We start from the raw sequence: 57,671 nt of genomic DNA, 5'->3' as shown, positions 1-57,671 counted from the left end.
CGGCGGAATTGCTCAATGTCTCGGCACCGGGCATCAGCAGGGTGATGAAATATACGGAGGCCGAGCTTGGCATCCGGCTTTTCTCGCGCACGCATGGCCGCTATACGCCGACAGAGGAAGCCCGCGACATTTTCGAGCAGATTTCAGCGGTGTTCCGTTCGGTTGAAAATCTGCACTCGGCTATCGGCTCGCTCAAGGAAGGGGCCAATCGTCGCGTGGCCTTCGGTGCTGTCCCCTCTATCGCTCATTATGTTTTTCCAAGCGCGATCAAGGATCTGCGTCAGCAGTTCCCGAAACTCGAGCTGCATCTCAACGTGATCAAGATCGAGGAAGCAATCGACTATCTGTTGCTGCGCAAGGGGGAGATGGTGGCCATGAGCTACAAGATCGACCATCCCGGCCTGGCGGTGCAGCCCCTTTACAGCGGGCAGCTTCTTGCCATTTTGCCACAGGATCACCCCCTTGCTGCCCTACCTGAGATCTCGGTTGCGGATCTTGCCTCTCAAACAATGATCGGTATCGAACCAAACGATCCCTATGGCCAGTTGCTGATGGCCCCGTTCCGGGACAACGATATCGATGTGACCTATTCCATCGTTGCTCGAACGGGACAGACGATCGCAACGCTCGTGGCTGAAGGGCTGGGCGTCGGGATCATCGACGAATTGTCCCTTGCCGGTCCACAACAGCATCCCGATATCGTCGTTCGGCGGATCAGGGAGCCGACCAGTTTCAAGACCTATGCGCTGTTCAATGCCGACCAGTCGCGATCCATCTTTGCCGATGCCATGGTCACCTGCCTGATTGCGCAAATGAAAAAAGCCGCCCGCGAACGCAGGCGACTTTCACCGATCTAGAAGGATTTGCCCTGCCAGATTTGCCGACAGAAGCGCGTGTCATCAATAACCGAAAAGTCCGGGCAGAGCCGTCACCGTTTCTGGTATGAAGGTGATGACCAGCAGCGCCATGACCTCAACGAAGAACAGCGGCAGGATGGCTCGCGTTATTCTCACCATTCCAACCTTGGCGATGGATTCGGCAACGAACAGACAAAGCCCCAGAGGCGGTGTGATCAGACCAATCATCAGGTTGAAGATCACGACAATGCCGAAATGGGTTGGATCAACCCCCAGCGATACGGCGATGGGATGCACGATCGGCACCAGCACCAGCATCGCCGCGATGCCTTCCAGGAACAACCCGACAAACAGGAACAACAGGTTGATCGCGATGAGAAAAGCGATCTTGCCATCGACGTTTGACAGAACCCAGTCGGTGAGCATGTTGGGGATGCGATTGTAGGTCAACAGCCAGTTTGCGGCACTCACCGCAGCGATGATGATCATGATGACCGCACTGTCTTTCATCGCGCGCGAGAATATGCGGGGCAAGGATGCGAAGGTGATATTGTGATAGACGAATACACCAAGGAGCAAGGCATAGGCCACAGCGAAGGAAGCTGCTTCGGTGGGCGTAACAATCCCGGCAAGGATCGAGCCGACAACGAAAACCGGCATAAAGAGAGGCAGAATGCCACCGAGGAGCGCCTTTGATGCCGATTCACGGGCAAAAAGCTTCTCTTTCATGGCGGTTTCATTCTTGACCGTCGCCATGACGTAAATGGACAGGAAGGTCGCCAGGATCAGCCCCGGGACGATCCCCCCCAGAAACAGCGACGGAACCGACACCCCGGTCACGATCAAGGCATAGATGATCACCGGAATAGAAGGCGGGATGATCGGGCCGATAACCGATGATGCCGCGGTGATGGCAGCTGCATATTCCCGAGAATAGCCGTGCTTTTCCATTTCGGGGATGAAAACCCGACCGATTGCCGAGGTATCCGCGACCGCCGAGCCGGAAAGCCCGGCGAAAATGACAGAGGCCCAGATATTGACGAGCGCCAAACCCGCGCGCAACCGGCCAACCAGAACATCGGCAAAGGCAATGATCCGCCCGGTGATGCCGCTCTCATTCATCAATTCACCAGCCAGCACGAAAAGCGGGATGGCCAACAGGGGAAAGGAATTCATGCCCCGGAACATTTCCGTGGCAACGATGCGGATTGTGAAGGGCGCGTCATTCATGGCCATGAAAACCAGAAGCGTGCCAAGAATGGTCACTGCAATGGGGATCCCTATCAACAGACCAATAACAAACAAGGCATAAATCATAATGAAGGCTCTCCATGCTCATCAGCCTGTGAAGTAGACTGGATCCGCACGATCAGGCGCAACAGGGCGGCAATGGCCAGCATTACACCGCCCAAGACGACGGCATATTGCCAGGTTCCGACCTTTCCAAACCATTCAAGCCAGTGCAGGCCAGTGCTGTCCGCCAGCCAATCGCCGGTCGACTTGAGGCCTGAACTTGCGACATGACCGCGGCGCAGGGCAAAGGCGTGACCAGCAAAAACAAGGGCGACGCCGGTTGCGAATGTCGTGATATCGCTCAAGACCAACACCCAATGTTTGGCGCGTTTGCCCAACATGTCGAGGATCACCGCAAAGCGGATATGACTATCGGACATGTAGGCATAGGCTATTCCGAACATGATTCCGTAAATTGTGAGGTAGATGGGCAGTTCTTCGCCCCAGGCAACGGATTTGCCAACCGTGTATCGCCGCACCGAATTGACAAATATTATGAGAAAGACAAGCGCCATGGAGCTTCCCGCTCCAAAGGCAAAAAAACGGCGAGCAAAACGGTAGACCCTCTCCATGGCAGGAAATTCCTCTTATTTTTTTAAGCAGCTAGCCGGAGGTATGGCTTGGAAAGCCGGAGGCGTGGCTTGCGTAGCCGGAGGTGTGGCTAATGACACCTCCGGCGACCTTGAGAGATTGCCTATTTGGCAGCAGCTGCCACGGCTTCCTGAAGACGGTCAATCCATACAGCATCTTCGCCCAGTTCGGTGCGAAGATAGTCGATCACTGCTGGCTGTGCCTTTTCTGCGAATGCAGCAATTTCCTCAGCCGTTGGTGAGTAGACCTGCATGCCTTCTGCTTTCACTTTGTTGACGCCTTCTGCGGTGCCCCACTGCTGGATCGCACGCCCCATAGTGCCCGCAACTTTCGCTGCCTTGTCAACAACCTGCTGCTGTGCAGGGGTCAGAGACTGATAGAATTCGTCGGAAATCAGAATGAAGTCGGCTCCATAGACGTGACCATCAAGGGTCATGTATTTTTGCAGTTTATGGAGATTGTTGTTGTAGATCACGCCAACAGGGTTTTCCTGGCCATCGACAACACCGGTTGTCAGAGCGTTTGGCAGTTCGGTCCAGGCGATCGGAGTTGGTTCGCCACCAAGACCCTTGACCATTTCGACATAAAGCGGAATTGGCTGAACGCGGAATTTCAGGCCTTTCATGTCTTCCGGCTTACGGATTTCGCGCGTGCTATTGGTGAAGTTACGGAAGCCGGTTTCACCATAAGCAAGGGTGCGAAGGCCGGTTAGCTCAAGGCAATGTTCTCCCAGAGCCTTGCCGAATTCACCATCGAGCACTTCCCATGCAAGGGTTGCAGATGAGAAGGTATAAGGAATATCCAGAACACCGGCAGCCGGGCAGATCTTGGACATTGCACCAGATACGAGAACAACCTGTGTGAGGCCTTCAGCAGCCTGACCAACCAGTTCGGTTTCGTTACCCAATGCACCGGCAGGATACAGGTCCACCTTCAGATTGGTTTCACCTTCAACAATATTCTTGAAGATATGAGCCGCTGCCCCTTTTTTGGAAGCGGTCCATTCATCCGGGTCAACGTGAGCAACGCGGATAGTTTGAGCGCTGGCAACAGAGACCAGGCCTATTGTCATTGCTGCCGCAACAGCAAATTTTCCAAATTTGAACGACATACTATTCTCCTCCCTAATAGGCGTTCAGTCTTCACAAAGTCGGTTTCTTGTCGAAACCATCAAAAGTCTGCGTCATGCGGGTGGGATCTGCGGGGCGTCCTGTGAAGAGTTCAAAGGCACGCACCGCTTGATAAACCGCCATTCCTGAGCCGGGTAATGTACGGCACCCTTTCGCACGGGCATCTTTCAAAAGCTGGGTTTCCAGCGGAAAATAAACAATATCGGCAACCCAGATATCAGGGCGCAGATACTGTTCCGGTACAGCAGATCCCGGAAGCTTTGCCATTCCCATAGGGGTGGCATTGACAAGGCCATCGGGCCTTTTGTCTACAAGAACATCTTCAAGATCGCTTACGGCATGCGCCGAGACATGAGGGAAAGATTCCATCACATGGTCAGCAAGACCGCTCGCCCTGTCCAGATCCACATCGTGGACGGACAAATGCTTGACCCCGCATTTTGCCAGAGCGTGTGCAACAGCGACCCCTGCGCCACCTGCACCGATCAGAAGCGCATCATCGGATTTGGCGCCAGCAAGCCCCAGCTTGAAACTTTCAGAAAACCCCCAAAGGTCCGTGTTGTGGCCAAAGCGCTTTCCATCCCGGAAAACAACCGTATTGACCGCACCGACCATATTAGCATTTTCAGAAAGTCCGTCCAGAAGCGAAATCACGTCAATCTTGTAGGGGTAGGTCACATTGACCCCGGCATATCCCTCTTGTTCAACCTCATCCAGAATTTGAGACAGAGGCTTTGAGGATCGACAATCGTCATCCATGTCCAGAAAGGCATAGTCCAAGTCAAAGCCCAGGGCTCTGGCTTCATCCATATGCATTTTGGGCGTGCGGGACTTTCCGATTCCACAGCCGATCAAACCAACCTGCACCTTCCCCGGCGCAGGTGTTTTGCAATCCCCTTGCATCTTGCAGCTCCTCCCAGATGCCCGACAGTGCAGGCATCACTGCATTGTACCGTTTAGTTAATTTATTTGCAGACTTTGTTCCATGCGGTTAATTTCGTCAACTCCCCTTTAGTTTATACCGCCGCGTCTGGACATTTCGGCATCGATAGACAATAGTTACCTACCTGTATTTCAATGCTAAAATTGACGATGTCCCTATGGTAAACAGCGCAGCAGTAGGTCAAAAAAGGACGCGATCCTGGAAACAGGACCCCGATGCCGTGCGCGCCGATATCCTGCGTGCAGCCAAATCCGAATTTGCAAAAAAGGGCCTGGCGGGCACTAGTGTGAAAGACATTGCGGACAGGATCCAGACCTCCCGACGCATGATTTTCTATTATTTTGGTGACAAGGAAGGGCTTTACCGCAAGGTTCTCGAGGATGCCTACAGCAGCATCCGACAGGCGGAAATGGAGCTGCATCTGGACGGTCTGGACCCACTCGAAGCGTTGAAACGTCTGGTCGAATTCACATTTGACCATCACTGGAGAAATTCCGACTTCATACGGCTGGTCATGGGAGAAAATATCCATGACGGACACTATATGAAGCAGATCAAATCGATGCACGAGACAAACACGAAAGTCATCGATCAATTGACCCGGATCTGCAACGCCGGAAAGAAAGAAGGACGCTTCAGGGAAGATATCGAGCCGCTTCAACTTCACTGGGAAATCAGTGCCTTATCCTTTTTCAACGTGTCGAACAAGGCAACTTTTTCGATCAACTTTGGCGATGAACTCTATACCGATGAAGGGCAGGCAGCCTTGCGCGCGCGGATCGTCGACTGCGTGCTTTGTTCCGTCACACCCAAGACGTGACCGGCCGGCACAGATCCGCTTCTGACATCGGGATACCCGCAAAGTGACCCCGTCTTCCAACGGTGGTCAAGCTTGTCCATTTTCCATTGCTGCAAGCGATGCGTTCGCAAGTATCATCCTGCGTTTTTTAGCAAGAATCCCTGATATAGGTAGAAATTACAGGTAGCGACACTCTGTCGCAACGGAAAAACCTGCTCAACCATGTTGAAGGGCGAGCATGATTCCGCGCAATTCCGCAAGTCCCTTCAGGCGACCGATGGCAGGGTAACCCGGTTGGGCCTTGCGTTTCTGGTCATCGAGAATGTCGAGACCGTGATCGGGGCGCATTGGCAGAGACCAGTCTGCCCGACCTGCCTTTTTGCGTCGGTTTTCTTCGTCAAGTGCGGCACGCATCAGAGCGACCATGTCGACCTGTCCACCCAGATGATCCGCTTCATAGAAGGACCCTTTGATATTGGTGCTTTCTCTTGTCACATTGCGGAAATGCAGGAAATGCACCCGGTCTCCCAAGCGCTCCATCATGCCCGGCAGATCATTGTCGGGGCGGGCACCCAGAGAACCGGAGCAAAGGGTAATGCCGTTTGCGGGAATATCGACCGCTTCCATCATCGAGAGGTAATCGGCTTCGGTTGACATGATTCTGGGCAGCCCGAGAAGACCGAAGGGTGGATCATCCGGATGGCAGCAAAGCCGCAGGCCCAGGGTCTGGGCAACCGGAGCAACTTCCTCAAGGAAGGCGATGAAATGGCTGCGCAGCTGGTCTTGAGAGATCTGGTCATATTGCGCCAGATTGGCACGCACATTCGCCATGGACGGGGCTTCGGCATCACCCGGCAGGCCATAGATGATCGATTCGGCCAGCAAGCTCTTTGCCGCATCATCCATGCGGGCAAACCGCTCCTTTGCCTCTTCGTAAACCTCTTGGGGGAAGTCGTCCTTCGCACCGGGACGGTCAAGGACAAACAGATCAAAGGCGGCGAAGTCGACGAAATCGAATCGCATGCAGGTTGCTCCCGACGGCAACCGATAGGTGAGATCGGTGCGTGTCCAGTCCAGAACCGGCATGAAATTGTAACAGATGACCTCAATGCCTGCCTCGGCCAGATTGCGCAGGCTTTGTTTGTATGTCTCGATATGGGTGCGCCATTCACCCTTCTGCTGCTTGATTTCTTCCGAGACAGGCAAGCTTTCCACAACTTCCCAGGCCAGACCGGACGGACTTCCGTCTGCTTTTTGAGCAATGCGATTCTGGCGCGTGGCGATTTCTTCAGGGCTCCAGACAGCGCCCGTCGGGATGTGATGCAGCGCACTGACAACCCCTTCAACGCCAGCCTGAAGCATATCTTCGATCGAAACCCGGTCCTGTGGCCCAAACCATCGCCATGTCTGCCGCATCGCAGTGTCCTCACCTTTGTTTTCGAGGGTTGCTCTTGCGCTCTTGCCCTGTTGCGTCCGGGCTCGTGTCCGGACCGTCATCAGCTCGAGCAGTCTTTGCTTCTCTCTATCATAGGAATCAGGCGTTGACAAGTATGGTGGCATACCGGTATGGTGGTTGGCGTTGAAACGAGATGACAGGTGATCCTATCTTGCCGGCTGAACCGACCCTTACTCAGACAGAAATCGACTTGCGACTGCCGGTGGCACCGCAAATCCATCAGATTTTGCGTCAGCAAATCATCCATAACCAGTTGCCTCCCGGAAGCAGGGTCTCCGAAGCAGAGCTTGCCGAGAGCTTCAAGGTTTCACGTCAGCCTGTGCGTGAGGCTTTCATAAAACTCAACAATGATGGTTTGCTTGACATCCTGCCCAACCGAGGGAGTTTCGTGAAGAAAATCTCGAAGGCGCAGGTCATGGATGCACGATTCGTGCGCGAGGCAATCGAGGCGGATATCGTGCGGCTGGTAGCCGAAGAGCATGACCCGGCCCTTGAACGAGAGCTTGCAAATCAGATTGCCCATCAGGCCAAGGCTGTGGAGGCTGGCGACCCTGATCTGTTTATCAATCTGGACGAGATCTTTCATCAGACTCTTGCTGAAGCGGCTTGCAAGATGGGTGCATGGGCGGTCATCCAGGATCAGAAGGCCCAGATGGACCGCGTCCGCTATCTCAGCCTCATGGAACAGAATACATCGAAATTGCTGGTGCAGCATCAAGCCATTGTCACGGCGATTGCTGACCACGATACCGCAGGAGCAGAAAGCGCCATGCGGTCACACCTGAAGAAGATCCTGAAAGATCTTCCGACAATAGCTAAGCACAAACCCGAACTTTTCGAACCTGGGGACGACTAGTCCCTGATTTTGCATGTGGGAGGAACAACATGTCATTCAAGTCTTTGGGCAAAATCGCTTTGGTTGGCGCAGTCGCCAGCTTCATCGGCTCGGCAGCAATGGCCGCCGATTACACCTTGAGCATCAACACCGCTCTTGCCACCTCTGATCCGCTTTACAAGGGCCTTGAAGCCTTTCAGACCAACGTGAAAGACGCCTCGGGCGGTCGCCTCGAAGTCAAGCTTTTCCCGAACTCCCAGCTCGGCCCGGATGAGGACGTTCTTGAGCAGGCCCGCGCCGGCGCTCCTGTTGCCGTCATTGTTGATGGTGGTCGTCTTGCCGTTTTCCAAAAGGAATTTGGCGTTCTTGGCGCTCCTTTCCTTGCATCCGGATATGAAGGCATTCGCAAGGTCGTGACGTCCGATCTCTTTGAAGAGTGGGTGAAAAAACTGCATGATGCGTCAGGCCATCAGGTCTTGAGCTTCAACTGGTGGCAGGGCGAACGTCACCTTTTGACCAACAAGGAAATCAATGTACCTGCCGATCTCAAGGGCATCCGCATGCGCACCCCAGGCGCTCCTGTCTGGACCGGTACCATTGCAGCAATGGGCGCAACCCCAACCCCGATGCCATGGGGCGAAGTCTACTCCGCGCTGTCTTCCCACGTGATTGATGCTGCCGAAGCACAGTTGCCCGCAATCGTCGGTGCCAAGCTTGACGAAGTGATCAACAATGTGACCAAAACCGGCCATATCAACCTGATCACGGGCATGGTCACCTCTGCAATCTGGTTCGACAGCCTGCCTGCCGACCTGCAAAAGGTCCTTCGCGAGGAAGCCCTCAAGGCTGGCGACATCGCCTCTTACGGAACCCTTGCATCCTTTGAAAGCATCGAGAAAGAGCTGAAGGAAAAAGGCGTTGCCGTTCGTGAAATCGACGTCACTCCGTTCAAGGAAGCAACGGCAAAAGTCTATGACGATCTCGGATATGGCGATCTGCGCGACACATTGCGCGCCATGGCTGCCGAGTAAGTCAGACGCCCACTCAGTCGCCACCCGTCCAATCGGGTGGCGGCAGACATTCGCGCTTGCGGAGCCTTCTTGCGGACGACGGCAAGACTGACGACCATTCACATAAAATTCACGACACATTCCTCTCCCGAAGACTGGCAAAGAGAGGAATCACGAACAAGAAAGGCGAGGCACCATGCCGGGTTTCTTGGGAAAAATCGAATTTGTCATAGGAGCCATTCTGCTTGCCGTGATCACGGTGCTGGTTTTTATGGCTGCCGTTATGCGCTTCGTTGGGCATCCACTTATCTGGTCTGTGGATCTGGCGCAATTGCTCTTCATCTGGCTTTGCTTTGTCGGAGCGACCCGGGCCATGCGCGAACGTGTGCATCTGGGTGTCGATCTGCTGGTACGCCTGCTGCCATTTGCGACGCGCCGCGTGATTGAAACCGCAATGGCCGCCCTTTTCATCGGCTTTCTTCTGCTTCTTGCCTATGAAGGCTACAAACTGACCATCATGAACTGGCAGCGTGTGTTCGGAGATTCCGGACTTTCCTATGCATGGGTTACCATCGCGGTGCCTGTCGGCTCTCTCCTGTTGACCATTTCCATCCTGTCCAATCTTGTCACTTCCTGGCGCGGCAAGGATTCGCAGCCGCTGCTCGTCTTCACGCGCAGCAATGGTACAGGTGCTGACAATCCAGAAAATTCGGAGGTGTGACCGATGGGTCTGATTGCTCTTATATTTGCTGTCCTCATGATTCTGGGCGCACCTGTTGCCTTCGCCATTGGCGTATCCGGTTTCGTGTTCTTTGTTACCTCGGATGTGATGCCGATATCCATCGGCGTGCAGAAAATCGCCACCGTTTCACAAAGCTTTCCCTTGCTGGCCGTTCCCTTCTTCGTGTTGGCCGGCCACCTGATGAATGAAAGCGACATCACGGACCGGCTGTTCCGTTTCTCCAAAGCCACTCTTGGCTGGATGTCGGGCGGACTGGCGCTGGTTTCCATTTTTCTCTCGACCCTGATGGGCGGCGTGTCCGGCTCGGCTGTGGCCGATGCGGCGATGGAGGCCCGTGTCCTTGGGCCACAAATGCTCGCCAACCGCTACAGCAAGGGCTATACGGCTGCGGTCATCGCCCTTTCCTCACTCATCACCGCAACCATTCCCCCATCCATCGGCCTCATTCTTTACGGATATGTCGGCCAGGTCTCCATTGGTCGTCTGTTTCTGGCCGGGGTGATCCCGGGGCTTCTGATGATGCTGTTTCTCATGGTGGCCGCTTTCCTGATTGCCAAGAAGCGCAATTATGTGATCGAATCCGCGCAAAAGCCAACCTTTGCAGAAGTGGGTCGTTCGGCATGGGATGCAAAATGGGCGCTGTTGTTTCCTGTCCTTCTGATCATTTCGATCCGTGGTGGCATTTTCACCCCCTCCGAGGTGGGTGCCTTTGCCGTTGTCTATGCCGTTCTTATCGGTCGCTTTGCGCACAAGGTCATGACCTTTGAAGCCATGAAGCGTGCCTTCGGCTATGCTCTTTCCGATATCGGCATGATCATGCTCATCATTCTGATGAGCGGCATGATCGGCTTTGCCATCATATTCATGCAGGTCCCGCAACAGGTCGCCGGTTTCCTTCTCGGTTCCATTTCCGAGCCTCACCTCGTGGTCGCCGTCATTCTGCTCTTTTTGCTCATTTCGGGTCTGTTTTTCGAGAGCACCATCCTTGTGCTGCTGTTGACCCCGATTTTCGTGCCCGTTATCAAGAGCGCAGGCGTTGATCCGGTCCATTTCGGCATTCTGATGATGACCATCGTGACCTTCGGATCGATGACGCCACCTGTTGGTGTCGCCATGTTCACAGTTTGCAGTTTGCTCGACACACCGATTGATCAATATGTCAAGGAAAGCCTTCCCTTCATGCTGGCAATCCTGTGCCTTGTCTTGTTGCTGTTGTTCGTGCCCGAATTGGTGCTGTTCTTGCCAAATCTGGCATTTGGGTAGATGCTGAGAGGCAAGTGCCAGCCAAAAGCTCGGGATCTGTGGAGACCGGACAAGCGCACCCATCGGCTCAACATGCTTGCGGTGCCGTCCGGTTTCTTTCCTTGCCGCTTTCTGATTCTGCTTTAACCTATTACGAGATAATGAAATGACTTCTCATCTGTTTGAAACTGCGAAGGCGAGCGTTGAGCATCCTTCCTATGATCGCACCAAGTTGAAGGTACGCATGTGCCACATCGGCTTCGGAGCGTTCCACCGCGCCCATCAGGCCGTCTATACCGACCAGTTGCTCGGACTGGGCCAGAGCAACTGGGCCTATCGCGAGATCGAGCTGATGGGGCCAACCGACCTGCTCGATGGCCTTGCCTCACGCGACTATCTCTATAGCGTCGTTGAAAATGGTGCGGAGGAACAGAAAGCGCGGATCGTCGGCTCCGTCATTGATCACCGCCACATGGCCAAGGTCGGCCCTGAAGGAATTGTTGCGGCCATTGCCGATGAGGATATTGCGCTTGTTTCCATAACGGTTACGGAAAAAGGCTATACGCTCTCGTCAAGCGGCGGGCTTGATTTTGAAAATCCGATGATCAAGAGCGATCTGGCGACCCCCGACGCTCCACACACTGTAGTCGGTGTTCTGGTGGCTGCTCTTGCCAAAAGGCGCGATGCGGGCCTTGCTCCCTTCACCGTACTATCTTGCGACAACCTGCCTGCCAACGGGCACATGACAAAGCGGGCCGTGCTCGACTTCGCAAAAGCGCTCGATGAGGATCTTGCCGCCTGGATCGAGAGCGACGTGCGCTTTCCCTCCACCATGGTCGACCGCATCGTTCCGGCCATGACAGAGGAAAGCCACGAAGTGCTTGCCAGTTGCACGGGATATGCCGATCCGGCCGGAATCCTTTGCGAACCGTTTCGTCAGTGGGTCATCGAAGACACGTTCACATCAGGCCGTCCGGACTGGGATCTTGCCGGGGCGACCTTCACCAAGGACGTGATGCCGTTCGAGAATATGAAGCTGAGAATGCTCAACGGATCGCATTCCTTCCTCGCCTATCTGGGCTATCTGGGCGGATATGAGACCATTGCCGAGACGATGGGCGATGCCGCTTACAAGAAAGTGGCAAGGGATCTCATCGGGCTGGAACAGGCCCCTACCCTCGTGGCACCGGAAAATGTCGATCTCGAAGTTTATGCGGATGCCCTCATTGAGCGTTACTGCAACCCAAATATCCGTCATCGCACATGGCAGATCGCCATGGACGGCAGTCAGAAGCTGCCGCAAAGAGCACTTGAATCCATCGCCCATCACCTGAAGGCAGGCACGCCTTATCCGCGGCTCGCACTGCTTGTTGCAGGATGGATGCGCTATGTCGGCGGTGTCGACGAACAGGGCCAGCCGATTGACGTGCGTGACCCGCTTGCAGACAAACTGAAGGCACTTGCCAGCGCCGGGACGGCGGAAGATGTGGTCAGCAATCTCATTGACCAGTCCGGTATTTTCCCCGATGTGCTTGCTGGCAATGCCACTTTCAGGGAAGCGGTTGCCACCGCTTACAAGACCCTCAAGGACAAGGGAGCCAAGCAAGCCGTCGCATTGCTTGCATAGTCCTCGACGATTTTGTGGTTCGGGCTTGCGTCCGGACCACGGTCACACCAACCAGACAGCATGTGACCAGTGGCAAGCATGCTCGTCACCACCGGGCTCAGCGCCAAGCCTTTATTGGAACGTCCTGCAGACCCTGCCTCAGTCCCGGCTTTGGGCAATCTCGTGCGCGGAACCCGTCCAGCGAATATAGATCGGGGTTGCATTGGCCGCAGGGCGACCCTTTTCATTCTGCCCGATGAGCACATAGATCGCACGAATGACACCGGCATGGCAGACAATGACAGGCAAGCTGTCGCCAGCCTTCTCGCAACACTCGCAAACCGCCTTGCCGACGCGCCTGATCATGTCATGCCAGGCCTCGCCCCTCTCCGGCGATGTCTCCCTTGAGGGCAACTCGCTGATCGGGCGGCCTTCATATTCGCCCCAATCCCTCTCGCTCAGGCCCGGATTGATCTCGAATGGCCTGCCGGGAAATCCCAATTGGCATGTGTCCTGAGCCCGCGTCTTGGAGCTGACAAACAGGGCGATGTCATCAGACCATTCCATCTCAGCAAGGCGGGCCGCCTGCTCGCGCCCCAGATCGGACAGAGGCACATCGGTTGCGCCTGCGACAATCTCATCCCGGTTGGCCGTGGTCTGGCCATGGCGGATCACGCAGAAGGTTCTTTCAGGCAATTTGGGAAAAGGCATGGAGCACACTCATGATTGGCTCACCCTTCAAGGCACTGTTCGGCAGATCGTCCCGGTTCAGGCATGAATGGCGGGAAACAAGAAGGGCGTGGCGCATTTGTGATTGTTCAAATGGGAGAAAAACGAAGAATTCGGTTGGAAAGACAGGCAGGATGTATCGCTCCTTTGGAGAAATGTCCAGACAGAAAGCGGACTTTCTGATCCGTTCAGCGAAATCCAGAACCCGCGTTCCCTGCAATTCCGACAGCTTGTCGCATTCTTCTCAGCGCTCGCCGGGCAACGCTCAGGATCCGGGAGGCACCCATTCATGCGCCTTGTTCAGAATTTCGATCTGGCGGTGAACAAAGTCCCGAATTTGAATTTGTCCGAACTCGATGTCATTCATGAAGCCGATGCCAAAGGAGAGAGCCAATATCGCAACAGCGAACTGTTGAACATCTACCGTCTTTGCCAGATCGCCGGTTGCCTGGGCTTCTGTAAGCAGGGACCGATAGTCTGTTATGGTACTATTCATGATTTGATGCAGAGTGCTTCGCATTGCATCGCTCATGCGCGATGCATCGACCAGATCCTTGTAGAGCTTCTTGAACTCTTCTTTGACCTGCTTGTCTTCCGTGCCACTGATGAGGATCATGAGCGCTTCGATCGGAGACTTGTTCGTGGCAGCCTCCACCACGACTTGCCGCATCCGGCCCCACAGGCTCAAATAGGCCTGAGAGCGAAGAGCATCGGCGGATTCGAAATGATGATGGATCTGCCCCGGCGAGACAGCAATGGATTTGGCAACATTTCGAACTGTTGCTGCGGACAACCCTTCTTTCTGGATAACTTCTATCGTCGCTTCGATAATTTCAGCCCGTCTCTGTTCTTTTGGTAGGTAAGACATGTGCGACATCCATGCAAGAAAGGTTAAAAGTGAAGGATCTGTTTCTAATCGATCCGGAATTGCTTCACTCTGTTAAATATATCCAAGATTATTAAAAATCAAACTGGACACGGTAGAAAATTGGACATATGTACAAGTCTTGAGTTATTGTTCTCGATTAAACTGCACCATTTTTTCACTTATCTGTTGGATCCTGCACGGTGCAAATGAAATAATTCACACACTGGAAGGCGTCATGACTCCTGTATTCGGAAAAGCAATCCTGCCCGCTGCCATGGGCCTCACCATCGGTCTTCTACTCGCGCCTTCGTCGGGACTGGCACAGGGAGGCCAGATGCCTCCAGCGGTGGTGACCACTCAGGTGATTTCTCCTGAGACAGTTACATTGAAAGATACGTTGCCGGGAAGGGTTTCGGCCTATCGCACCGTACAGATCAGACCGCAGGTCGGCGGCATCATCGAAAAACGCCTCTTTGAGCAGGGGGCTTTCGTGGATGAAGGCCAGCCCCTGTTTCAGATCGTTGACAAGTCTTATCGGGCGCAGGTTGAAAATGCCTCCGCAGCCCTTGAAAATGCAGAGGCAGCCCTTGATCTGGCAAAAATCGAGCTGGAACGGGCAAAGCAACTGTTCGAAAAGAAATCTGCCAGCCAGCAGACTTATGATAGCGCGGTTGCCGGGGCCAAAAGCGCCGAAGCACAGATGAAAGCCGCAAGGGCAGCGTTGGAAACGCAAAAGATCAATCTCGACTATACGACCATCCGCTCGCCAATCAGCGGCGTGATCGGCGCAGCACTTGTCAGCGAAGGTGCTCTGGTCTCTGCCAGCCAGGCAACGTCTCTTGCCGTGGTGAGGCAGATCGATCAGGTCTATATTGACCTGCGTCGCCCTGCAACAGACCTCATCAAGATGCAACGGGCCGCCAAGGATGCGGCCAACAATGCCAGCGATGAACCATCGGTCGAAATTCTCGACGTGGATGGCAATGTCTATCCGATCAAGGGCCGGGCGCTGTTCACGGATCTCAGCGTGGACGAGGCCACCGGAGATGTGACGGTTCGCGTGCTGGTCGACAATCCCAATCACGACCTGTTGCCGGGAATGTTCGTGCGTGCGGTGATGCCGCGCGAAACCCTCGAGCAAAGCCTGCTTGTACCGCAACAGGCAATCATTCGTAATGCAAAAGGGGAAGCGACGCTGGTGATCGTGGGCGAGGACAAACTTGCTCACATCAAGATGGTCAAGCTCGGAGAGCTTGTCGGGCGTCGCTATATCGTTCATGAAGGCCTGGAGCCGAACAGTGCTGTCATTGTAAGGGGACAAACGCGCGTCTCCAAGGATGGCTCACCGGTCATGGTTGCCCCTCCTCAGCAAGCCAACCGGTAGCATTCGGGAGATCTCATTATGCCAAGTTTCTTTATTGATCGCCCGATTTTTGCCTGGGTGATTGCAATCTTCATTGTTCTGGGTGGCCTGCTGACGCTGTCGCTGCTGCCGGTGACGCGATATCCTGATATCGCTCCGCCGAGCATTTCGATCCGCGCAAACTATTCGGGCGCCTCGCCGCAAGTGGTCAGCGACAGTGTGATCAGCATCATCGAACCGGAATTGTCCGGGGTCAAACACCTGCTCTATTTCGAATCCACGGCCGACAGCTCTGGCTCTGCCACCGTGACCGCAACCTTCGAATCCGGCACGGATCCGGAGCTTGCACAGGTTGATGTGCAGAACAAGATCAAGAGTATCGAGACGCGTTTGCCCGAGTCGGTTCAGCGCGCCGGGATTACCATTGAATCGTCCATGTCGGGCTTCCTGATGATTGTTGCCCTGACATCGCCGGACGGCCGCTTCAGCGCCCTCGATCTGGGCGACTATATGGAAAGAACGATCGTGCAGCCACTCAACAGGGTTGCCGGTGTTGGTCGCGTGCAGTCTTTCGTTTCCAAGAAAGCGATGCGCATCTGGGTCGATCCGAACAAACTCCTGTCCTATTCGATCTCCATGGCTGAAGTCACCTCGGCCATTTCCGCACAGAATGTTCAGATCTCTCCGGGCCGTGTTGGTGCCGAGCCTACCGTCGAGGGGCAACGCGTCGCCTTTCCACTCACGGTGCAAGGCCAGCTGACCACACCTGAAGAGTTCGGCAATATCGTCCTGAAATCGGAGACCGATGGTTCCAAACTCATTTTGAGCGATGTTGCACGCATCGAGGTCGGAGCCCAGAGTTATGCCTTTTCCTCCCGCATCAATGGCGGGGCGTCCGCTGCTGCCGCCATCCAGCTTGCCCCCGGTGCCAACGCCGTTCGCGTTTCAGCCCTTGTGCAGGAGAGGATGAAAAGCCTTGCTCTGTCCATGCCCGAAGGCATGCAATGGACCGTTCCTTATGACAACTCTCCGTTCGTGGAGATCTCGATCGAGAAAGTGGTCCATACCCTGTTTGAGGCCATGGCGCTGGTGTTCCTGGTGATGCTGCTCTTCTTGCAGAAGATCCGCTACACCCTCATCCCGTCCATCGTCGCTCCGATTGCTCTGGCCGGTACGCTGGTGGTGATGTATGTCTCGGGCTTCTCGATCAACGTTCTGACCATGTTCGGCATGGTGCTGGCCATCGGCATCATCGTGGATGACGCGATTGTCGTGGTGGAGAATGTCGAGCGCATCATGGCAACAGAAGGGTTACAGCCCAAGGAAGCGACCCGAAAGGCGATGAAACAGATTACCGGTGCGGTGATCGGGATCACGCTTGTGCTGACGGCGGTGTTCATTCCCATGGGCCTGTCCTCGGGCGCGGTTGGCGAGATCTATCGCCAGTTCACCATGTCCATGGCTGTCTCGATTCTGTTCTCCGCTTTCCTCGCGCTGTCACTAACTCCGGCCCTTTGCGCCAGCCTGCTCAAGCCAATCGACCCGGATCATCATGAAAACAAGCGTGGTTTCTTTGGCCTGTTCAACCGTGGGCTGGACAGGATGACCAGTTTTTATGGTCGAACCGTTGGTGTGCTCATCCGCAAGGTCGCGATCATGGGCCTGCTCTATCTGGTTATCATCGGGGGCATGGGCTATGGCTTCATGAAGATGCCGACATCCTTCCTGCCTACGGAGGATCAGGGCTCGTTCCTGACCATATTCTCCCTGCCCTCTGACGCAACGGCGGATCGTACCACTGAAATTCTTCAGATGTATGAGCAGCATGTCTCATCAAGACCGGCATCCAAGGATACGGTTGCCATTCTGGGCTTCAGTTTTGCCGGAGCCGGTACCAACATGGGGCTGGCCTTTACCACGCTCGATGACTGGACTGAACGCGACACGACCGCCGCAGATGAAGCCAACGCGGCAAACCGCACCATGTTCATGGCACCAGAGGGGCAAATCTACAGTCTCCTGCCCCCTTCCATTCCATCGCTCGGCACATCGACAGGCTTCGCCGTCCGATTGCAGGACCGCGGTGGCAAGGGACATGAAGCTCTGCTCAATGCCCGTAACATGATGCTGGGGATGGCCGCGCAAAGCCCACTTCTGACCAGTGTTCGTCCGGACGGGCTGCCTGACGGGACCAGCGTAAGGCTGGAAATCGACCGCCAGAAAGCGGAATCCCTTGGCGTCTCTTTCTCCTCCATTGCGACGACCCTGTCGTCTGCCATGGGGTCTTCCTATGTCAATGACTACAGCTTCGAGGGCCAGTTGCGACGCGTTGTCGTGCAGGCCGATGCTCCCTTCAGGATGCAGGTTCAGGATGTGCTCAAACTCAACCTGCCAAGTTCGAGCGGCGCGATGGTCGAGTTGTCCGAAATCGTAACACCGGTTTGGGAAGCATCCCCTTTGCAGCTTATTCGCTACAACGGATTCTCGGCCATGCGGATCAGCGGCAGCGCGGCCCCCGGAGTTTCAACCGGGGAAGCGATGGCGGAAATCGAACGGATCGCTACACAGCTGCCTGAAGGCTTCGGCATCGAGTGGACCGGTCAGTCCTTGCAGGAAAAAACCACATCGGCGCAGACGCCAATGCTTTTGGCACTCTCGTTGTTTGTCGTCTTCCTGGTGCTGGCTGCCCTTTACGAGAGCTGGTCGATTCCCTTCTCGGTCCTTCTGGTGGTTCCGCTCGGGGTCATCGGTGCTGTTGCTGCGGTTCACTTCCGTGGTCTGGAAAATGACGTCTTCTTCAAGGTCGGGCTGATCACCATTATCGGTCTCTCGGCAAAGAACGCCATTCTGATCGTGGAATTTGCCCGTACGATGCATGATGAGGGACGCTCGCTTTATGATGCCGTGATGGAAGCTGCGCGATTGCGTCTTCGTCCTATCCTGATGACATCGCTGGCCTTCACGCTGGGCGTTGTGCCCCTGATGCTGGCTTTCGGTGCCAGTGCTGAAACCCAGCATGCCATCGGCACTGGCGTGTTCGGCGGAATGATCTCGGCCACGCTGCTTGCCGTGCTGTTTGTGCCGGTCTTCTTCGTGTTCGTTGATCGCTTCTCAAACTTGTTCTCAAGGAACAAAAAGACAGAAGCAGAAAGCTCATAAGCTTTTCGAGACGAACCAGAGCAACAACAAAAGGCAGGGTTTGAAATCAAACCCTGCCTTTTTCTTTGAACACTCTCCTGTCTTTGAACGGGTGCCTGCCCAGGAAGCCCTTTCAAATGCCAGTCAGGCTTTCACTTCGATGAAGTGATGATTTTCCCCTTCGATGCAAAGCCCGGTCAGGGAACCTCCATAGACGGCACCGGTATCGATGCCTATCCGGCCCGGACCAACAAGGGGCGTATCAACCGGTGTATGACCATGGACGATCAACCGGTCTGATGCATTCTGCTCCACCAGAAAGTCGTCGCGTATCCAGAGCATGTCGCGCACGCTGTTATCCTCTATCGGGCATCCGGGGCGCAGGCCCGCGTGAACGAAATGAACCGTTGGCAGGCTGAGCGCCAATGGCAGCCGGCCAAGCAACTCGACATGTTCCGATGGAATTTTTCCGAGGACAAGATCTGCGAATGCCTCATCGGCAAGACCCGACATCATGAAGGCCTCGACATTGATGCCATAGGAGGCAAGCGTGGCCACTCCCCCCCAACCGAGCCACTTGCTGCGCAAGGAGGGGGCTTTGAGAAAGTCATGGAAGGTCAGATCATGATTGCCGCAAAGCGAAAGGCGCTCGAAACCTTTTGGCAGCGGAGATGTGAGATAGTGTTCGATGACGGCCCGGGCGTCCGGCCCCCGATCGACGAGGTCGCCCAGATAGAGAATCAATGTTTCCCCGTCCGCAGCTTCATATCGATCAAAAATCCGCGCTTCCATTTGCTTCAGCAAGGAGATGCATCCGTGAATATCGCCGATGGCAACGACCCGGGTTGGCGGCCCGGCGATCTCCAGGCGGTGGCGATCTGAACCGTGAACGGCAATCCTTATGGCATTTTCTTCAATCGTCATATGGCAAACTCTTTCGGTTCTGCTTGCTACCGGTGGATTGTGGGGTCTGGATGGGCCCTTCGTGGCACATTGAGTGGTAGGTCGCCAATATTACACAAAAGTGTCATATAAGACACTTATAGACTGAAAAAGCACAAAGATTTCCCTCCTCTGCAAGCGAAAAAGACAATCATGTCAGTCAAATCCACTCCCGCCCTTTCCATTCGGTCCGTTTCGATGAGCTATGGGGCGGAAAAGGTTTTGGATGGAATTGATGTTGATCTTGCGGCGGGCGAAGTACTTGGACTTCTGGGACCATCGGGCTGTGGCAAGACCACCTTGTTGCGTCTGGTTTCGGGCCTTCTTCTGCCGCTTGAAGGCGAAATCGACATTGCCGGACGAACGGTGGCCGCCCCTGCGAAGGGCCTTGCGCTGCCCCCCGAGCAAAGAGGCCTTGGCATGGTCTTTCAGGATTATGCCCTTTGGCCCCATCTGTCTGTTGCCAGAAATGTGTCCTTTCCGCTTGAGATGCAAAAAGTCTCTGGTTCGGAGAAGAAAGAGCGCGTGATGCGGGCTCTTGATCGTGTCGGCCTTGCCTCCATGGCTGAACGGCGCCCTTCGGACCTGTCTGGCGGGCAACAGCAGCGTGTTGCCATCGCGCGGGCGATTGTCGCCGAGCCACCGCTAGTGCTGTTTGACGAACCCCTTTCCAACCTTGACCGTGAATTGCGTGAAACGATGGTCGAGGAGCTAAGCGATCTGGTTGCAGAACTCAATCTCAGCGCGGTCTATGTCACCCACGATCATGCCGAAGCACTAACGCTTGCCAATCATGTGGCTGTCATGCGCGGCGGGCATATTGAGCAACTGGCAACACCGGACGATCTGGTCAACAGGCCTTCAACTGTCGAGGTTGCCGACTTTTTGCGTCTTGGCTGCCTGATGCCAGCGCTGCGATCAGAGGCCAGTTGGTGCATCGAAGGCACGGATCTGGCTTTGCCCGAAGGACCGGCAGAAGGGAGCAGGGCCCGAATTCTGCTTCCCGAACGGGCTGTAAGGCTTGATGACAGCGGTCCGGCGAGGCTCAAGACCGAAATTGTGCGTGTTCAAACCAGAAGTACCGGCAAAGCGATCACCCTTCGCGTGCTCGGCACCGAGTTTCTCATCCGTCTGGTCAGCAACAAACCCGCAAGACAGGGTGAGCGCGTTGACCTTTCCTATTCACCGAACGATCTTCAGTGGTTTCACGCTGTTGATTGACATTTTCAAAATTCACCCTCAAGGGAGCATCATCATGCGTCGCATTACTCTTGCACTTGCTCTAGGCCTCCTGGCTTCCACCGCAGCTCATGCGGACATCACCGTCTATTCAGCTGGCCCTGGCGCCCTGATCAAGAATCTGGCGAAAGGTTTCACCGCCAAAACCGGCATCAAGGCCAATGTCTTTCAGGCAACCACCGGCAAGGTTATGGCTCGTCTTGAAGCCGAAAGCGCCAATCCGGTTGCCGACGTCGTTGTTTCTGCCTCATGGGGCACCGCAACGGACTTTGCTGCAAAAGGCCTGCTGCTTTCCTATGAAAGCCCGAATGCGGAAAATGTTCCCGACTTCCTGAAAATGGACGGCGCGGTTGCTCAGGGCGTTGCCGGTATCTGCATTGCCTACAACACCAAATCTGGCCTGCCTGTCCCCAAAGACTGGGCTGATCTTGCCAAACCGGACTATAAGGACATGGTCACTCTGCCAGACCCGGCAGCTTCCGGCGGCACCTATTCCCTGGTTGAAGCCTTCACCGCAAATGGCATGATGGACATCGTTCAGGGTCTCAAAGACAATGGAGCAATCGTTGCCGGCGCCAACAAGGCCGCTCTCAATCCTGTTCTTCAAGGCGCCAAGTCCGAAGTATTCGCAGCGGTTGACTATATCACCATGGGTGCCAAAGCCAAAGGTGAAGCCGTTGACATCGTGTTCCCTGAAAGTGGCACCGTGGTTGCCCCTCGCCCGATCATGATCCTCAAATCGTCCAAACAGCAGGAAGAAGCCAAAAAATTCATCGACTATGTTCTGTCGGCTGAAGGTCAGAACGAAGTGGCCAAAGTCTTCCTGATGCCATCGCGTACCGACATCAAGGTTGACCGCCCGCTGATCGGCGACCTGAAGCTTCTGAAAGTTGGCAACGCACCTGCGCGTGAAGACGTTCTGAGCGGCTTCAAGAAAATCTTCAACTGATGGCAAACTAATGGCAAACGCGACGACGACAGGCGCAGAAGGCAGCGCCTTGCTGAAATGGATCGCCACCTTCGGGTTGCTGCTCGTCGTTGCGATTCCCTGCCTGTTCATTGTGCTTCAGGCGATTTTTCCAGAGTTCGGAAGCGGCTCCCTTGCCGCTCCCTTCTCACTCTTTTTCAAGACTCTCAACGACCCCGCTCTGATCGGACTGGCTGGCAATACGCTTTTGATGGGGGGCGGCACGGTGATCTGCGCGGCCATTCTGGCAGTTCCCATTGCCGCCTTGAGGGCCCTGTTTCGCGTTCCCGGAGCCCTTCTGTGGGATACGCTTCTGCTTATTCCCTTCATGATCCCGCCTTATATTGCAGCGCTCGGATGGATCCTGACATTGCAGCCACGCGGCTACATGGAACAATTGACCGGCGTCAATCTGGCCGGTCTGCTCTTTTCCATTCCTGGCATCATGATCATTATGGGGCTCAACACCTTCGCGGTGGTCTATTTCGTTCTTTCCCGAACCTTCGAGACCATTGGTGCACGCTATTCGGACGTCGGGCGGGTTTTCGGTGCGGGACAATGGCGCTCCTTCTGGCGCATCACCTTTCCTCTCGCCATGCCCGGTCTTGCAGCGAGCCTGCTGCTGGTCTTTGCCATGGCCATCGAAGAATATGGCACCCCTGCCGCTCTTGGTCGCCGGATCGGGTTTGAAGTGCTTGTGACGGGGATCGAGAACCGCATTTCGGAATGGCCGATCGATCTGCCCGGCTCAGCGACGCTCTCTCTGGTACTGGTCTGCATGGCACTTGTGGCCTTCATGCTTCAGCGCTGGCTACTGACGCGACGCGACTATCGCATTGTCGGCGGCAAGCCACAGGCGTCGGACAAACGCAGTCTCGGCCTATGGGCCCTGCCCGTTGTGGCATGGTTCGCCTTCGTCTCCTTTCTTGCCACCGGATTGCCGATCCTTGCCATTCTGGCGACGGCGCTCTCGCGCACGATTTCAGGCGGCCTCGCTCTCTCCAACATGGGTTTTGACAATTTCGAGGAAATGCTCGGAGCAGGCAGCGACGGGCTGATCGCCCTCGGAAATTCCTTGAGCCTTGGCATCACGACCGCAGTGCTGGCGGGACTTCTGGGTGCGATTACAGCCTATGCGGTGGTCAAGGGGCATGGGCGCTTCCGCCTTGTTCTTGATGCATTGTCGATCACACCGAACTCTCTGCCCGGCGTCGTTGTGGCGGTCGGGATCATCCTGGCATGGAATCAGCCCTGGCTGCCCATCACGCCGTACAATACGCCCTTCATTCTGCTTCTGGCCTATGTTTGTATCCTCCTGCCGCAACCGGTCCGCTATGCCACTGCGTCGTTGCATCAATTGGGAGACAATCTTGAATCGGCTGCGCGGGTCTGCGGCTCGGGTCCCTTGCGCGCCTTTGTCCGGATCGTCTTTCCGCTCATTCTTCCCAGCATGATCACCGCCATGATCCTTGTCTTCGCTGTCGCCTCGCGCGAGCTTGTCGCCTCGCTGCTGGTGGCTCCGGTGGGATTTCAGACAATCGCCGTCTATATCTGGACCCAGTTTGATCAGGGCTCCGCCGGACTTGGCATGGCCATGGCCTTTTGTGCCATTGTGATCACGACGCTTGTTCCTCTGTTGCTGATTGCCCTTCTGCGCTGGCTATCAAAGGGACAGGTTGCCGGGCTCAGCTGAGCCTCTCGCATCTTCCCTTTCGCCCAACCCGGCTTACCATTCGTCCAAACCAAAAAGCCCCGGCCAGACGGACCGGGGCTTTCTTCTTTTTTGCGTCTCGTCACATCAGGCGTTCGAGACGCGATGCCGCTTATCCCATGAGCAGGTTTGGCAGCCAAGTGCTGAGGGCCGGAATGAGAGAGAGCAACAGCACCACAAGAAAGTTCGCCAGAAGGAAGGGCAAGGCACCCCGGAAAACCGAGATGATGCTTTCCCCCGATACACTGGCACAGACATTGAGACACATGCCGACAGGCGGCGTGACCAGACCAACCGCAAGCCCTGAAATCAATACGGCACCAAACTGGATGGGCGAGACCCCAAGCATTTTCAGAGCAGGCAGGAAGACCGGGGTCAACAGCAGAATGGCCGGGCTCACATCGACAAAGAAACCGATGATCAGAATGACCACAGCAACTGCCAGCAAGGCAGTTTGCGGCCCCAGATTGAGCTCGACAAAGAGCAGGCCGATCGTCTGGGTGACATGTTCGAGCGCCAGAATCCAGGTGAAGACGCCGGAAAAGGCGATAATGATCATCACATTGGCCGAACTCAGGATCGCTTCGCCAAACAGCTTTGGCAAATCCTTCAGCTTGAGGCCACGATAGACAAAGAGACCGACCAGCAGGGCATAAAGTGCACCCACAGCGGCGGATTCTGTTGCTGTGGCGATCCCCGTGACCACCGAGCCGACCACGATGAGCGGCATCAGAAGGGCGGGTACGCCTTCAAGGGTGCAGCGGGTCACTTCGCGCACGGACAGATCAACCTTTTCGCACGGATAATTATGTCTGTGGGCGATGATGAGCACGATACCGAGCATGAAGACGCCAACCATGACCCCGGCGATAAGGCTGCCGAGAAACAGGCGGCCGACCGACTCCGAGGCAGCAAAGGCATAGATGACCATCGGGATCGAGGGCGGTATGATCATACCCATGGTCGAGGATGCGGCGATGAGGCCCGTTGCGGTGCGTACCGGATAGCCCTTTTTCGTCATGGCCGGGATCATCACCTGACCGATGGACGCGGCATCAGAAACCGAGGAGCCGGAAATACCGCCGAAAACCATGGAGGTCAAAACCGAGACAAGGCCGAGCCCGCCCCGCAGCCGGCCAACAAACATCATGCAGAAATCGATAAGGCGACCGGTCAGACCGCCGTGATTCATCAGATGGCCCATGACGATGAAGAGTGGCAAAGACAGCATCAGCTGACTGTTCATGCCCGCATAAACGCGAGCGGGCAGAACGGCGATGAGGTCGGGGTGATAGCCGAGAAAATAGAGAAGCCCTGCCAAACCCATGGAATAGGCGATGGGAACTCCGATCAGCATAAACAGGATGAGACTGCAAATAAGCAAAAGCATGAGATCTTACACCGCTTGATTTTCATTGGAAGGGTCGACGGTCGGGCTTACAAACATGGCAACCAGACGTGTCAGGCAGAACAGGACGGCAAAAAAGCAGCCAATGGGAATGGCTATCTCGAAAATGCCTTCCGGAACATGCAGGATCGGATCCTCACTGTTGCCGACGACCGAGATCCATTTCATGCTGAAGAAGAGCAATCCCCCATTCAGAATAGCCATCAGCACCAGATTGACACCCTCCAGAAACCTTTTGACTTTTGGTGACAACGCATCAATGAACGCGTCGATACGGATATGTTTGCCGCGCGCGATATCAACCGCCGCACCGAGTGCCGTCGTGTAAATGAACATCATGACGGTCGCCTCGCTGCCACCGACGATGGTGGTGTTGAAGCCATAACGCATGATCACCAACGTGACGACCAGGATGAAGATGAGGGCAAAGACTACCGTCAAAATCCAGGTCAATATTCGCATCAGCAGCTTTTCCAGAAAAAGCACTGGATGCACCTGATAGGCAGGAGCAGGACCGGTCATATCAAAGCTTTCAAATGTTGGTTTGGTCTCTTGCAAAGCATCATTGTGGTGAGATCACCAAAGGCTTTGGCACATGAGAGGCCAGAGCATTCCTTGCTTGGAGGGCGCTTGTTGGAAACGCTCCGGCCCTGTCTTGGAGTTAGAGCCACCCGTCCCTTTGCCCCTTTTTGCATTGGAGCAAAGGAACGACGTGATCATGTTTTATTTGCCAGCTGCGATTGCTTGCTGGACTTCGTCTTCGCTGAAAGTTCCGTTGTTGACATAGAAGTCCCAAACAGGGCGAACAGCTTCGACGAATTTGGCGCGGTTGTCAGCGCTGATTTCATTCACTTCGAGCTTGTCGCTGAGGAATTTCAGATAATCAGCTTCAGAGGCCAGCCAGTTTTCGTCACTCCATGCGATGGCTTCCTTGGAAACCTTGTCGAAGATCACTTTCAGATCGTCCGGCAGGCTTTCATACCACTCGAGATTGACGAAGAGGGGATCGGGATGAATCTGGTAGTTGAGCAGGGAGAGATATTTCTGTGCTTCGTAGAATTTCATCACCGTGATGTTGCTTGGCGGGTTTTCCTGACCGTCGGCAACACCCATTTTCAGTGCCATATAGACTTCGCCATAAGGAATGGATGTCGGGTTGGCACCGAGGGTTTCGAAGGTTTTGATGATGGTTTCAATGCCAGGGGTCCGGATTTTGAGACCTTTGACATCCTCAGGCGTATTGATCGGACGTTCGTTGTTGGTAACAACGCGGAACCCGCCAGCAACACCGGTTGCCGGGATGTAATAGCCATTTTCCTTGGCTGCATCGGCAATGTGTGTGCCGAAATCGCTGCGCATTGCCTTGAGCACCGCGTCGGTGCTGTCATAAAGGAATGGCAGAGTGTAGATCAGGAATTTCTTGTTGGCTTTGGTGAAAGCGCCGCCACGGGTGCCCTGGGCTGCGCCCAGCTTGACCATGTCCATGACTTCCGGTTCGCTGCCCAACTGGCCGTTGCCAAACACTTCAACAGAAATGCGGCCATCGCTTTCCTTCTCGAGCTTTTCCTTGAAGAACAGCATGGATTTGTGACGCACAGAATCCTCTGGCTGCGAATGGGCGAACTTGAAATTGAAATCCGCTGCCATGACCGGGATTGCGAACCCGATACCAACAGCCATGATTGCAATTTTGGCTAATGTCTTTTTCATGAATGCCTCCCTTTTGTGACCGTTTGAAGCGCCCAGTGCGCCAAACGGCGAAGTGGTCCATTCCACACCACTTCTCCTCACAGATTAAGTTCCCGGAAGTCCCGTTTGTGCGTGGGAACCCAGGACTGTCCTAAGCTCATGGGCTGACGCTTGCCTTTGCCGATTTTTCTCAAATCGAAAAAAAGCGTGCAGCACACTTCATATTCTGCGGGCCGAGGCCCGGCTCATACCGTCTTCTTGTCCGTCACCTGCTCGAGAGGGGCCATTCTGGTGCCACTTCGACGCAAGCGATCAGGAGCAGGATGGTCTCCCAATCATCCATACCAAAATCGCGGTACTATTCTAGAACACTACTTACTGGTAGATAATGTCAAGAATCAAGTATTATAAATGCTTCTATTGCGACAACTGGACGCAGGCAAATGTGAAAACTTCCTAGGCCCAGAAGGTGAAGATTGAGCAATTATTGATAAGTTTGAAGGGGGTTACGGTAATATCAGAGCGGATTTTTGGGGTATCTGCCCCTCATCACGCCGCCGATAAAGGTCTATTGACAAGACGCCGCAAGTTTCTATCATCCATACTCAAGAGCAAAAAATCCATACCTTGGAGGGGGTTCCATACTTTTCTTCCAGGATTTGAGGCAAAGATGGCGAAGCTTCCAAAAAATGTTCGTATCGGGCGCAACGGTCGCGTGGGAATTTTGAAGAAAGTGCCCAGAGATCTATGGCATCATCCACAATATCGGTCGCGTTCAAAAGTCATCGAGCGGTCGACCGGCGCCATAAATCTCAAGGAAGGGGTGAGAATCGCCCTTGCGATGCTGAAGGATCTGGAACAGGAATTTGCCTCGGCACGGATGGAATTGTCGCTTCTCTCGGAAAGTGATCCATCGGCTGAACCCGATCTGGCGGAAGTGGACAACCATGATACAGGCACCGATGACCCGACTGCCAAGGACACAGAGGCAACCAAGGCGCAGGATCAACGTCTCGTCCCGCCCCTGTCACGGCGAAGGGTCGCAGAAAAGACCCGGCGGGATATCATGGATGCCGCGATGGAGGAATTTGCCGCCAAAGGCCTCAGCGGTGCAAGGGTGGATGCGATTGCCGCGCGAACCCGAACGACAAAGCCGACCATCTATTATCATTTCGGCAGCAAGGAAAAGCTCTATGCTGCGGTCATGGAAGAAGCCTATGGCGGGGTGCGTAGCAAGGAACAGGGTCTGCATTTGCGAGAGCTTCCCGCCGAGGAAGCCATGCGCCAATTGGTCGAGGTAACCTTCGACCACCATGCCGAGCATCCCGAATATGTCCGTCTTGTGAGCGTCGAGAATATCGAGATGGGGCGTCACATCACAGGGCGCACCTCGCTTATCGAACGCAACGCCATCGCAATCGACACGGTGCGGGATCTTCTGGTCCGCGGCGAGAAAGAGGGCTGCTTTCGACCGGGCATCGATCCCTGGTATCTGCATTTCATGATCTCGTCCTTCTGCTTCATGCGGGTTTCAAACCGCTATTCCTGGCGGGCGGTGTTCGACATGGATCTGTGGGAAGAGAAGCATGCCAAGGCGCAGCGCGAGATGATCGTCGAGACCATTCTGCGCTATGTCAAACATTAGGGACTGACATTCGAAGCGGGTCATGATGCCGGTATTGGCTGCTGGCGAGCCGTCTTCCCCAATGGTCTCAAACCATCCCTCTTTCCCTCACGCCACACCGCTCCGATTAAGCACAAATCGGAGATAGTCATTCAATATATTCTCCATTTCATTGATTAAACTTTGCCGTCATATATGTCTCATCCAAAAACGAAACGGGCCCCGAAAAAAACAACAAACGGGCTTGAGCCAAACAAGGAATGAGACCATGAAATCTTTCTTCAAACTCGCGACCGCCGCAGTCGCCCTCGCCGGGATTTCCTTCACCGCTGCACAGGCAGCCGGAGAGGCAAAAACCCGTTGCCCAAGCTCTTCAGGAGCTTGCTGCCTTTCAAGCACAGGAAGACACCATCAAGACCCGTCTTGAGAAATTCGACACACTCGACTTCGAAGTCTTTTCCGGCCAGAAATGGGACCGCCTCAAGGAAAGCCACTCCCACGATATTCTGGTGCACTGGCCTGACGGACATACAACAAAGGGTCTTGATGTTCACGCTGACGACCTGAAAGCCTTCTTCGTCTGGGCACCAGACACCAACATCTCCCAGCATCCGGTCCGCATCGGACAGGGCGAATGGACCGGTGTTGTTGGTGAAATCTCCGGCACGTTCACCAAACCGATGCCGATCGGTGAAGGCAAATTCATCGAGCCAACCGGCAAGTCCTACAAGCTGCTGATGGCGACCATCGGCCATTGGACAGACGAGGGCGTCATGGATGAAGAATATCTCTTCTGGGACAATGACACCTTCTACAAGCAGATCGGCCTGCGTTAATCGGGATGGCCCGGCCAGACCTGATGGCTCGGGCTCCCTCACTCTCTTCTCGCATTCTTATCAAACCGCCCCCCCTGTTCGGGTGGGCAGGAGACCTTCAATGACCCATAACAACAATGCTGCCTATGCGGCCTTTTTCCTGCGTATCACATCCGGTGCACTGCTTCTGGCCCATGGCCTTCTGAAGCTGTTCGTCTTTACCATTCCGGGCACGGTGGGCTATTTCGAAAGCCTCGGCTTTCCGGGCTTCTTTGCCCATCTGACCATTCTGGCAGAAGTCGGCGGTGGCCTTGCGCTGATCCTTGGTATCGCCACCCGTCTGGTTGCGGTTGCCACCCTGCCCCCGGTCCTCGGTGCCATCTGGGTCCATTCCTCCAATGGCTGGCTCTTCTCGGCGGAAGGTGGCGGATGGGAATTCCCGGTCTTCTGGGCGGTTGTTCAAATCAGCATTACCCTGCTCGGCACCGGCGCCTATGCCCTGAAATTGCCCGTGCCTCAGAAACTGGCCTGGGCACAGTAACAAAACAACAATAAAAACAATCACAAGCAAGTCCCCCCACCTGAGAGCGGCATTTCCACGAAGAAATGCCGCTCTTTTCTTTTCAGGGGGATTTTTTCATGCTACATTTAGTTCGTCTCCAGAACGAACTAAATGTAGCATGATGATCCTCGACATATCTCCAAGACGACAGGCGACCATCCGAAAGGTCGGACGCACTCTCATAGACCATGGCAGCGCTTCGCGGGCGGATATCGCCCGTATGTGCGGGTTGTCAAAGCAGGCTTCTTCCGAAGCCGTCAGCCTTCTGGAAGAGGCTGGCATCATCGAGGCGGGCGAGATGGCGCTTGGCTCTGTCGGACGCAGGCCACTGGATTATCATCTTGCCAGTGACGGAGGCTATGGTCTGGCCTTCGATATCGGTGGTACCAAGATTTTATCCGCCCTGATCAGTTTGCGAGGCGAGATCATCGGCACCAGGACAGCACCTACGGATGAGCGGGGCGGCCTTGCCATTGTCGATCAGCTCAAGCAACTGGCAGGCGAGCTGTTTGCTCAGGCGGGCAAGGATGAAGGACGGCTGCTATCTGTTGCGCTTGGCATCCCCGGTGTGCCGGATCCATCAAGCGGGCTGATCAAACTCGCCAACAATCTCAAGGACTGGGATGGCCTGAATTTGCATGAGGCACTGGCAGAGCGGTTCCCCGATGCGCGGATCGGAATTGAAAATGACGTCAATCTGGCAGCGCTTGGTGAATTGCAATATTCGGGCGGTTCGCTCCCGGACAGCTTCGGATTCATCAATGTAGGCACCGGAATCAGCCTCGGCATCGTGCTCGACGGGGCAATCGTGAGAGGCGCGACGGGAGCGGCGGGTGAAATCGGCTTTCTGCCGATTGTCCCCTCAGAGGATCCATCGTCCGGGCGCAGACATGAGCATCTGGAAGAGGTCTTTGGCAGCTACGGGCTGCTCCTTCGCCACAACAGAAAAAGCGGGACACCTGCTCTCAATGTCAAGGAGATCTTTGCCCGCGCAGAAGCAGGCGATGAGCTGGCCGAGGCCTGTCTTGATGAAGCCGCCTTCTATCTCTCCATTGCCCTCTTGTCTGTCAGGGCCTGCATTGATCTTGGCACCTTCGTTTTCGGCGGCAGCATCGGTATGCAGGATCTGCTGATTGAAAAAGTAAGGCATGAACTGGCCACACAGGGAGCGCAGGAGATCTGCCTGCAAAAGAGCCAGATCAACAACGAAGCCGGGATATATGGGGCGATGGCACTGGCCGGTGCCAATCTTTACGACACCATCTTCCATTTTTCACAAGCTGGTGAAACGTCCCCCAGACCCACCCTTTCAGGCCCATCGGGCGATGCCGGTTGAGACCCAGGAGATGTCGACGCGACATGCCTGAAGATTGCTGCCAGTGACCGGGGTGCACTTTTCGATGGATGAAGTGCCCGTAACAGACCGCTCAGTCTATCAATTGCAACACCAGTTTTGTAGAAACTAGTCAGACAGGGCGCATGGATGCCCAGAACCGATCTTTGGAGGAAGACCATCCCATCTGTTGGTCTTGGACAAGTATGAAAAGCCTTGATATGTTTGCTTATCTGCTGGACGAACTTCAGCAGCGCATTTTCCAAATGCAGGACACAGCCATTGCGCTGCGCTTTGCCAGAGGGCGTGATGAGGACCGTCAGACGATCCTTGCACAATCGCCTGAAAGCTGGGAGCCTGTCGGCCAGGATCTGGTCTGGGGCGAGCCATGGGGCTATTTCTGGTTTTCCGGCAAGGTCACGATACCCGCAGAGCTGGCAGGAAAAAGACTTTTTCTATATGTCGATGCACAATTCGGCTCCACCATGGGGCGCTCGGATCCGCAATGCCTTTTGCGCGTCAATGGCAAGATAGCCCAGGGGGCAGATGGCAACCACCGCGAAATGCTGCTCACTGAACAAGCGCAAGCCGGTGAGTGCTTTGACATTCTGGTCGAAGCTGGCACGATCGAGGATCGACGCCAGTGCGGCATCGCTCTCAAGCTCATGGTCCATGACGAGAAGGCCGAAGCACTTTACTATGATTTGCGCGTACCCTTCGATGTCGCCCGCACCCTTGATAAAATGGATCCCCGCCGATATTTCCTGCTCAATTGCATCAGCGAGGCGCTTGACGTTCTTGATCTGAGACAAGGAAATGAAGCGCGCTTTCAAGCCTCAGTTGCCAAGGCCAGCGAGATTGCTGCCCGGATCTACGACGCAGAGGATTTCGGCGAAAAGCCCGTCATAACCGTAACCGGCCACACCCATATCGATGTGGCGTGGCTCTGGCGGGTCCGGGATACACGCCAGAAAATGGCCCGGTCCATGGCAACCGCCCTCAAACTGATGGATGAGTATCCAGATTATCGCTTCATGTATAATCAGGGCGTGCTGCTTGATTATCTGTCCAAGGACTATCCGGAGCTTTTCGAGCGCCTCAACGAGCGCTTCAAGGCAGAGCAGTTTGAAATCGAAGGAGCCTTCTGGCTGGAACCGGACGCCAACATCACCAGCGGCGAATCCTTCATTCGTCATATCCAGCATGGTATTCGCTACCATAAGGAAACCTATGGCGTACGCCCCAGGATCCTGTGGCTGCCAGACACGTTCGGCTATTCGGCGGCGCTGCCGCAGATCATGGCGCAAAGCGGTATCGAGGTTTTCGTCACGCACAAATTGAGCTGGAACGACACCAATAAGATGCCCTACGAGACCTTCCATTGGCAGGGGATCGACGGGACGCGGGTTCCGGCCTATTTCCTCACGACCCAGCCGCACGATTCCAAGGAGATCGGGACCACCTACTGCCCCAATCTCAAGGCAACCCATGTGGTCGGCACCTGGACCCGGCACAGCCAGAAGGAGCTCAACAAGGAGCTGTTTCTTGTCTATGGTCATGGCGATGGCGGCGGCGGGCCGACACGGGAAATGCTGGAACATATCCGGCGCATGGAGCGCGGCATTCCGGGTTGCCCGGCGGTCAATCATGGCACCATGGGCGGGTTCTTTACGGATTTCGTTGCCCGCATGAAAGCAAACCCGGACGCCTTCCCGACCTGGGTGGGCGAACTTTATCTCGAGTTTCATCGCGGCACGCTCACCTCGGTTGCCAAGAACAAGCGGAACAATCAGAAGGCCGAGCAGAGCCTGCGCCAGCTTGAGGCACTGGCAAGCTATGGTTTTGCGCTCAGGGGCACCGATTACCCGACGCAGAGGCTTCATGATCTCTGGCGCGTCGTCATGCTCAACCAGTTCCATGACATTCTGCCCGGCTCCTCCATTGGCGAAGTCTATGAGGATAGCGACAGGGAGTATAAGGCCTTCTTTGAAGAAGCCGAGCGCCTGCATGACGAGCTGATCGGTGCTATTGCACCGGCCACAGGCAGCGCCGTGCTGTTCAATCCGCTGGGGCAGGCTATCGATGCACTGGTCATGACCAATGAGCAAGCCCCGCAAGAAATCGTCTGGCAGGGTCGCACGTTCGTTACCCAGACCATTCACAGAGCCTCCGGCAAAATGGAACAGGCAGCCCGGTTCGAAGATATTCCGGCCCTTTGTCCGCTGTCCGTCGACATGACAGCCGTTGGGGCATCGCAGGTCTCTTCGGGTGAGGACGCAAGCGGGGCGCTTGTTGCCCGCACGGATCGTTTGGAAAATGATACCCTTTGCGTCCTTTTTAATGACAAAGGACGGATCACTTCAATCCTGGACAAGCGGCTTGATCGCGAGGTGCTGTTACCCGGTCAGACAGCCAACCGTCTTCAGGCCTATCGCGATTTGCCACCGCAATATGACGCCTGGGACATTGATGCCAGTTTTGAAGATCAGAGCTGGGATATCGATGAGCTGGTCAGTGCTGAGGTGGTGGAAACCGGCCCCTATCGCGTCGCCTTGCGCCTTGTCTGGCGTTATGAAACCTCGACTGTCACGCAAATTGTGGCGCTGGAAGCAGGCAGTGCGCGGATCGATTTTGACTGCCATATCGACTGGCACGAACATAACACGCTGGTCAAGGCGGCCTTCCCGCTGGATATTGCGACCTCCGAGTCGAACGCTGCCATCCAGTTCGGTCATGTCAAACGCCCGACCCATCAGAATACATCCTGGGATCAGGCCCGCTTTGAAAGCCTGATGCATCGCTGGGTCGATCTTTCCGAGCCGGATTTCGGCGTCGCACTGCTCAATGACTGCAAATATGGCTATGATGCAAAGGGTACGACCCTGCGTCTGACCCTTCTGCGCTCGCCCACCTATCCGTGGCCGCAATCCGATCAGGGGGCGCATCATTTCCGCTATGGCCTGATGGTCCATCATGGTCTTCTTGCTGATGGCGGCGTACCCATGGCCGCCGAGATTTTCTCACAGACCTTCCGGCTCACGGCTGTTACGGAACCGCGACCCAAGCTTGAGACTTCTCTTTCTTCCCTGGTATCCGTGCAGGGCGAAGGGGTGACGCTTGAGACGGTCAAGAAGGCAGAAGAAGGCAACGCACTGATTGTGCGCCTATGGGAAAGCTTCGGGTGCGAGACGAATGTCACGCTCTCACTGCCCGATCCTGTCAACAAGGCCGTCGCGGTCAATTTGCTGGAAGAGGAAGAGGCCGAGCTTTCCATGCAGGATCAAGAGCTGGCGCTCGACTTCAAGCCGTTTGAAATCAAGAGTATCAAGCTGCTCTTGGCTGGCAGCTGACGGGCCTGAGCCATTCAGGGTTTCTGTTGTCCTTCAGCCTGAAAACCATCTGACCAAACCGGTGTAGGAGGTGCCTTCGTGCGCCTCCCCACGATCGGGGCTGTGTGCAAATGCTCCCCGGCATGGAAACCGGGGCTTCCCGTTCATTCCCTTTTTGCTCCGCTTTTTTGAAGTCTGCCTTTGGGCCGCCTTGACGATCTGGATCACACTATGTAAACGGCATGTTATAACATAACATTGCGAGACATGATGCCCAATTTTGTTCCTTCCGATCCTCGCCTGCCCGTTACCGTTTTGTCCGGTTTTCTTGGTGCAGGCAAAACCACATTGCTCAATCACGTACTTAACAACAGAGACGGCAGACGGGTCGCCGTCATCGTCAATGACATGAGCGAGGTCAATATCGACGCCGATCTTGTACGCGAGGAAGCCTCTCTTCATCGCTCAGAGGAAAAGCTTGTCGAAATGACCAACGGCTGCATTTGCTGCACCCTGCGCGATGACCTGCTGCTCAAGGTCCGTCATCTGGCTGAAGAAGGGCGGTTCGATTATCTTCTGATCGAAAGCACCGGCGTGTCAGAGCCTTTGCCCGTGGCCGCGACCTTTGAATATCGTGATGACCTTGGCCAGAGCCTTAACGATATCGCTCGCCTTGACTGCATGGCAACGGTGATAGACGCGATCCATTTGCTCAAGGATTTCGGCTCAACCGATTTCCTCGTAGATCGTGGCGAAGCGGTGGACGAGTCCGACGGGCGGACGCTGGTCAATCTGTTTGTCGACCAGATCGAATTTGCCGACCTGATCATTCTTAACAAGGTGTCCGACGCGTCAAGAGAACAGCTTGAAGCCGCCAGAGCCATCATTCATGCACTCAATCAAGATGCAAAGATCATCGAAACCGATTATGGCAGGGTTGAAGCTGATGACCTGTTTGATACCGGATTGTTCGACTTCGAGCGCGCTCATGAACATCCTCTTTGGTACAAGGAGCTTTACGGTTTTGCAGATCATGTGCCGGAAGATGCCGAATATGGCATCACCAGCTTTGTCTGGTCGGCGCGGCGGCCTCTGGTTCCGGAAAAATTCAACGAGTTCCTGCAAACGCCTCTGCCCGGTGTCATCCGCGCCAAGGGACATTTCTGGCTGGCAACCCGACACCATATGGTTGGGGAATTCAGCCTTGCCGGAGCCATCGCCAGAACAGATCCCCTGGGCTATTGGTGGGCCGCAGTGCCGCAAGACCGCTGGCCGGAAGACCCGGAGATGCGCAAGCAGCTTCTCTCAAAATTTGATCCGCAATTTGGCGATCGTCGGCAGGAAATCGTCTTTATCGGCATGCTGGGAGAGATGAACAAGGATCGCATTTGTTCCATGCTCGAGCGCTGCCTGATCGAGCCGATAGGCAAGGAGCCATTCAACCCCACATGCTATCAGGACCTGCCCGACCCTTTCCCGGCGTGGGGCTTATGATAAGCCCGGTTCCTGACGATGATCAAAAGGGGGGCGCTCGCCCCCTTTTTGTCCCGGTTTGTCAGCCCAGATCAATTGCGTTGTTCACGCGTGTGTCAGCGGAGATATAGGACTGGATCTGCCTGACAATCTGATCAGCATGAGCGGCGGCAAGCTTGTCCGAAAGCCGCAGGTCGCGCGAAACGATTGCCTTGATCATGTCATCATGCTCCTCGACATAGAGACGCGGAATCTCGTCGTTGTAGGACTGGTAATAGAGCCGCAGAATTCGGCGGCCTTCATCAAGAAGCCGCGTGAAAAGCTCGACATAATAGCGGTTGCGCCCGGCCCGTGCGATGGCAAGATGGAATTCGCGGTTCGTGGCAATCATCTCGAAGACATCGCGCTCATCGACAGACTTGGAGAATTTCTCCTGCCAGGCGTAGATCTGTGGTAGATCGGCTTGTTCATAGTTGGCCGCTGCAAGGCGTGTCGTGACCCGATACATTAGGGTCAGGGCATCGAAAAATTGCGACAGGTTGAGAAAATCGATATTGGAAACGATGGTCGCCCGGTTTGGCAACGTCGTGATCAGGCCCTCTGCCGCCAACCGCACCAAAGCCTCACGGATCGGCGTGCGCGACATGGAAAAGCGGGCGGCGAGCTGCAACTCGTCAATGGGACTGCCCGGCGCAATCTTCAGCTCGACGATCTCCCGGTGCAGTGTTTCATATACATAACCAACACCGGCCCCTCGCTTGTGGGGTCCTTTGGCTGCCTTTTTCTCTTTTGTCTCGCTCATGATCGGGATGCCTGCTCACCATGGTGGTTGGACTGTTTTATAGAATTTTGACAAGGGACTGAAGCATTTGTTTGTATTTTAAATGTCGACAGATTATGGTGTCAATGCAATAAGCTTTTTTGATATGCGCAAAGCGCATTAGCTGACAGAGAATTTCGATGAGAAACAAGACATTTCAGTGCATTGATGGTCATACATGCGGCAATCCGGTGCGGCTGGTAGCCGGTGGCGCTCCGCATCTCGAGGGCAAGACCATGATCGAGAAGCGGGCTCATTTCCTTGCGGAATATGATTGGATTCGCACCGGTCTGATGTTCGAGCCGCGCGGCCATGACATGATGTCTGGATCGATTCTCTATCCGCCGACACGGGAAGATTGTGATGTTGCGGTGCTGTTTATCGAAACCTCGGGCTGCCTTCCCATGTGCGGCCACGGTACAATCGGCACGGTTACCATGGCCATCGAGAATGGTCTGGTGACACCGAAGGAGCCGGGCAAGTTGCGTCTCGATACGCCCGCCGGGCTGGTAACGGTAGAATACCGGCAGGAAGGCCGCTTCGTGGAAGAGGTGCGCCTGACCAATGTTCCCGCCTTTCTTCATTCCGAGGGCTTGACGGCAGAGGTTGAAGGCCTGGGCAGTGTCACCGTCGATGTTGCCTATGGCGGCAATTTCTACGCCATTGTCGAAACGCAGGATTGCTATCGCGATATGGCCGATTTTTCGGCAGGCGAGCTTGTCGGCTTTTCTCCCAAATTGCGCAAGGCGCTGAATGAGAAATACGAGTTCGTGCATCCGGAAAATCCGGCCATCAATGGCCTGAGCCATATTTTGTGGACCGGAGCAGCCAAGGCGGAAGGCGCGACCGCTCGGAATGCGGTCTTTTATGGCGAGAAAGCGATCGACCGCTCTCCATGTGGCACCGGAACATCAGCTCGCATGGCCCATTGGGTCGCAAAGGGGCGGCTCAAAGTCGGGGATGACTTCATTCACGAAAGCATCATCGGCAGCCTGTTCAAGGGCCGGGTAGAGGCCGCCGCCAAGGTGGCCGACAAGGACGCAATCATACCCTCTGTCGGCGGCTGGGCCCGCCAGACCGGTTACAACACGATCTTCATTGATGATCGCGATCCCTATGCCTATGGCTTCACCGTGCTTTGATATCAACCCTTGAAGGCGCGACACCCGTCGCGCCTTCAGGCTTGCTGCACAGCGCGTCAGACAAAGGCGTCGTTCACCATATCCATCAGACGTTCGAGCACCTTGTCTGACTGGCGCAAGCCGTCATGCTCAAACTCGTTGGTCACCCATGTCTTGAGATTGCCGACCCGTCCTGCGGTTTCGAGCGACAGACCCGCATCGACATACATGTCATCAAAATAGATGGCGGCTGCCACAGGCACCTCATTGGCGGCAAGAGTTGTTGTGTCATACCGGCTCGCAGACATTTGTCTTTGCGCCAGGCTTTGCACCGCCTCTCGGAAGGGCGCAGGGCACGGATTTCCTCGAACATCCATGGGAAGATCATTTCGCCGGTAAAGATCAGAGGTCTTCTGGTCTCGGCAAAGACCGGATGTTTGTCTCTTTCTCTTTGCGCGGCCCAGTTCGAACCACTTGGCTTTTGCTGATAAATGGCCTCCTGAAGCGCACAAAAGAGCGGATTGGTAGCAAAAGAGGTTTCCGCCATGACGAGGGACAGGAAGCTATCGTTGAGGAAGCCTTCGTCATCAAGAGCCGTTTCCAAAAGCCAATGCACCTCTTCAAATCCGGGCTTCATGCCAAAGGCGAGACCCAGCGTTTGCAGGCGGCGAATGGTCAGCCGATCACCGTCAGGAAGGAGCACATCCTCACCTGCCAACAGGTCCGCAATCCGTGCGACATGCTCCTTGTCCCCGGGGTAGCGGGCGTAATAATGGCGGTTCTTCTCGGCGATGTGCGGAACAGTACGTTCATAGACATCCTCCGGTGTGCCATCAAGCCCCGCAAGCCCGCCGGTTACATAACAGGCTTCAAGCGCATGAGGGGCCATGGAGAGATAACTCAGGGTCAGAAAACCGCCATAGCTCTGGCCAAGCGTGGACCATTTCCGCCCGCCATAGACCTCCTTGCGCAAATGCTCGCAGTCCCGAATGATGCTTTCGGCCAGAAAGAAGGAGAGGTAGTCAGCCCCTTCCTCGCCCGTTGCAAAGCGCTCCATTTGTCTGCCCTCAACCGGAGAGGAACGCCCCGTGCCGCGCTGGTCGAGCAGGATGACACGGTGACTTTTCAAGGCCGTCTTCAGCCAGACCGGTCCACCATTCTGAGGCCGGGGCCCCTTGCCACCCGGGCCGCCCTGAAGAAAGACGAGCAAGGGCAGATCCTCATTCTTGCGCACAGGATCCACCACCTCGCGGGCAAAGAGCGTGATGCTCTGCCCTTCCGGTTTGCTCCAGTTGAGCGGAACCGGCAAGGTGATGTCACGGTAGCTGATGCCGGGGAAAGTCACATAGGTCATGGCGAAACTCGCAAATTGGGGCGTGTCTGGTTGAGGCTCTTCAGCCGCGCCGGATCAGGTCACGGGAAAGATCGGAGAGAATTTCTGCTCCATCTTCCCGCATGATGACAATGTCTTCAAGACGCAAGCCAAAACGACCGGCGAGATAGATGCCCGGTTCGATGGAAAAGACCATGCCTTCCTGAAGAACTGTCTCGGAGCTGGCGGACATATAGGGATTCTCATGCACATCAATGCCGAGGCCGTGTCCGGTGCGATGGAGGAAATGTTCGCCATAGCCAGCCTTGGTGATGACTGAACGCGCGGCTGCGTCGATTTCCTTTGCCACAACGCCCGGTTTTGCGGCATCGAGAGCTGCTTGCACGGCCTCTTCAACGATTTTTGCGATATCGTCATACCCCTCGGGCATGGCGCCGAACCAGCCAGAGCGGGTCATGTCGCTGGGATAGCCATCCTTGCGGCAGCCAAGGTCGATGAGCACCGCCATGCCATTTTGCAAGGTCGTTGAACCGCTGTCATGATGGGGGAAGGCACCATTGGGACCAAAGCAGACGCTTGCAAATTCCGTGCTCGCGCCATGGCTTGCAAAAAAGTCATCAATAAACTTGACCACATCCTTTTCCGTCATGCCAATTTCCAGAGCATCAAAGGCCGCCATGCAGGCCCTGTCCGTCAAAAGAGCGTTGCTCTTGAGCTGGGAGAACTCGGTCTCATCCTTGCGGCAACGCAGCCAGCCAACCGTTTCACCCAGAAACTGGCGCCTGGCTTCGGGCAAGGCATCAAGCAGCAGCAAGGCAAAGTCGGCGCGCATGGCTTCATCGACCGCCACGGATACGCCCTTCCCAGCAAGGCCAAAGGCCGTCAGCATGTCTTTGAGCGCAGCCTGCGGCCCGTCGGCATCGGCCCAGCAAAAGAAGGGCAGATCACTATGCTGCCGAACGCTATCCTGATTGAGCATCGGCATGAGAAAGGCGGCATCATTCTCGGTTACCAAAATCATCACGGGGCGCTCGTCACCGTGAGCCGAAACCCCTGCCAGCCAGGCCATATTCGAGGTCGGACCAACCGCAACGCAATCCACACCAATGTCCCGCATCCGCTTTCTCAGGTTTGAAAGCCGAATGTCATATATAGTTTTCGCTGCATTCTGCATCAGGTACACGCTCCATTTTGTCCGACAATTCAAACTGTTACAAAATATCGGTGTTTCTTTGCAACATTTTTGTCGACAAATAAAATACAATTGATATTGTCTCTGTATATCAATACAGCTTTCTATCCGCCCCGAAAAGATGGGATCGGTCGGGATCGGAATTTTTTTGGAGATGGAGATGGACACCACGATTTTCACATGCTGCATGCCGGCCCTCATGACGCCATGCAAAGAAGACAGAAGCCCGGATTATGATGCTCTGGTCAAACAGGGTCAGGAGATGATCGAGGCTGGCATGGGCGCGGTTGTCTATTGCGGCTCCATGGGCGACTGGCCATTGCTGAGCGATGCAGAGCGTAAAAAAGGTGTCGAATTGCTGGTCGAAGCCGGTCTGCCGGTGGTTGCCGGTCTTGGTGCGATCAATTCAAAGACTGCTGCCGATCATGCAGCCCATGCCCAGAAGGTCGGAGCCAAGGGGCTGATGATCATTCCGCGCCAATTGTCCCGCACCTCGGTCTATGCCGCCCAGCGCGCCCATTTCAAGGCCGTTCTTGAAGCTGCTCCAGATCTGCCCGGCGTGATCTATAACAGTCCCTATTATGGCTTTGCCACCAAGGCGGACCTGTTTTTCGATTTGCGGGCCGAACATCCCAATCTCGTTGGCTTCAAGGAATTTGGTGGCGCAGCCGCTCTCACCTATGCGGCCGAAACCATGACCAGTGGCCCGGATGACTCCATCCTGATGGTCGGCGTGGATACCGCCGTCTATCACGGCTATGTCAATTGCGGTGCGCAAGGAGCGATTACCGGCATCGGCAACATCCTGCCCAAGGAAGTTTTGCTGATGATCGATCTTTGCAAAAAGGCCGTCGCAGGCGATGCGCTCGCTCGCAAACTGGCACTCGAGCTTGAGCAGGCGCTCTCGGTTCTGTCCACTTTTGATGAAGGCCCTGATCTGGTGCTCCATTTCAAACATATGATGGTACTGCGCGGCAAGAAAGAATATGCGCTGAATTTCAACGAGACAGATGTCCTGAGCGAAAGCCAGAAAGGCTATGTCGAGAAGCAGCTCGCGCTGTTTGACGCCTGGTATGCAAGCTGGGCGAAACAGCCAACTGTTGCACCCTATCTCGCCTGAGGCCGTTTGATGTTGCCCAAATGCCGCTTGTTGTTGGCGGCACTCAACTGAGAGCTTCAGTCATTCCCCCCCACTGTTAGCTCTGCGGAAATAGGCCCATACCAATGGTGTGGGCCTATTTTTCATTGTGCACGCAGCATTGAGGCTTTGTCGCGCTCTAGAGGGCGACCCCTTCAAGACCTTCCTTTTCAAACTTGTCGAGCAGGACAAGTTCCTTTTCTTCCAAGGTGATGCCCTCATCCAGTGACTCTTTGCGCGCCAAAAAGCGCCGCCCGGATGGCAGGCGAGCCCCTTGATCGGCAATGGCTCCCAACATCATCTCGGCCCGTTCGAACGGATTGTCCGTGCGCCCCTTGGCAAAGGCAATCGGATCAAGCGCGAGGATCAATTCTCCATGGTGGGGCGCTAGCGTTGTGGTCCCGAGCGCTTCCAGTGCTTCCGGGCTGGTCAGATCGCCAATCATGGCAGCAGCCAGCAGCTCGATCATGGTGGAGATGGCCGACCCCTTGTGCGCCCCGAAAGGCAGCATCGAGCCTTCCAGCACAGCGCTGGCGTCGGTGCTTTCCTTGCCATCCTTGTCGATGCCCCACCCTTCGGGCAGAGGTTTACCTGCCCGGCGATAGAGTTCGATCTCACCGCGTGCAGCCATGCTGGTGGCAAAGTCAAACACGTAAGGGTCCTTTTCAGGGCGCGGCCAGCCAAAGGCGAGCGGATTGGTGCCCAGCAAAGGCGCATTGCCGCCAAAAGGAGCAACAGTCGCATAGCTTGGACACATGGCAAGACCTGCCAGTCCCTCACCTGCGATAGCCTCGACTTCGTGCCAAAGCGCGGAAAAATGGGTGCAATCGTGAATCACCAGTGCGGCCAGGCCAAATGTCCTTGCCTTTTCCACCAGCTTGGGCAGACCGAAATAGAAAGCCGGGTTAGAAAAGCCCATTCTGGCGTCAACCTTGACGATTGCCCCGTCTTGGGACATCAGCACCGGCTCCACGTCCGGCTTGACCTGCCCTGCCTTGATGGTGCGCAGGCATCCCTCGATGCGATAAAGGCCATGGGCGGCACAGTGATCGCGCTCGCCGGCAACAATCACATGGGCAAGGCAAGACGCCACATCCGGAATTGCGCCTGCCTTTTCGAAAATGCCCGCAACGCGCGCCTCAAGCGCTTCGATGGAAAAAACTTCTTGATGTGACATCTAATCCTCGTGCTCGGTGTGATAAGACTGGTCGTATAAAATGTGTTTTTAGTGACAAACTGCGGCTCGGTGTCCCTTACCTGAAATCCATTGGTTGCCAAATGAATACAAATTGTATTATCTGTGTCGTCAGAACTTCAAGTCTTTCTTGCAGCAAAAGGACAATTCCATGAGCTACACTCCCCATGGCAGCCATTTGATCGCGGGTGAGAAGGTCCAAAGCGATGAATCTTTCTCTTCGGCACCGATTTCAGGCCCTGCAAACACATTCTCAAAAGGCACTCCGGACCTTGTAGCAAAAGCCTGCGAGGCTGCGGAAGATGCATTTTGGTCATACGGATATACCTCAAGGGAAGAGCGTGCGGCCTTTCTGGAGTGCATTGCCGATGAAATCGAGGCGCGCGCAACCGAGATTACCGAAATCGGATCGCTGGAAACAGGCCTGCCGGAAGGACGATTGCAGGGAGAGCGTGGTCGGACCACTGGTCAACTACGCCTGTTCGCTTCTCACATTCGCACTACCGACTTTCTTGATTTGCGCCATGATGAAGCCTTGCCTGACCGGCAACCTCTGCCGCGGCCTGACCTGCGCATGATGCAGCGTCCGATCGGACCTGTGGCTGTGTTTGGTGCCTCCAACTTCCCGCTTGCCTTTTCTGTCGGCGGTGGCGATACCGCTTCGGCGCTCGCTGCCGGGTGTCCGGTTGTCGTCAAGGGTCACAGCGCCCATCCGGGCACCGGTGAAATCGTTGGCGATGCCATCACCGCTGCGGTCAAGAAATGTGGTCTGCATCCGGGCGTCTTCAGCCTCGTGCAAGGTGGCGGACGCGACGTGGGCACCGCCCTTGTGCAGCATCCGCTGATCAAGGCTGTCGGCTTTACCGGCTCTCTGTGGGGTGGCCGGGCGCTTTATGATCTGTGCGCAGCTCGTCCTGAACCGATTCCCTTCTTCGGTGAACTTGGCTCGGTCAACCCGATGTTCCTTCTGCCAGAGGCCGTTGCAGCGCGCAGCGAAGACCTCGGCAAGGGCTGGGCAGGATCGCTTACCATGGGTGCAGGACAATTCTGCACCAATCCCGGCCTTGCGATCATCCTTGAGGATCAGGCGCAGGCGGTCGCCGATGCGGCGATTGCCGCCCTTGGCTCGGTTGGGGCCCAGCTCATGCTGACCAATTCCATGGCAAACACCTATCGCGAAGGCGTCTGGGCCATAGCCCAGACAACCGGCGTGCGGGAGCTGCTGACCTCGATGTGTGACCAGCGCAATGCCACGCCATATCTGTTCATGGTGTCCGGCGACGACTGGCTTTCCAACGCCAAGCTTCAGGAAGAGGTGTTCGGGCCGATGGGCGTCATCGTCACGGCCCGGGATGTGGATCAGATGCTGACCATCGCCAAGAGCTTCGAAGGCCAACTGACAGCCACCATGCATATGGATGAGGGTGATACTGCACTTGCCAGACAGCTCATGCCAATCCTTGAGCGCAAGGCGGGACGCATTCTCGTCAATGGCTACCCGACCGGCGTCGAGGTTTGCGATACGATGGTGCATGGCGGGCCTTATCCTGCTTCCACGAATTTTGGCGCCACCTCGGTAGGTACGCTCTCTATCCGCCGTTTCCTGCGCCCTGTCTGCTATCAGAATATCCCTCTTGGGGTGTTGCCTGAAGACGCGCAGGATATTTGAACCAGGAGAAGGTAAGTTCCCATGAGCTATGATGTGATCGTCCTTGGAGCCGGTATCGTCGGCATCAGCACGGCTCTGCATTTGCAGGAACGCGGCCTCAGGGTCGCGGTTCTGGACCGTCAGGAGCCGGGGCTTGAAGCGTCCTACGGCAATGCAGGCATCATCGAGAAGGATGGTCACATGCCGCTGGTCATCCCCAGTGAGATCATCCCGCTGATGAAATATGGCAGCAACCAGCAGGTTGCCATGCGGTATCATCCGACAATGATGCCGCGCCTCGCACCATGGCTCCTTGATATGTGGAAAGTGTCGAGCCCTTACGGAATCTCGTCTTATGCGCGGCGCGTCACGCCTTTGCGCAGGGTTTCGGCAACGGAGCATTTTCACTTTGCCGATCAGGCTGGCATTCGCGATGCCTTCCGGGAAAATGGCTGGATTCACCTGTTTCACAGTCAGAAGACATTTGACGGAACGTCCCGTTCTCGCAGCTATGCTGACGAGTTGGGGATCGAGTATGACGTGTTGCGCAAGTCCGAGCTGTCTGCACTTGAGCCTTCTGTTCGCTTCAAGGAAAATGATTGGGGCATCCACTGGAAGGGATGCGTTTCGGTTTCCTCTCCGGGCCGGGTTACCCGTGCATATGCTGATCTGTTCACCGCAAAGGGCGGCCGCCTCGTGATTGGCGACGCCAAAAGCCTCAGGCAAGACGGCGGGCAATGGACGGTGTCCAGTCAGGACGGTGCGGTCACTGCGCCGAAAATGGTTGTGGCACTCGGAGCCTGGAGCATGGATGTGCTCAAATTCTTCGGGTACAAGTTCCCGCTTCAGGTCAAACGTGGCTATCACCAGCATTTTGGCAGCGATCAGGGCGCATCCATGAGCCGTCCGGTGGTGGATGAGGATATCGGCTTCCTGCTCACGCCGATGGACGATGGCATTCGCCTGACCAGCGGCATCGAGTTTGCCCACCGCGAAGCACGCAAGACACCGGTTCAGATTCGCAAGGCAACCCAATGGGCCAGGAAAATCTATCCGCTGGGCAAACCGGTGGAAGACGAGGCATGGATGGGCTTCAGACCCTGCTTCCCGGACTCCCTGCCCCTGATCGAAAAATCAGACAAGCATGAGGGCCTCTATTTCAACTTCGGCCATGGCCACATGGGGTTCGCGGTTGGTCCGATCACTGGCAAAATGACCGCAGATCTGGTGACCGGAGAAACACCCTGCCTTGATGTTGGTGGCTTCTCATCCAAGCGATTCTTCTGATTGCGTTATCGGTTTCATCACCAAAATATTGAGCAAAGCGCTTTACCTTCAAGCTGAGGTAAAGCGCTTTTTCCTTGTGTGTCACGCCTCGCATCCGGGCCCTTGACGACAGGGCTCAAGCCTTGTCCTCTTCCAGCCAGAGAAGGCTTTGTCTCAGGGCTTCGGTCGTTTCTGCGCTTCCCGCAACGACAAACGATCCTTGATGATCTGTCGGCTGATAGGCTGAGCCATCAATGCACATTGCCTCCCCACCCGCTTGTTTGGTGACAAAGACACCGGCTGCATGATCCCATGGTTTCTTCATGCCATTGACGATGAAATCCAATTTGCCCTGTGCAAGCAGGCGATATTCATGGCAGGAGCATCTGAGCGAGCTGACGCGAGTAAAGCCGATTGCCATCTGGCTGGCGAGACGACTGCGTTGGCTTTCTGGGAACAGGAAATGAGAACAGATGCCAGTCATCTCAGAGAAGGGTTTGGGCCGGGATGACCGGATGATGCGCCGCTCCTGTTCGGGTGCGCCAAACCAGGCACCTTCGCCTTGGGAGGCCGCGATCCAGTCATCCATGACAGGATCATAGAGAAGTCCGAATACCGTCTCACCCTTGTATGTCACCGCCAGAATGACCCCGAACGTGGACAGACCGTTGGCGAAATTCCACGTCCCGTCAATAGGGTCAATGATCACGGCCCAGTCGCTTGAGCCAATCTGCTCGAGCAGAGAGGGATCACTGGCGACGGCCTCCTCCCCGATAATTGCGGCACCGGGCAGGATGTCAAGGGCCCCTTTGCTGATCACGATTTCCGCGGCCTCATCGGCATCGGTCACCAGATCATCGGGGGCCGTTTTTGCGCGGATGGCATCTGAGGACAGGTGCCGAAAGCGCGGCATGATCTCGGTCTTTGCCGCCTCTCGCACAAGTTCGATAAAGGCGCTTTGTTGCGCTTGGTCCAGTTTCATCATGGCTCTCCACTTCATCAGGCACGGGGTCTTGCAGTTTACCGTCTTGTTTCCCGATTGTGTGACAAAGACATGACCAAACGGTCCGGAAATGCGGGGCCTGCCTCCCCAGGATATAGAAATCCGCAGGTCGAGCCAGAAAAACTAGAGATAATCAACAAGGCTCAGATTGATAATGGTACTAAGCGCAGAGTAACTTGCTTCAAGCATTGTCTCATAGGTGGTGGCTTCCACGGCGGCGGCGGCTATATCGATGGACGTTGCATCCGTTGCCAGATCTTCCATCTGGGCAATATAGTCCTCCTCATTCTCGATATAGGTTTCAAGGCGACTCGACACAGTCCCGGCTGCACTCGTTGCGGTAATGATGGCGTCCTGAGCGTCAACCAGCAGATCGTCGACATCATCAAGCTCACTGGTTGTCAAGGTGATGCTGTTCGCCAGATAGGACAGCGCGCGCATGGCTTCCTCAATACCTTCCAGCGTTGCGGTGACGCCATACTCCACTTGTGTCCCGCTATCGAGGCGGATGACCTGCGTATAGCTGTCGCCCTGATAATAGTCGGTGTTGACCGTGGTCAGATCCGTTGCTTCATAGCTCGATGTGTCAACCGGCTCGGTGTCCGTCAAGCTGCCCGAGAAAATGTAACGCCCCTGATATTGGGTATTGAGCAGCAATTCGAGATCTTCAAGATACTCGGCGGCAGACGTCTGCAAATCCTGCAATTCATCGGAAGTACTGGTCGCGGAAACCGAACTGCGGGCGTTGGTCAGAAGATCCGTTATGTCCTGAAGCACCGAAGCGATCGTATCGCTGCGGCTGATGACGGTTTCCGCCGCCGAGATATTTGACTCTGCCGTCGAGATTGATGCACTGAGGCTGATAACGGACCCTGCCTCGCTGCCAAGACCTGCATAGTCGGTGGAGACAAGACCGGTGGATTCCTGTTTCTGGATGTTGGCCAGTCTCGCCTGTGTCGTCAAGGTGCGATCCAGGAGCGAAGACGTGGTGTGGAAGGTTGCTACGCGCATTGCCATGCTATCACCTATGAGAATGCCGACAGAAGATCGTCGAACATTTCCTGAATTGTACTCAATAATGTCGATGCCACCGCATAAAGCTGTTCAAGCTCGGCCAGGCGCTCGGTCTCTTCGTCGACATTCACTCCGTAGGCTGAACTGATCGCATCCGAGGCTGTGCTCAGGGCCGTTTCCGTCACATCAAGAGCGTCAGAGGCAGAATTTGCATCGGAAACCGCGATCGAAATCAGATCCGTAATATATTCTGTCAAGGTGCATTCGTTGGCAGCCAGATTGCCCGCGGCATCAAATGTTGCATCCCCTTGCAGGGCGTCCAGAATGTTGTTGGCCGTGGTTGCCGTGTTGCCAGTACCCAGCAGGGTCGTGGGGTCATCGGAAACCGTGGAAACGACAGCGATGTTCGAGGCGCTTGTTCCTTCAAGAATGTCTCCGCTGAGCCCTGCAACCGCATTGAGTGTATCAATCATGGTGGTGGCGAACTCATCAAGAGCCTCGGCATAGTCAGGAAGCGTTTCGTCGCGCAACTCCAACAGGGATCCGATTTTGCTGTCGGTGCCTGAAATCCTGTCGGTGATATCCGAGCCGTTGACAATGATCGTCGTCTGGCCATCGGCATCCGACCCGGTGCTCAGCAGGTGGGACGTCGAGCCAACAAGAATTTGCCCCGAGCTGGTATAGACCTTGGTGGAGCCGTCATCACTTTGAAATGTCGTGATGTCGAGATACTCGGACAGTTCGGTCAGCGCCGTATTCAGTTGGTCCTCAAGGTCGGCGGTGCTGTTTCCATTTGCCGCTTCAGCACGGATCTGGTCATTCAGCTCTGTTATATTCTCAAGCAGGTTATTGACCGACTCGACAGCCTCCTGAACCTCCTCGTCGGCTTGCTCGACCAAGTCGTCTATCGTTTCGGCCGTGTCGCGAATCTGGGAGGTCAGGTCTTCCAGCGTCGTCACCGCATTGTAGGCGAGCGTTGAGCTTTCCGGCGTCGTGGCAAGGCTCGTCATGGCCTCTTCAAAGTCGGAGATAGCTGAGACCAGCGTTGTTCCTTCGCCGGTATTGTCTTCCAGAGTTCCGAATTCGGTCTGCAACTGATTGAGATATTCGGCGGTGGTGCTTGCGCCGGCGGCTTGGGATGTCGCTTCCATCAAGTCGGCCAGCAGATACTGACTCACCTGAGACGTGACACCGTCAACAGACACCCCACTGCCGATTCCCGAAGACGTTTTCGAGGAAACCTGAGCCGTTTTGGTGGTGTAGCCTTCCGTATCGGCATTGGCGACGTTATTGGCAGTGACTGATAACTGAACCCTGGCTTGCAGCCAGAGAACTGGATGCAATCCGCACTGAAGCATTCAGTGTCGTCATGAGCCTTACTCCTTTCAGATCACCCGAACACAACCGGCCTGCGGGTTCTGATGATCCAACTGATTTGCCCGTATGGCTCTGCCCGGCCTAGCAAGCCAAGACAGGCGCGCAAGCAAATTACGCTTTACACTTCTCGATCCGGCTTGATCGATCTGGCCTGCCGAGGCGCCGCAGAGGACTGCCCGTAAGAACCATAGGTCTGCAATCCGCCGGTATCCTGATTGTCTCGAATGGCCCGCATGATCGCATTTATGCGACGCTCGTTGGCGGACATGGCCTGACTGAGATTGTTGGCATTTTCCATGAAAGTCTGGGCCAGAATCTGGACACGATCCTGAAGCGCATTGAACTTGTCGTCCGAGGCATAAAGAAACGCCTCCCGTTCGGCCTTGAACTGCTTGAAAAAGGCATCGAATTCGCTGGACAGCTTCTGTTTGCGCACCAGAAGATCGTCCAATGTGACGGGGCGCCCGCTTTCAAGGCGCTGATTTTCCTCGCCCGCGACGCGGATCAGTTCATCGGCGACCTTGATTGCTTGGTCTATGGCTTCTTCGATGCGTTCAATATCACGCTGCGTTTTGTTTTTTTCTGTATTTAGGTCGATCAGCATGGCACACCCTATCTCTTGTCGTATTTGCGGAACTGGTTCAATTGTGAATATGCACTTGCCGCATGGTTGGCTTTGGTCGAGCGTGAGCGTTGACCCTTGATGTGGTGCTGTTGCTCACGCATATGTGTGATCAGGTCCTTGAGCGATTTTTTGGCTTCGAGCAGCAGCATTCTTCCCGAGACCCGATCCTTTTCCGTTTCAAACTGACGGATCTCGGATCGAATTCTGCGGATTTCTTTTTTGCAGTGGGCCAAATCATCCTGCATAGCCATTACCTGACAGCGCTCAGCAGATCGTCAAACATTTCGCCGGCGGTCGAGATCACCTGCGAGGCGGAAGAATAGGCCTGCTGGGCAGCCAGCATGTTCGAAAATTCGGTGCTGGTGTCCACGGTGCTGGCTTCAAGGGCGCTGCTTTCAATCGTTCCGGTTGCCCCCTGCCCTGCGATATGCAGCGTGGCGTTGCCGGAATAGGAGGAGATGGAATAGATTCCGTCACTGTCCTCGGTGAGCCCGTCCGAGTTGGTGAAAGTCGCGATGGGGATCTTGTAAATCGTGCGTGTTTCACCATTTGTAAACGTCGCCACAACCGAGCCGTCGGAGTCAATTTCAACGTCACTCACCGTACCGTAGGCCCGCCCATCGACATCGATCGATTTCACGTCGATTTCAGCTTCATCGCTGTCATTGGATGAAAACTGGGTCAGTCCATCGTCTTCACCAACCGTGCCCAAATCAAGGGTGATGCTGCTGGCTGAGGCACCGGTCGACCAGGTGATGTCCAGAGCGGTGTCTGAAACACTGGCCAGCGTCCCGTCGCTATTGAAGGTGACTGTTATGGGAGTCGTGGACGTTGGCGTGGAGACTGTCCCGGTCGAAGTTGAATCGTCGGCAGAAACAGGATCGCTGAAATAGACGGTCCATTCGTTAAGGGTTGAACTTTTCGTGAAATTGGCGGTAATCGTGCTTGCAGTACCAAGAGAGTCATAAACTTCGAAGCTGTATTCAAATGTCGCGCCGTCTTCGGCATCCGCAGGCAATGTCGCCTGCAACGCGACATTGGAGGTCGCCTCAGCGGAACTCTGAATGGAGGTGATGTCGATCTTCTCGAGATTGACACTGCTGGCGCCACCGGAAACCTCGCCATCTTCGTCTGTGGCCCAGCCCATGAGGGCGTAGTTGCCATTTGTCAGATAGCCATCTTCATCAACACTGAACTCGCCGTTTCGTGTGTAGTAGCGGGAGGTTTCATCACCTTCGGCGGAGACGATGAAGTAGCCAGATCCGTCAATCGCCAGGTTGGTCGAGATCGAGGAGGAAACAATCAGTCCCAACGCAGTGTTGTTCGTTGTGTTGCTCGCAGCAACACCACCGCTTTTGGTTGATCCACTCCCCGCGACAAGACTGGAAAAGCTTGTCGATGAGGCTTTATACGCTGTCGTTTCAGAGTTTGCGAGGTTGTTTGAAACGGTCGCCAGGGATTGTGACTGTGCTGCCAGTCCCGAGACCGCCGCATTGGTTGCACCCATCAAGCTCATGATACTCTCCTACTAAATCACCTTAAATGGTGTTTGCGCTCAATTTCTTTTTCAGTTACTTCCGAGAAGTCATTCAGTCGTCCGGCCAGCTTCTCAAGTTGCGTTGATTGCCGTGATGTCATCGAGCGTGAAGCCGACATCGCCAATCAGCAGATAGGTTTCACTTCCCGAGGAATCGATTCCGGTTACAAGTCCCGTGACGGACGTGCTCACGTCGACGCTGTCGCCCGATGCGTCCGTGGCCGTTATCTCGATCGTGTAGATGCTGCCATCCTCGCCCTGGACGCCATCGTCATCGACCCCGTCCCAAGTGAGGGAATAGGTCCCTTCTTCCACTTCACCAGAGGTGGTGTAGACGGTGTTGCCTTCGTCATCGAGAATGTTGATGGTAACCTCGGAAGCATCGCCGTCGAGCGTGTAGTTCCACTGGGCGGATCCATCCTGAAGGCAGGTCGTATCGCCTTCCACGGTCACGGTCTCATCAAGATAGCCCAGACCGTTGGACGAGATCATGGTCTCCAGATTGTCTACAATCGTCTCAAGGCTTTCAGCATTGGTGACCTGCTGATCATAGGTGGAAAGCTGAACCAGTTGGTTCATGAATTCGGTTGTGTCTGTCGGATCCGTCGGGTTCTGGTTCTGAAGTTGTTCGACCATGAGCTGCAAGAACTCGGATGTGTCGAGGCCCAGATTGCTTGATGTCGACGTGGTGGTCGACGTCGATGCAGTCGATGAAGTCAGCGTCGTTACAGTCATAGATTTTCCATTCGCGCGTCCAGAAAACTAACAAAGAGAAAGGCGCGACTTTCGCCGACGTCTTCGTCCCCTTATTTCTGAAACGCGCGAAGCAAATAAATCAGGCGAATTTTTTTGATTTTTATTACGGAAAATTTTGCCTATTACTTATTTCCCATAGGAATAATTTGCCTATTTAAGTATACATTTGAAATATACATCAATTTAATCAAATAATAATTCGATAATAATTTATAAATGTCAAAAATATGAGAGATATAATCTATTTTTGTCAAATTTATTTCTTTTGCATTCCCCAATTCAAATCATGAATACGTTTTCAAAATTCACATAATCAAAAGACCGCTCGCACTTTCACACCAAACTGGCTTGGTGAAATAGACAAGCGATTATGCGGGACGAAGAATTACTGGGAAGAGTGTCGAGATTTTTCTCAAAAAAAAATTGAAAAAGGGCGCGTGCGACAGCATCCAGACGGCGTCTGTCAGCATCCGGGCTGGACAATCTTGTCCAGAGCGCAAGAATGCGGCCCGGTATTGATTTTGTCAGAAGAAGAGAGAGCCCCCCAATTCAAGGGACGATGAGGACAAGGAGCTATTGCTTTTTTATCTTGTCCATGATGCTGCCAACCAGTGAGGATGGTGCTTTGGGGGCTTTGGACGCCCTGATCAGTTTCGCCATGCTGGCGTCAAACTGCATTTTCTTTCTGGCCAGTTCAGATGACTCAAGCAATGCCAAGGCCGGGCCTTGCAGGTCCTGCGGCCAGCTCTTCAGATCCGGGCCATAGCTATCAAGCATTTCCTCGAACCGCTCAATCGACATGTGAGCGTCGGATTTGGCCATCTTTGTCCTTACCTTTACTGGACGAGACAGCCTGTTGGTCCGACTATCCTGTCCTATCCCACCTTCGCGAGCATACTCGCATCACTCTGGTCTAGAATCCCACTCATCACGGAGTCAATATTACGTTGTTGCATTTTTGCCATTTCTGCCCATGCATTGCGGAATTCAAGAATCCCGGAGGCGATTGTGGCATATCTCTGGATCGCATCATCCTTGCCATAGGCATTGTGAAGCGCAAAAATATTGCTGGTATACATGTCGATAAATTGCTGACCCATCACCGGGTCTGCATCCATGCTCACATTCTGACGCAACCCGCTCAGAATTTTGGAGGCATGCACCACGCGACCGAATGCGTTTTCGAAATCCTTGCGACGCAAATGGTAACTGGTCAGGATGATCGCATTGAGCGCTTCGTCAAGAAGCATTGCAACCGCTTTTATTGGTGAAACCGCTGAGTTGGCGGTGCGATATGCATTAATCGCGCGGCTGTGCGCATAAGTCATCTTCTTAGTCTCCGGAATCAAGGATTGCTTCAATGTAATCGAGTGAGCTTTGAGCTTCTTCGATCGCGGCTTGATAGGATGCATAGAGTTCGGTCAAACGCTCTTCATAGGCGTCGACGGTCTCCATGATGTCTTCATATTCGGCTTCGTAATCCTCGTTTTGCTCTTCGAGGGTTTCGATCTTCGAAATGATCAGCCCCTCATCTTCATCGGCATATTTCGAAACGGCCTGGTAGAGGTTTTCGATGATGCCGGCAGTGCAGGAGAAGTCGATCGTATCGCTTTCATCGCCGGTATAGACGAACGTAATGCCTTCATATTCCGTTCCCTCGACGCCAACGATACGAGAGCCACTGACCTCGAAGCAGCCCGACTCTCCGTCGCAAAGGATGCTCGTGACCTCTCCATCTTCGTCCACCTCTATATCGAGCGTGAAGGAAGACGGCATATCGGACGTGCGCTTGAGAAGCGCCAGATCGCTGTCACTGACCTCATATTGAAAATTGAGCATGTCCTCGATCTGGTCGATGTCGTTGAGCAACGCATCGTTGAGCGTATCTTCGTCCAGTTCGAGATAGTTGTTCTCATCGTAAGACAAGCCGAGCAGCGCCATGCTCTCGCCATCAACAACAGTTGAGATCGCATCGTAGATAGCGGTGTTGGTGCCACGCAGAAGGCTGTCGCCATAAAGGACGGCGTCATCGGAGACCGTGCCACTGGCATCGATTTCCTGCTGCTGCAATGCCCATTCACGATAGGCATTGTAGGCATCAACCAACGTGACGACCGCTTCCTTGATGTCAGAAAGAGACTGGCTGATCTCGACCGAAATGGAGGCATCTTCTTCGGTGACCTGATAAAGGGCAAAGGTAACCCCCTCGATCACGTCATCAACCGTATTTGTATCACGGGTGATTTGCACGCCGTCGACGGTGATGATCGCATCCTGAGATTCTTGCAGAATGTTGGCCCAATCGCCGTCATCGGTGGTCATGCCAAGTGAATTGAGAATATCGTCGCCATCCCCGGCGGTATAGTCGATGTCATTGCCGGTTTCGCTGGTCAAAACCAGACGATAGTCACTGTCGCTCACCTGCACGACCGTTGCTGTGACACCTGAGTCCTCGGTATAGTTGTTTATCTCGCTGGCAATCTCGACGAGGCTCATGTCGTCGGTGACTTCGATCTCAACCGCGTCATCCTCGGAACCGCTCATTTTGAAGGACATCGTCCCCTCAAAGCCGAGCGCTTCGGTGCTATCTTCAACAACCCCTTCGGCGCTTATGACTTTTTGCGATTTGGCAAGCTGATCAATGGTGATGTCATAGGTCGCGATGTCGACACCCGCCTCGCAAGTCACCACAAGCGCATCCTCTGCCTCGACATCTCCCACACCGGTAAGATAGGCAGCGCGTTCGGAGAAGATGTCATCCAGTTCGGTCAGGGAGTCATCCGTACCGCGAATGGCTTCGATGGCATCAAGGACGTCGCTGAGCAAGTCCTGCATCTCGGTGTAGGCTTCAATCTCGGTCTCGTTCTCCTCGATCTTGGCCTCGACACGATCGGCAGGCAATTGCTTTTCCAGAACAGCGGCTTCGATCAGCGCATCCCAATCGATGTCGGAGCTGGAGCTTGAGGTGCTTGTCGATGATGTAGAAGACGATGACGTCGACGTGGTGGTCGTCGCTGACGTGGTGCTCGAAGTTGTGGACGTGGTGCTCGTCATTTCATCTGCCTCCTTGCGTCTTCCTGCATGTCGCTTGCGGCGCCATTCCCGCCGGAAAATGCGGTCTGTTGTAAAAACAAACTGTTTCCCCGCCACCTTGATGAACCAGGGCGGCGAGGAAACGCTTTCATTCTTCTAGACCGGGCCGCCTGAAAGCGGCCCAGGTGATTGATCCTTACTGGATCAGGCTCAACAGGTTCTGCGGCATCTGGTTTGCCTGAGATGCAGCAGCAACAGCGGCCTGAACCTTCACGGATGAGGAAGACAGCTCAGCCTGTTCCTTGGCGATATCAACGTCGGAAATCGCAGACTGTGCAGCTTCAAGGTTTTCAACACTGGTGTCGATCTGAGCGGAGCGGAATTCGAAACGGGACATGGTTGCACCCATTTCGGCACGCGCTTCAGAAATCTGGTTGATCGCGTTGTCCAGAACCGAAAGCGCTTCGGCGGCACCTTCCTCGGTGGAGACATCAAGGCTGTCGATACCAAGGGAGGAACAGGTCAGAGAGCTGATCGACAGATTGATGGTGTCAGCCGAGGTCGAACCAACAACGATTTCAGCGCCAGTGGTTTCAACTTCGGTGGTCGAGCCGCTGGTAGTACCGGCTGCAAAGCCAAGGGCGGCAAGGCTGAGGCCACTGTCTGCATCACTGTCGGCAGCAAGCGTGACATTGGCCGTTTCGCCCGTTGCAAGGCTGGTGATGACGATTTCGCCGGCAGCGTTTTCCGAGGCTTCATAGAGATAGTTGCCATCGTCATGCAGACCGTCATTGATCTGGGTGACGAGATCGGCAGTGGTCAGCTCTGTCTGGGAGCCATCATATTCTGCTGTCAGCTCGATCTTGGAGCCACCAACCGAAATCGTGGCGGTTTCTGTCGCGGTTGCGTCCGCATTGGTGTAGCCTGTGAAGGCGCCGTCGGATACAGCCGTACCTGATGCAGCCAAGGACGTCGCCAAGCTGTTAATCGTGTCGCCGGAGCCACCTGCCGTTATGGTCTGATCACCACCAACCGTGTTGATGTAGAGATAACCATTGGCATCAGAAGAGGCCGAGATTGTCGATATGCCAGCTTCGGCAGCTGCGGTGTTGATCGCAGTGGCAATTTCCTCTGCGGTGACTTCATCGTTTGCAACATAATCGCCCATATTGACAGTCAGCGTGTTGGTGCCGTCTTCAATGGTGAAGGACAGAGTAGTTGCCGTCGTGATCTCGAAGGTCCCTGCGGTGCCAACAAGGCTTTGCTGGGAGGCTACGGTATCGTTGGTTGCTTCTGCGGCGGTCTTGATGTCGTCAACAGAGAAGTCGCTGGAGCCATCGAGCAAGCTGACGCCGTTATAACGGGTGGATTCGGTGATCCCGTCGATCTCTTCCTGAAGCTCTTCAAATTCAGCCTGGATGTAAGCGCGTTCCGTGTCGGTCACGGTACCGGATGCAGACTGGGAAGCCAGGGTTTTCATACGCTCGACGATATCGGCGATGTTGGAAGCGCCACCATCAGCGGTCGAGAGAACGGATACAGCGTGAGAGGCGTTGGTAGAAGCCTGCTCCAGAGCGGCAACGTCTGTTCCAATTTTTGTCGAAATCGCGAGGCCGGCAGCATCATCGGATGCTTTGTTGATGTTGGATCCACTGGCCAGTTTTGCCAGAGAGTTGGATTGATCGGATGAGTTTGAATTCAAAAAACGCACTGCAGTGTTTGCAGCAGTGTTGGTAGAAATTACGGGCATAGTCGAACTCCTGAACTAAACGAATGCCGCCCTTTACTGGTACGGATCGACGCGTTTTCCCGCGCCTTGTTTATGAAACGCAGCGACTTGCCCAATTCAGGCGAGATTTATTTTTTTTATTCCTGAGCATTTTTAACCATGGATAAACACTATTCCGGTAACGAAGGCGACGCCGTTAATATTTAAATCGCATTTTCCTTATTTCTGAGTGCTTTTCGTTAACAGAACGCCCGAGTATTTCTTCTATTTTTCTTTTTAAAGAATCTCGGCAGCATTGATTTACTACTAACAGAGCGTTAACAATCGCCAGACCAAAGCCCCAAAAACGCCGAAAAAGCCGAAGTCCTAAAGATATTCTTAAGTAATATTCTTCGAGACTTTTGACTTTTTTGAAGAAGAGAAAGATGCCCCTTCAGGAAAACGCAAAGAACCGCAGCGCGCTTTTTGAGGAGACAAGACCTACTCAGCGCCACTGCGGCTCTTCAGATTTTTATTACTGAACCAGGCTCAAGAGGTTCTGAGGCATTTCGTTTGCCTGAGTTGCAGCAGCAACAGCGGCCTGAACCTTCACGGATGAGGAAGACAGCTCAGCCTGTTCCTTGGCGATATCAACGTCTGCGATTGCAGAATTGGCAGCATCAAGGTTTTCAACACTGGTGTCGATCTGAGCGGAGCGGAATTCGAAACGGGACATTTCAGCACCCATCTCGGCACGCGCTTCAGAGATCTGGTTGATCGCGTTATCCAGAACCGAAAGCGCTTCGGCGGCGCCTTCCTGCGTGGAGACATCAAGGCCATCAATACCAAGGGAGGCACAGGTCAGAGAGCTGATCGACAGATTGATGGTGTCAGCCGAGGTCGAACCAACAACGATTTCAGCGCCAGTGGTTTCAACTTCGGTGGTCGTGCCGCTTGTGGTACCGGCTGCAAAGCCAAGAGCGGCAAGGCTGAGGCCACTGTCTGCATCATTATCGCCAGCAAGCGTGACATTGGCCGTTTCACCCGTTGCAAGACTGGTGATGACGATTTCGCCGGCAGCGTTTTCCGAGGCTTCATAGAGATAGTTGCCATCGTCATGCAGACCGTCATTGATCTGGGTAACGAGATCGGCAGTGGTCAGCTCTGTCTGGGAGCCATCATATTCTGCGGTCAGCTCGATCTTGGAGCCA

The 57,671-nt window shown here is 54.8% G+C and carries 49 protein-coding genes (2 of these 49 cut by a window edge); 22 read left to right on the top strand and 27 right to left on the bottom strand.

Translation table 11 applies throughout. The features are described 5' to 3' along the window. On the top strand, positions 1-857 hold the 3' portion of the coding sequence (locus ACHZB8_RS02965) for a LysR family transcriptional regulator (RefSeq protein ID WP_316858584.1). Its footprint begins 64 nt before the window's first position; 857 of the gene's 921 nt are visible here — the last part of the coding sequence; its start codon lies beyond the left edge, outside the window; its stop codon occupies positions 855-857. 42 nt (positions 858-899) lie between these two features. Here the strand turns inward: ACHZB8_RS02965 and ACHZB8_RS02960 are convergent, their stop codons facing one another. From ACHZB8_RS02960 to ACHZB8_RS02945, 4 genes are all read right to left on the bottom strand, one after another. After that, positions 900-2,174, bottom strand: a complete 1,275-nt coding sequence (locus tag ACHZB8_RS02960) for a TRAP transporter large permease (RefSeq protein ID WP_316858583.1) — start codon at positions 2,172-2,174, stop codon at positions 900-902. Next, the gene (locus ACHZB8_RS02955; RefSeq protein WP_316858582.1) at positions 2,171-2,722 is read right to left on the bottom strand and encodes a TRAP transporter small permease subunit; all 552 of its coding nucleotides are present in this window, start codon (positions 2,720-2,722) and stop codon (positions 2,171-2,173) included. The genes ACHZB8_RS02960 and ACHZB8_RS02955 overlap by 4 nt, the downstream gene beginning before the upstream one ends. Positions 2,723-2,844: 122 nt before the next feature. Then, positions 2,845-3,852, bottom strand: coding sequence for a DctP family TRAP transporter solute-binding subunit (locus ACHZB8_RS02950; protein WP_316858581.1), 1,008 nt, complete (start codon positions 3,850-3,852; stop codon positions 2,845-2,847). Positions 3,853-3,883: 31 nt separating this feature from the next. Beyond that, positions 3,884-4,774: a shikimate dehydrogenase gene (locus tag ACHZB8_RS02945; RefSeq protein WP_316858580.1), complete on the bottom strand. Its 891-nt coding sequence runs from the start codon at positions 4,772-4,774 to the stop codon at positions 3,884-3,886. 197 nt (positions 4,775-4,971) lie between these two features. Here ACHZB8_RS02945 and ACHZB8_RS02940 point away from each other — a divergent pair, with 197 nt between their 5' ends. Beyond that, complete coding sequence (locus tag ACHZB8_RS02940) at positions 4,972-5,634, top strand: TetR family transcriptional regulator (RefSeq protein ID WP_316858579.1); 663 nt, start codon at positions 4,972-4,974, stop codon at positions 5,632-5,634. Between the two features lie 195 nt (positions 5,635-5,829). On the opposite strand, the gene uxuA is transcribed toward ACHZB8_RS02940, so the two are convergent. Continuing rightward, positions 5,830-7,029 (bottom strand): mannonate dehydratase, encoded by a 1,200-nt coding sequence (gene uxuA / locus ACHZB8_RS02935; RefSeq protein ID WP_316858578.1) that lies wholly within the window; start codon positions 7,027-7,029, stop codon positions 5,830-5,832. A 173-nt stretch (positions 7,030-7,202) separates the two neighbouring features. Between uxuA and ACHZB8_RS02930 the strand changes: the two genes are divergently transcribed. The 5 genes from ACHZB8_RS02930 to ACHZB8_RS02910 all read left to right on the top strand — a co-directional run bounded on the left by ACHZB8_RS02930 (position 7,203) and on the right by ACHZB8_RS02910 (position 12,525). Then, positions 7,203-7,925 carry a GntR family transcriptional regulator gene (locus ACHZB8_RS02930; RefSeq protein ID WP_316858577.1) on the top strand — a complete coding sequence of 241 codons (723 nt, stop codon included), beginning with the start codon at positions 7,203-7,205 and terminating at the stop codon, positions 7,923-7,925. 29 nt (positions 7,926-7,954) lie between these two features. After that, entirely contained in the window at positions 7,955-8,935 is a 981-nt protein-coding gene (locus ACHZB8_RS02925; protein ID WP_316858576.1) for a C4-dicarboxylate TRAP transporter substrate-binding protein, read from the top strand. Between the two features lie 175 nt (positions 8,936-9,110). Next, positions 9,111-9,635: a TRAP transporter small permease gene (locus tag ACHZB8_RS02920; protein WP_316858575.1), complete on the top strand. Its 525-nt coding sequence runs from the start codon at positions 9,111-9,113 to the stop codon at positions 9,633-9,635. Positions 9,636-9,638: 3 nt separating this feature from the next. Further along, positions 9,639-10,919 (top strand): TRAP transporter large permease, encoded by a 1,281-nt coding sequence (locus ACHZB8_RS02915; protein ID WP_316858574.1) that lies wholly within the window; start codon positions 9,639-9,641, stop codon positions 10,917-10,919. 145 nt (positions 10,920-11,064) lie between these two features. Continuing rightward, positions 11,065-12,525: a fructuronate reductase gene (locus ACHZB8_RS02910; protein ID WP_316858573.1), complete on the top strand. Its 1,461-nt coding sequence runs from the start codon at positions 11,065-11,067 to the stop codon at positions 12,523-12,525. Positions 12,526-12,663: 138 nt separating this feature from the next. On the opposite strand, the gene ACHZB8_RS02905 is transcribed toward ACHZB8_RS02910, so the two are convergent. Both ACHZB8_RS02905 and ACHZB8_RS02900 read right to left on the bottom strand, forming a co-directional pair. Beyond that, complete coding sequence (locus ACHZB8_RS02905) at positions 12,664-13,215, bottom strand: histidine phosphatase family protein (RefSeq protein WP_316858571.1); 552 nt, start codon at positions 13,213-13,215, stop codon at positions 12,664-12,666. Positions 13,216-13,498: 283 nt separating this feature from the next. Then, a complete protein-coding gene (locus tag ACHZB8_RS02900) occupies positions 13,499-14,101 on the bottom strand; it encodes a TetR family transcriptional regulator (protein ID WP_316858570.1) in 603 nt (200 codons plus the stop codon). Between the two features lie 235 nt (positions 14,102-14,336). Here ACHZB8_RS02900 and ACHZB8_RS02895 point away from each other — a divergent pair, with 235 nt between their 5' ends. Then, positions 14,337-15,485: an efflux RND transporter periplasmic adaptor subunit gene (locus tag ACHZB8_RS02895; RefSeq protein ID WP_316858569.1), complete on the top strand. Its 1,149-nt coding sequence runs from the start codon at positions 14,337-14,339 to the stop codon at positions 15,483-15,485. Between the two features lie 18 nt (positions 15,486-15,503). Further along, a complete protein-coding gene (locus ACHZB8_RS02890; protein WP_316858568.1) occupies positions 15,504-18,623 on the top strand; it encodes a multidrug efflux RND transporter permease subunit in 3,120 nt (1,039 codons plus the stop codon). A 123-nt stretch (positions 18,624-18,746) separates the two neighbouring features. Here ACHZB8_RS02890 and ACHZB8_RS02885 read toward each other — a convergent pair whose 3' ends face one another. Next, entirely contained in the window at positions 18,747-19,526 is a 780-nt protein-coding gene (locus ACHZB8_RS02885; RefSeq protein WP_316858567.1) for a metallophosphoesterase, read from the bottom strand. Positions 19,527-19,697: 171 nt separating this feature from the next. On the opposite strand from ACHZB8_RS02885, the gene ACHZB8_RS02880 reads away from it, so the two are divergent. From ACHZB8_RS02880 to ACHZB8_RS02870, 3 genes are read left to right on the top strand one after another with little or no spacing between them, the layout of a single operon-like run. Continuing rightward, positions 19,698-20,765, top strand: a complete 1,068-nt coding sequence (locus ACHZB8_RS02880; RefSeq protein ID WP_316858566.1) for an ABC transporter ATP-binding protein — start codon at positions 19,698-19,700, stop codon at positions 20,763-20,765. Between the two features lie 34 nt (positions 20,766-20,799). Continuing rightward, positions 20,800-21,732 carry an ABC transporter substrate-binding protein gene (locus ACHZB8_RS02875; RefSeq protein WP_316858565.1) on the top strand — a complete coding sequence of 311 codons (933 nt, stop codon included), beginning with the start codon at positions 20,800-20,802 and terminating at the stop codon, positions 21,730-21,732. A 10-nt stretch (positions 21,733-21,742) separates the two neighbouring features. Further along, positions 21,743-23,443 (top strand): iron ABC transporter permease, encoded by a 1,701-nt coding sequence (locus ACHZB8_RS02870; RefSeq protein ID WP_316858564.1) that lies wholly within the window; start codon positions 21,743-21,745, stop codon positions 23,441-23,443. 130 nt (positions 23,444-23,573) lie between these two features. Here ACHZB8_RS02870 and ACHZB8_RS02865 read toward each other — a convergent pair whose 3' ends face one another. From ACHZB8_RS02865 to ACHZB8_RS02855, 3 genes are all read right to left on the bottom strand, one after another. Next, positions 23,574-24,851, bottom strand: a complete 1,278-nt coding sequence (locus tag ACHZB8_RS02865; protein WP_316858563.1) for a TRAP transporter large permease — start codon at positions 24,849-24,851, stop codon at positions 23,574-23,576. A 6-nt stretch (positions 24,852-24,857) separates the two neighbouring features. Beyond that, positions 24,858-25,391, bottom strand: a complete 534-nt coding sequence (locus ACHZB8_RS02860; RefSeq protein ID WP_316858562.1) for a TRAP transporter small permease — start codon at positions 25,389-25,391, stop codon at positions 24,858-24,860. Between the two features lie 201 nt (positions 25,392-25,592). Beyond that, positions 25,593-26,579: a TRAP transporter substrate-binding protein gene (locus ACHZB8_RS02855; RefSeq protein ID WP_316858561.1), complete on the bottom strand. Its 987-nt coding sequence runs from the start codon at positions 26,577-26,579 to the stop codon at positions 25,593-25,595. Between the two features lie 649 nt (positions 26,580-27,228). Here ACHZB8_RS02855 and ACHZB8_RS02850 point away from each other — a divergent pair. From ACHZB8_RS02850 to ACHZB8_RS02825, 6 genes are all read left to right on the top strand, one after another. Further along, entirely contained in the window at positions 27,229-28,203 is a 975-nt protein-coding gene (locus tag ACHZB8_RS02850; protein ID WP_316858560.1) for a TetR/AcrR family transcriptional regulator, read from the top strand. 308 nt (positions 28,204-28,511) lie between these two features. Beyond that, positions 28,512-29,018 carry an ester cyclase gene (locus ACHZB8_RS02845; RefSeq protein WP_316859183.1) on the top strand — a complete coding sequence of 169 codons (507 nt, stop codon included), beginning with the start codon at positions 28,512-28,514 and terminating at the stop codon, positions 29,016-29,018. Positions 29,019-29,118: 100 nt separating this feature from the next. Continuing rightward, a complete protein-coding gene (locus ACHZB8_RS02840) occupies positions 29,119-29,538 on the top strand; it encodes a DoxX family protein (RefSeq protein WP_316858559.1) in 420 nt (139 codons plus the stop codon). A 139-nt stretch (positions 29,539-29,677) separates the two neighbouring features. Next, the gene (locus tag ACHZB8_RS02835; protein ID WP_316858557.1) at positions 29,678-30,895 is read left to right on the top strand and encodes an ROK family transcriptional regulator; all 1,218 of its coding nucleotides are present in this window, start codon (positions 29,678-29,680) and stop codon (positions 30,893-30,895) included. Between the two features lie 203 nt (positions 30,896-31,098). Beyond that, positions 31,099-34,242, top strand: coding sequence for a glycoside hydrolase family 38 C-terminal domain-containing protein (locus ACHZB8_RS02830; RefSeq protein ID WP_316858555.1), 3,144 nt, complete (start codon positions 31,099-31,101; stop codon positions 34,240-34,242). Between the two features lie 249 nt (positions 34,243-34,491). Then, positions 34,492-35,715 (top strand): GTP-binding protein, encoded by a 1,224-nt coding sequence (locus ACHZB8_RS02825; RefSeq protein WP_316858553.1) that lies wholly within the window; start codon positions 34,492-34,494, stop codon positions 35,713-35,715. A 61-nt stretch (positions 35,716-35,776) separates the two neighbouring features. On the opposite strand, the gene ACHZB8_RS02820 is transcribed toward ACHZB8_RS02825, so the two are convergent. Beyond that, on the bottom strand, positions 35,777-36,496 hold the full coding sequence (locus ACHZB8_RS02820) for a GntR family transcriptional regulator (RefSeq protein WP_316858551.1): 720 nt from the start codon (positions 36,494-36,496) through the stop codon (positions 35,777-35,779). A 158-nt stretch (positions 36,497-36,654) separates the two neighbouring features. On the opposite strand from ACHZB8_RS02820, the gene ACHZB8_RS02815 reads away from it, so the two are divergent. Further along, a complete protein-coding gene (locus ACHZB8_RS02815) occupies positions 36,655-37,656 on the top strand; it encodes a 4-hydroxyproline epimerase (RefSeq protein ID WP_316858550.1) in 1,002 nt (333 codons plus the stop codon). A 142-nt stretch (positions 37,657-37,798) separates the two neighbouring features. On the opposite strand, the gene ACHZB8_RS02810 is transcribed toward ACHZB8_RS02815, so the two are convergent. Continuing rightward, the gene (locus ACHZB8_RS02810) at positions 37,799-38,989 is read right to left on the bottom strand and encodes an alpha/beta fold hydrolase (protein WP_316858549.1); all 1,191 of its coding nucleotides are present in this window, start codon (positions 38,987-38,989) and stop codon (positions 37,799-37,801) included. A 40-nt stretch (positions 38,990-39,029) separates the two neighbouring features. Next, positions 39,030-40,142 carry an aminopeptidase P family protein gene (locus ACHZB8_RS02805; protein ID WP_316858548.1) on the bottom strand — a complete coding sequence of 371 codons (1,113 nt, stop codon included), beginning with the start codon at positions 40,140-40,142 and terminating at the stop codon, positions 39,030-39,032. A gap of 178 nt (positions 40,143-40,320) precedes the next feature. On the opposite strand from ACHZB8_RS02805, the gene ACHZB8_RS02800 reads away from it, so the two are divergent. Beyond that, positions 40,321-41,280, top strand: coding sequence for a dihydrodipicolinate synthase family protein (locus ACHZB8_RS02800; protein ID WP_316858547.1), 960 nt, complete (start codon positions 40,321-40,323; stop codon positions 41,278-41,280). A 157-nt stretch (positions 41,281-41,437) separates the two neighbouring features. Here the strand turns inward: ACHZB8_RS02800 and ACHZB8_RS02795 are convergent, their stop codons facing one another. Next, the gene (locus tag ACHZB8_RS02795; protein WP_316858546.1) at positions 41,438-42,475 is read right to left on the bottom strand and encodes an Ldh family oxidoreductase; all 1,038 of its coding nucleotides are present in this window, start codon (positions 42,473-42,475) and stop codon (positions 41,438-41,440) included. A 169-nt stretch (positions 42,476-42,644) separates the two neighbouring features. On the opposite strand from ACHZB8_RS02795, the gene ACHZB8_RS02790 reads away from it, so the two are divergent. Beyond that, complete coding sequence (locus tag ACHZB8_RS02790; RefSeq protein ID WP_316858545.1) at positions 42,645-44,162, top strand: aldehyde dehydrogenase (NADP(+)); 1,518 nt, start codon at positions 42,645-42,647, stop codon at positions 44,160-44,162. A gap of 21 nt (positions 44,163-44,183) precedes the next feature. Continuing rightward, positions 44,184-45,428 (top strand): FAD-binding oxidoreductase, encoded by a 1,245-nt coding sequence (locus ACHZB8_RS02785; RefSeq protein ID WP_316858544.1) that lies wholly within the window; start codon positions 44,184-44,186, stop codon positions 45,426-45,428. A gap of 115 nt (positions 45,429-45,543) precedes the next feature. On the opposite strand, the gene ACHZB8_RS02780 is transcribed toward ACHZB8_RS02785, so the two are convergent. The 12 genes from ACHZB8_RS02780 to ACHZB8_RS02725 all read right to left on the bottom strand — a co-directional run. Next, complete coding sequence (locus ACHZB8_RS02780; protein WP_316858543.1) at positions 45,544-46,389, bottom strand: inositol monophosphatase; 846 nt, start codon at positions 46,387-46,389, stop codon at positions 45,544-45,546. Between the two features lie 144 nt (positions 46,390-46,533). Continuing rightward, positions 46,534-47,427 carry a flagellin gene (locus ACHZB8_RS02775; protein ID WP_316858542.1) on the bottom strand — a complete coding sequence of 298 codons (894 nt, stop codon included), beginning with the start codon at positions 47,425-47,427 and terminating at the stop codon, positions 46,534-46,536. An 8-nt stretch (positions 47,428-47,435) separates the two neighbouring features. Next, positions 47,436-48,782, bottom strand: coding sequence for a flagellar hook-associated protein FlgK (gene flgK / locus ACHZB8_RS02770; protein WP_316858541.1), 1,347 nt, complete (start codon positions 48,780-48,782; stop codon positions 47,436-47,438). Between the two features lie 137 nt (positions 48,783-48,919). Continuing rightward, positions 48,920-49,405: a flagellar export chaperone FlgN gene (flgN, locus tag ACHZB8_RS02765; RefSeq protein WP_316858540.1), complete on the bottom strand. Its 486-nt coding sequence runs from the start codon at positions 49,403-49,405 to the stop codon at positions 48,920-48,922. Between the two features lie 8 nt (positions 49,406-49,413). Beyond that, positions 49,414-49,671, bottom strand: a complete 258-nt coding sequence (locus ACHZB8_RS02760; RefSeq protein WP_316858539.1) for a hypothetical protein — start codon at positions 49,669-49,671, stop codon at positions 49,414-49,416. A 5-nt stretch (positions 49,672-49,676) separates the two neighbouring features. After that, positions 49,677-50,942 (bottom strand): flagellar hook protein FlgE, encoded by a 1,266-nt coding sequence (gene flgE, locus ACHZB8_RS02755; protein WP_316858538.1) that lies wholly within the window; start codon positions 50,940-50,942, stop codon positions 49,677-49,679. Between the two features lie 93 nt (positions 50,943-51,035). Next, positions 51,036-51,698, bottom strand: a complete 663-nt coding sequence (locus ACHZB8_RS02750; RefSeq protein ID WP_316858537.1) for a FlgD immunoglobulin-like domain containing protein — start codon at positions 51,696-51,698, stop codon at positions 51,036-51,038. Between the two features lie 594 nt (positions 51,699-52,292). After that, entirely contained in the window at positions 52,293-52,541 is a 249-nt protein-coding gene (locus ACHZB8_RS02745) for a hypothetical protein (RefSeq protein WP_316858536.1), read from the bottom strand. Between the two features lie 53 nt (positions 52,542-52,594). Beyond that, entirely contained in the window at positions 52,595-53,047 is a 453-nt protein-coding gene (gene fliS, locus ACHZB8_RS02740) for a flagellar protein FliS (RefSeq protein WP_316858534.1), read from the bottom strand. Between the two features lie 4 nt (positions 53,048-53,051). Beyond that, positions 53,052-54,773: a flagellar filament capping protein FliD gene (fliD, locus tag ACHZB8_RS02735; protein WP_316858533.1), complete on the bottom strand. Its 1,722-nt coding sequence runs from the start codon at positions 54,771-54,773 to the stop codon at positions 53,052-53,054. A 175-nt stretch (positions 54,774-54,948) separates the two neighbouring features. Next, the gene (locus tag ACHZB8_RS02730) at positions 54,949-56,502 is read right to left on the bottom strand and encodes a flagellin (protein WP_316858532.1); all 1,554 of its coding nucleotides are present in this window, start codon (positions 56,500-56,502) and stop codon (positions 54,949-54,951) included. Between the two features lie 493 nt (positions 56,503-56,995). Continuing rightward, a protein-coding gene (locus tag ACHZB8_RS02725) for a flagellin (protein WP_316858531.1) crosses the window boundary here: on the bottom strand, positions 56,996-57,671 show its final stretch. 878 nt of this gene lie beyond the right edge of the window; only the last 676 of its 1,554 coding nucleotides appear in the window; its start codon lies beyond the right edge, outside the window; it ends in the stop codon at positions 56,996-56,998.

Origin of the sequence: uncultured Cohaesibacter sp. (assembly GCF_963556055.3) — a bacterium.
GTDB lineage: Bacteria > Pseudomonadota > Alphaproteobacteria > Rhizobiales > Cohaesibacteraceae > Cohaesibacter.
Note: the sequence above shows the minus strand (reverse complement) of the source record. Positions and strands in the feature narration are given on the sequence as shown.

Excerpts from the sequence above, each read along its gene's own strand:
- ACHZB8_RS02960 (WP_316858583.1), bottom strand. The coding sequence starts at position 2,174 with ATGATTTATGCCTTGTTTGTTATTGGTCTGTTGATAGGGATCCCCATT.
- ACHZB8_RS02955 (WP_316858582.1), bottom strand. The coding sequence starts at position 2,722 with ATGGAGAGGGTCTACCGTTTTGCTCGCCGTTTTTTTGCCTTTGGAGCG.
- ACHZB8_RS02950 (WP_316858581.1), bottom strand. The coding sequence starts at position 3,852 with ATGTCGTTCAAATTTGGAAAATTTGCTGTTGCGGCAGCAATGACAATA.
- ACHZB8_RS02945 (WP_316858580.1), bottom strand. The coding sequence starts at position 4,774 with ATGCAAGGGGATTGCAAAACACCTGCGCCGGGGAAGGTGCAGGTTGGT.
- ACHZB8_RS02940 (WP_316858579.1), top strand. The coding sequence starts at position 4,972 with ATGGTAAACAGCGCAGCAGTAGGTCAAAAAAGGACGCGATCCTGGAAA.
- uxuA (WP_316858578.1), bottom strand. The coding sequence starts at position 7,029 with ATGCGGCAGACATGGCGATGGTTTGGGCCACAGGACCGGGTTTCGATC.
- ACHZB8_RS02930 (WP_316858577.1), top strand. The coding sequence starts at position 7,203 with ATGACAGGTGATCCTATCTTGCCGGCTGAACCGACCCTTACTCAGACA.
- ACHZB8_RS02925 (WP_316858576.1), top strand. The coding sequence starts at position 7,955 with ATGTCATTCAAGTCTTTGGGCAAAATCGCTTTGGTTGGCGCAGTCGCC.
- ACHZB8_RS02920 (WP_316858575.1), top strand. The coding sequence starts at position 9,111 with ATGCCGGGTTTCTTGGGAAAAATCGAATTTGTCATAGGAGCCATTCTG.
- ACHZB8_RS02915 (WP_316858574.1), top strand. The coding sequence starts at position 9,639 with ATGGGTCTGATTGCTCTTATATTTGCTGTCCTCATGATTCTGGGCGCA.
- ACHZB8_RS02910 (WP_316858573.1), top strand. The coding sequence starts at position 11,065 with ATGACTTCTCATCTGTTTGAAACTGCGAAGGCGAGCGTTGAGCATCCT.
- ACHZB8_RS02905 (WP_316858571.1), bottom strand. The coding sequence starts at position 13,215 with ATGCCTTTTCCCAAATTGCCTGAAAGAACCTTCTGCGTGATCCGCCAT.
- ACHZB8_RS02900 (WP_316858570.1), bottom strand. The coding sequence starts at position 14,101 with ATGTCTTACCTACCAAAAGAACAGAGACGGGCTGAAATTATCGAAGCG.
- ACHZB8_RS02895 (WP_316858569.1), top strand. The coding sequence starts at position 14,337 with ATGACTCCTGTATTCGGAAAAGCAATCCTGCCCGCTGCCATGGGCCTC.
- ACHZB8_RS02890 (WP_316858568.1), top strand. The coding sequence starts at position 15,504 with ATGCCAAGTTTCTTTATTGATCGCCCGATTTTTGCCTGGGTGATTGCA.
- ACHZB8_RS02885 (WP_316858567.1), bottom strand. The coding sequence starts at position 19,526 with ATGACGATTGAAGAAAATGCCATAAGGATTGCCGTTCACGGTTCAGAT.
- ACHZB8_RS02880 (WP_316858566.1), top strand. The coding sequence starts at position 19,698 with ATGTCAGTCAAATCCACTCCCGCCCTTTCCATTCGGTCCGTTTCGATG.
- ACHZB8_RS02875 (WP_316858565.1), top strand. The coding sequence starts at position 20,800 with ATGCGTCGCATTACTCTTGCACTTGCTCTAGGCCTCCTGGCTTCCACC.
- ACHZB8_RS02870 (WP_316858564.1), top strand. The coding sequence starts at position 21,743 with ATGGCAAACGCGACGACGACAGGCGCAGAAGGCAGCGCCTTGCTGAAA.
- ACHZB8_RS02865 (WP_316858563.1), bottom strand. The coding sequence starts at position 24,851 with ATGCTTTTGCTTATTTGCAGTCTCATCCTGTTTATGCTGATCGGAGTT.
- ACHZB8_RS02860 (WP_316858562.1), bottom strand. The coding sequence starts at position 25,391 with ATGACCGGTCCTGCTCCTGCCTATCAGGTGCATCCAGTGCTTTTTCTG.
- ACHZB8_RS02855 (WP_316858561.1), bottom strand. The coding sequence starts at position 26,579 with ATGAAAAAGACATTAGCCAAAATTGCAATCATGGCTGTTGGTATCGGG.
- ACHZB8_RS02850 (WP_316858560.1), top strand. The coding sequence starts at position 27,229 with ATGGCGAAGCTTCCAAAAAATGTTCGTATCGGGCGCAACGGTCGCGTG.
- ACHZB8_RS02840 (WP_316858559.1), top strand. The coding sequence starts at position 29,119 with ATGACCCATAACAACAATGCTGCCTATGCGGCCTTTTTCCTGCGTATC.
- ACHZB8_RS02835 (WP_316858557.1), top strand. The coding sequence starts at position 29,678 with ATGATGATCCTCGACATATCTCCAAGACGACAGGCGACCATCCGAAAG.
- ACHZB8_RS02830 (WP_316858555.1), top strand. The coding sequence starts at position 31,099 with ATGAAAAGCCTTGATATGTTTGCTTATCTGCTGGACGAACTTCAGCAG.
- ACHZB8_RS02825 (WP_316858553.1), top strand. The coding sequence starts at position 34,492 with ATGCCCAATTTTGTTCCTTCCGATCCTCGCCTGCCCGTTACCGTTTTG.
- ACHZB8_RS02820 (WP_316858551.1), bottom strand. The coding sequence starts at position 36,496 with ATGAGCGAGACAAAAGAGAAAAAGGCAGCCAAAGGACCCCACAAGCGA.
- ACHZB8_RS02815 (WP_316858550.1), top strand. The coding sequence starts at position 36,655 with ATGAGAAACAAGACATTTCAGTGCATTGATGGTCATACATGCGGCAAT.
- ACHZB8_RS02810 (WP_316858549.1), bottom strand. The coding sequence starts at position 38,989 with ATGACCTATGTGACTTTCCCCGGCATCAGCTACCGTGACATCACCTTG.
- ACHZB8_RS02805 (WP_316858548.1), bottom strand. The coding sequence starts at position 40,142 with ATGCAGAATGCAGCGAAAACTATATATGACATTCGGCTTTCAAACCTG.
- ACHZB8_RS02800 (WP_316858547.1), top strand. The coding sequence starts at position 40,321 with ATGGACACCACGATTTTCACATGCTGCATGCCGGCCCTCATGACGCCA.
- ACHZB8_RS02795 (WP_316858546.1), bottom strand. The coding sequence starts at position 42,475 with ATGTCACATCAAGAAGTTTTTTCCATCGAAGCGCTTGAGGCGCGCGTT.
- ACHZB8_RS02790 (WP_316858545.1), top strand. The coding sequence starts at position 42,645 with ATGAGCTACACTCCCCATGGCAGCCATTTGATCGCGGGTGAGAAGGTC.
- ACHZB8_RS02785 (WP_316858544.1), top strand. The coding sequence starts at position 44,184 with ATGAGCTATGATGTGATCGTCCTTGGAGCCGGTATCGTCGGCATCAGC.
- ACHZB8_RS02780 (WP_316858543.1), bottom strand. The coding sequence starts at position 46,389 with ATGAAACTGGACCAAGCGCAACAAAGCGCCTTTATCGAACTTGTGCGA.
- ACHZB8_RS02775 (WP_316858542.1), bottom strand. The coding sequence starts at position 47,427 with ATGGCAATGCGCGTAGCAACCTTCCACACCACGTCTTCGCTCCTGGAT.
- flgK (WP_316858541.1), bottom strand. The coding sequence starts at position 48,782 with ATGCTTCAGTGCGGATTGCATCCAGTTCTCTGGCTGCAAGCCAGGGTT.
- flgN (WP_316858540.1), bottom strand. The coding sequence starts at position 49,405 with ATGCTGATCGACCTAAATACAGAAAAAAACAAAACGCAGCGTGATATT.
- ACHZB8_RS02760 (WP_316858539.1), bottom strand. The coding sequence starts at position 49,671 with ATGCAGGATGATTTGGCCCACTGCAAAAAAGAAATCCGCAGAATTCGA.
- flgE (WP_316858538.1), bottom strand. The coding sequence starts at position 50,942 with ATGAGCTTGATGGGTGCAACCAATGCGGCGGTCTCGGGACTGGCAGCA.
- ACHZB8_RS02750 (WP_316858537.1), bottom strand. The coding sequence starts at position 51,698 with ATGACTGTAACGACGCTGACTTCATCGACTGCATCGACGTCGACCACC.
- ACHZB8_RS02745 (WP_316858536.1), bottom strand. The coding sequence starts at position 52,541 with ATGGCCAAATCCGACGCTCACATGTCGATTGAGCGGTTCGAGGAAATG.
- fliS (WP_316858534.1), bottom strand. The coding sequence starts at position 53,047 with ATGACTTATGCGCACAGCCGCGCGATTAATGCATATCGCACCGCCAAC.
- fliD (WP_316858533.1), bottom strand. The coding sequence starts at position 54,773 with ATGACGAGCACCACGTCCACAACTTCGAGCACCACGTCAGCGACGACC.
- ACHZB8_RS02730 (WP_316858532.1), bottom strand. The coding sequence starts at position 56,502 with ATGCCCGTAATTTCTACCAACACTGCTGCAAACACTGCAGTGCGTTTT.